The organism is Aeromonas sp. MdU4 (assembly GCF_041929505.1).
Taxonomy (GTDB): Bacteria; Pseudomonadota; Gammaproteobacteria; order Enterobacterales; family Aeromonadaceae; genus Aeromonas.
On the sequence record NZ_JBHFMW010000005.1, the window covers coordinates 57,672 to 115,342 of the forward strand.

Sequence of the window (57,671 nt, forward strand, 5' to 3'; positions counted from 1 at the left end):
ATATCAGTACCTTGCAGCGTCTGGATGCCAACATATTGTTGGGCATCATCAATGAGAAACTAAGGCTTGAGTGTGACGGGCTGGAGGAGTTGCTGGCCTATTACGATATGAGTGAAGAGCTGTTGGCGGGGCGTCTGGATCAGATTGGGTACCACTATGACCCATTGAGTAATCAGTTCAAGCCATATCCTTGAGGATGAAATGATTGCTGCATCTTTATACGATAATTTACCCGGCGCATTGAAATCGGTTTCAATACGCCCTTTTAGTGTCTATTTTCAATGGTTTTCAAGGCTTGGCAATCTCTGAAAACCTATTCATGTCATAATATTTTCATTTTGACATTAACGCCATGATAATAAAGGAAATGTTTGTTCTTATGTGATCAGTTAAAGGAAAGGGTTTTCAAGATTTTAAGGCTGTTTTTATCGGTTAAAGTGTGACTTGCGTTAACTTTTAATTCTGTGGCTTTAGTTAGTATTCTCACGCCGGATATATTTTGAGATAACAACAGCGCCGGTCCCGCTAGCGGGATAACAATTTTATTTGTAACGAAGGAATATGGTTTATGGCTACCAAGAAGAAGACAGACCAGGATCTCCAACTGGATAAAGATCAGCTCAAGGCGAGTATCGTGCGTCACCTGCGTTCTACCTTGGGTACAAGCGAACAGAAAGCCTCTCCCGAAGCGTGGTGGAAAGCTACCGCTGCGGCCGTCAATGAACAGGTGTACGAGCGCCTGACCCGTACTCAGCAGACTCATTTCAAGAAAGATACTCGTGCCATTCACTATCTCTCTGCTGAATTCCTGATGGGGCGTCTGACCTCCAACAACCTGCACAACCTCTCTTTGTACAAGACCTGTGAAGAGGCTCTGGGTGAACTCGGTCTGGAACTGACCGACCTGTGCGAACAAGAGCCGGACATGGCTCTGGGCAACGGTGGTCTGGGTCGGTTGGCTGCCTGCTTCATCGACTCGCTGGCCACCCTGAACTACCCGGCGGTTGGCTATGGTATCCACTACGAACACGGCCTGTTCCGTCAAGAGATCCAGGATGGCCGTCAGATTGAGCGTCCGGACTCCTGGCGTGAATATGGCAACCCGTGGGAGATCTGCCGTCCCGAATCAGTGCAAGAAGTACCACTCTACGGTTATGTCGAGACCGTGTTTGGTGACAATGGCGGCCTGAAAAAGGTATGGCACGCCGGTCGCAAGATCAAAGGGGTGCCTTGGGATATCCCGGTTGTTGGTTTTGGCGGTCACACCGTCAACATCCTGCGTCTGTGGGAATCCCGTGCCTCTGAATTTTTTGACTGGGACGTGTTTAACGCTGGCGGTTATATCGACTCCCAGGCAGAGAAAGCCCAGGCTGAAACCATCTCCAAAGTGCTCTATCCGAACGATGAGACCGATGCAGGTAAAGAGCTGCGTCTGATCCAGCAGTATTTCTTCTGTGCTTGTTCCATCAAGGACATCATGCGTCGCTACAAGCGGGTGCATGGTTCTGATTTCAGTAACTTTGCAGCGCAGATTGCCATTCAGCTCAATGATACCCACCCGACTGTTGCCATTCCGGAACTGATGCGGGTGCTGGTGGACGAGGAGGATTTGAACTGGGATGCCGCTTGGGCTATCTGCTATCAGGTGTTCTCTTACACCAACCACACCTTGCTGCCGGAAGCGCTGGAGAAGTGGTCGGTCAGTCTGTTCGAGAAGGTGTTGCCTCGCCATCTGGAAGTGATTTACGAGATCAATGCCCGCTTCCTGAGCGAGTTGGTCGAACCCAAATGGCCAGGTAACGACGCCATCAAGGCCAAGCTTTCTATCATCGAAGAGGGTGATGTGCGCAAAGTGCGCATGGGTAACCTGTGTGTGATCGGCTCGTCAAAAGTGAATGGCGTCGCCGAGATCCACTCCAAGCTGGTGAAAGAAGATCTGTTCCCCGAGTATGCCGAACTGTGGCCGGAAAAAATGTGCAACGTCACCAACGGGGTTACCCCGCGTCGTTGGCTGCTGGCCTGTAACCCGGAACTGGCTGCACTCTATAACGAGGTGGTGGGCAAGGAGTGGCCGCTGCAGCTGGACAAGCTGCGTGGAGTAGTGAAGTTTGCTGATGACAAAGCGTTCCAGAAGCAGTTCATGACCATCAAGCGTCACAACAAGGAGAAACTGGTCAAAGTCATCAAAGCCGAAACCGGCATCGATGTCAGCGCCGAGGCGATCTTTGACGTTCAGATTAAGCGTCTGCATGAGTACAAGCGCCAGCAGCTGAACCTCATCCACATCATGGCGCTCTATCGTCGTCTATTGGCCAACCCGGATTACGACATGCATCCGCGGGTGTTTATCTTCGGTTCCAAAGCGGCACCAGGTTACAAGCTGGCCAAAGACATCATCTACGCCATCAACAAGCTGGCAGAGCGAGTCAATAATGACGCCCGTATTCAAGGCAAGCTGAAGGTGGTGTTCATGCCGAACTACCGCGTGAGCCTGGCCGAGAAGCTGATCCCAGCTGCTGATGTCTCCGAGCAGATCTCCACTGCAGGTTACGAAGCCTCCGGTACCGGCAACATGAAGATGGCATTGAACGGTGCTATCACTATCGGGACTCTGGATGGGGCCAACATCGAGATCGCAGAAGAGGCGGGAGCTGAAAACTGCGCCATCTTCGGTCTGAACGTGGACGAGGTGAAGGCACTGAAGGGACGTGGCTACAACCCGTACGACTTCTACTATGCTAACTCAGAGTTGAAAGCCGTGCTGGATTGGTTTGATACCGACTACTTCACGCCGGGTCGTCCGGGTGAGTTGGCCTCCATCAAGCGCTCCTTGCTGGAAGGGGGAGATCCTTACCTGACGCTGGCTGACTTCCAGTCCTACTCGGATGCGCACAAGCTGATCGATACTTGGTATCGTGATCCGGCACTGTGGGCGAAGAAAGCCATCATCAACTCGGCCACCATGGGCAAGTTCAACTCTGACCGCTCCATTCAGGACTATGTGGATCGGATCTGGGATCTGAAGGCTTGCAAGATAGGTTAATCAGATACAGAGATGACAAAACCCCCGCAATGCGGGGGTTTTTGTTTAGTTAGCAGGCATGAGGGTAATCAGAGAATGTCACCGACAAAGTAGGCTAGCAGCGCTAACAGCGCGGTAAACACCAGATTCAGGGACATTCCTGCTTTCATCATCTCTTGCTGGCGGATGTGACCACTAGCAAAGACGATGGCATTGGGCGGGGTGGCAACCGGCAGCATAAAGGCGCAGGAAGCCCCGATAGCGATCAAGACCGCCATCACGATAGGGGAGACGCCGAGAGCCTCCGCCACACCGGCGAACAGCGGTATCAGCAGGGCAGCGGTGGCCGTGTTGGAGACCAGTTCGGTCAAAAACACCACAAAAGCGGCCAGCATCAACAAGATCACGAAGATATTTGCGTGGGAGAGCACGGCTGACAGATGTGCAGCCAGAAAAGCGCTGGTACCGGTCGCTTTGAGAATGGCGCTCAAGGTCAAACCGCCGCCAAACAACATCAGTACGCCCCAGTCAGTGTTCTGGTTCACATCGTCCCAGCTGGCAACGCGGCTGACGACGATGGCCACGATAGCACCCATGGCAATCAGGGTATCGAGTTGCGGGATACCACCAAAGGCATTGGATATGGGTTGTGAACCGATCCAGAGCACAACGGTAGTCAGGAAGATAGCCAGGGTGACTTTACGCTCGCGAGTCCAGTTGATGGTGACATCCTGGATCTCGACACGGTGACTAAGTTGCGGACGGGTGACCAGATAGAGCAGGGCAATGCCGCAGGGCATCAGGATCAGTACCACCGGAATGCCGAACTTCATCCAGTCGGTGAAGCCGATCCCCATCTGGGCGGCAGCGATGGCGTTGGGGGGACTGCCTACCAGAGTACCGATGCCGCCGATGCTGGCGCTATAGGCGATGCCAAGCAGAACAAACACAAAGGTGGCACGATCTTTCTTGCTATCGAGGCGGGTCAGCATACCGATAGCCAGTGGCAGCATCATGGCGGTGGTAGCGGTGTTACTGATCCACATGGACATGGCGGCCGTGATGGTAAAGAGCAGAATGACGCCCCAACCGAGATGACCGTTGGCGAAGTGCATCACCTTGCCTGCCATCAGGGTATCCAGCCCCTGTTTGGACAGCGCAGCTGCGAGAGCAAAACCACCGAAAAACAGGAACAGGATCGGGTTGGCGAAGTCGGTAAGGGATTTGCTCATGTCAAATACCCCGAGCACGGTGGCAAGCAGGGGGACGAGCAGAGCGGTGATGGTGACATGGAGGGCTTCGGTCAGCCAGAGAATGGCGATGAAGACCAGAATGCCCAACCCCTTGTTGACCATGGGATCAAACGGGAGCCAGGCCAGCATGGCACAAAGTAGCAGGACATCCAGGATGACGATCCCTGATTTGATGTCCAGCCAGCGAGACGGAGCAGAGGGTACAGCCGATGTGTGCATATTGTTCTCTCGGTTAATTTATGGTTGTTTTTGTGTTGCCGAGATTACATCTGTTCACTTGTTTGAAACAGGTTCTATTGCTCAAAATCTGTCACTACTCACATAGTGATTGATAGAAAGGGTCTGAATTAAACACAAATAAAACATGTGCGCAGCATAAATCAAACATAAATGAACTGTTCCAGCCACTGTTTAAACATGCTTTTGGGCAGTGAACCGTTTATCTGTGTCACGATTTCCCCTTGCTTGAAGACCATCAGGGTAGGAATGCTGCGGATTGCGTAACGGGCGGCGAGGCTCGCCTGTTGCTCCGTATCGACTTTGACAAAGCGCATACCGGGTTCTAATTCGTGTGCAACTTCATGAAATACTGGTGCAAATTGTTGGCATGGTCCGCACCAGCTGGCCCAGAAATCGACAACAACCGGGATATCGGAGTTGATCAGGGTATCGAATTGTTCAACGCGCCCGAGACAGGGAGTCTGACTGAACATGAGGGCTTTGCAGTGCCCACATTTGGCTGAATTATTTATCTGCGTGACCGGAAGACGGTTTCGGGTAAAGCAATGGCTACAATAAGTAGTGATAAATGACATAATTGGCTCCTTCAATAGCTGTGCTGACGGGGATATCGTTCCCAAGTGAGAGCCACATAATAACGGTAACACAGCCACTGGCGGGAGTGGATCCTCATGCGATCTTCGCCCTGCCAGATAATTCAGCGACCACAAGTTGAGAGTCGAGACGGGATGAATAAAGGATCACGGAAGAGCCCTGTGGTGCCAGCGCTGGTAGCTGCCTTGTTGCTCGGTTTTTCGGGCTTCTGTTGGCAACTGCTTAGCCAGCAGCAGCAGGCGCACAATCTGAATGAGGCGGCTGAGGTCGTGCTGAACCGGATCAATTCTGACAGCGTTTACCTGCTTGGTCGGGAAAATGCCAACGATAGCAATGTTCAGCAGCGCCTTGGCCAGTTATCTATCGTCCTGGATACTTTTGTGCGGACGATCCGCAGTGATCCCGAGGTCGAACAAGCCCCTCTTTCTCAGGACTTGTTGCGGGACCTGGATGCTTACCTGATGGATCTGGCCAAGCTGCATGCCATGGAGATGGCGATTGAATACATAGCTCAACCCTTTCAGCATCAGTTGCAGAAAGTACGCGAGAGTGCCCCGCCAGACAGTGAGTTGCATCTCGATGTGAATGAACTGGCTCAGTTAATCAATTATTTGCAGCACAGCTCGGATAGTAATGAACAACAGCAGTTGGTGCTGTTGCAACGCTCACTCACTGCCCGTTATGGCGCACTTCCCGAGGTGATCACGCTGGTAAAACTGAGCGAAGATTTTAGTCGTCAGGTGATGGCTTATCACACCCTGCGCTACCGATTGATCGATATGCATGTGATTGAAAGTCTGGTGCGCTGGAAGCTGGATAAACTGGAACGCGCCTCGTCATTGATGAACCGATTCTATCTCATTGTGCTGGCGGGGGCGTTGATCTGTTTCGCTCTGGTGGCCTATACCCTGTGGCGCCGCAACCAGAAACTGAGTGAACTGTCGCGCCAGACGGGCTTGCTGGCCCAGGCCAAGAGTGATTTCCTGGCCAACATGAGCCACGAGATCCGCACCCCGATGAATGCCATCATCGGTTTCAGTTCTCTGGCGTTGCAAACCGAGTTGGATCAGCAACAGCGTGACTATCTTGGCAAGATCAAGTCCTCCTCCGACACCTTGCTGCTGCTCATCAATGACATTCTCGATCTAACCAAAGTGGAATCCGGCAAGCTGACGCTGGAAGAGATTGATTTCGATCTCAGTGAACAGCTCGACTCATTGGCGGGTATGTTTGCCGATCTGGCAGAACGTAAACATGTCGAGGTGATCATTCGCAAGTCGCCAGAGGTGCCGGTCTTCTTGCGTGGAGATCCCCTGCGGTTGGGGCAGGTGCTGGTCAACCTTGTTAACAATGCCATCAAGTTTACCGAGCGCGGTGAGGTGGAGGTCTCCATCGAGCTGGCCAATCCTCATCCGATGCGGATCCGCTTCAGTGTGCGCGATACCGGTATCGGCATTGCCGAGGAGAAACTGGCGCAGCTGTTTCAGGCGTTCACCCAACTGGAGGCGGGTAATACCCGCAAATATGGCGGCTCTGGCCTGGGGCTCAATATCTCCCAACGTTTGGTTGAGCTGATGGGCGGGCGGATCACAGTCCAGAGCAAGCCGGGGGTCGGGTCGCTGTTCCAGTTTGAAATTCCGATCGCGCAGGCCGTTTACGGTGTGGCTGGAAGGAAGGTTTTTTTCGAGAACCAGCCGATGGTGATGGTGATGGACGACAACGAGCTGGTGCTGGATCTGGCCCGCGATATTTTGACTCGGGCTGGCGTGCGGGTGGTGCCGGTCAACTCCCTTTCTCGAGGTCGGCAGCTGTTGTGTGAAGAGGGACAGAACCTGCGGTTGGCGATTCTCGACTGGCGCATGGGTCAGGAGGATGGGCTCGATCTGGCGCTGGAGATGTATCAGCATAGCCAGTGGCGGAGGATCCCTATCCTGATGATCAGTGCCTGGGCCAGAGAAGGGTTGCACGCCCGAATGGACAGTATGGGATTGACCCATTTTCTGCCCAAACCTATGACCGAGAATGCACTGCTAGCCAAGGTGGACGAGTTGCTCAACGGCAGCTCCTACGAGCTTAATCTGCGTAAAGCCGAAGTTCAGGGGGATCAGCAGCATTTTAAATCCTTGCTGCAGGGAACTCGGGTGTTGCTGGCTGAAGACAATCGGGTTAATCAGCAGCTCATCATTGAGTATCTGCGCCGGGTCGATGCCCAGGTCTGCGTGGTCAGCAATGGTCGGGAAGCGGTGGAGCGGGTTTCCGAACAGCCTTTTGATGTGATCCTGATGGATTTGCAAATGCCGGTGCTGGACGGGCTGGATGCGACACGCCAGATCCGCAAGATGGTGGACAAGCACGATGTCCCCATCATTGCGCTCACAGCCAGTGCCATGCCGGGTGACAAGGAGCGCTGTCTGGGAGTGGGGATGAACGGCTATGTCACCAAACCGGTGAGCAAGCTGGATCTCTATAACAACCTGTTGCAGTGGGTGAAACCGCAAGGGGTTGAGCAGGCGGGGCTGATGGAGGTGAAACCACCGGATTTGATGGGGCTCCTCGACCTGGACGATGCTCTCAAACGGCTGGAGCAGGACAAGGAGGCGCTGCAGATCCTGTTCAAGTTGTTTATGTCGGAGCACAAAGATGATCTGTGGGAGATCCGCTCCGCGCTGCGCCGTCAGCAACCCGAAATCGCCAGCAAGCTGCTCCATACCCTCAAGGGGGTGTCGGCCAATATATCGGCTTCCCGCTTGCAGGTCGTCGCTGGCGATCTGGAGTGGCGGTTGCGGCAAAACGAGGTACTGAGCGAGACGGATCTGGAGCAGTTGCAGCAGGTGTTCAGTCAGACCCGAGAAGAGGTGTCACACTTTTTGTTAACTGGTGAGCAGCATGAAAGTTCGTACAACCCCTATTCAATAGGGGATGATCACATGTCACAGTGAATTAAATAGTAATTATTCTCAACCTTCTCTGTTCAGGATATGATGAGCATTCATTCGAATCGCCTCCAGCCGGAGGCGATTGTTTTCTTTTTTTCAATTTCTGCGTAGCTTGCCAGACAGCCCTTCTATGGCATTGTCATGGGTAGATGGCGCTAAAGGTTGGTGGTGTGAGCGTATTTATACGATTGAGCTGGTTTTTCAGGGAGCAGTGGCGGCGTTATCTGATCGCCATCTTTCTGCTGATGATGGTGGCCCTGTTGACAGTCATTCCGCCCAAAGTGGTGGGGTGGGTGGTGGACGGCATTACCAGGGGATCACTGGATAGCGCAACGCTTACGGGCTATCTGGCCGGTCTGTTGGGCCTTGGTTTGCTCATCTACATACTGCGTTACGCCTGGCGAGTCATGCTGTTTGGCGCCTCTTATCGGCTGGCTTATGTACTGCGCAACCGTCTGTTCAGCCACTTCACCCGGATGAGCCCCGATTTCTACCAGCGTCATCGCACTGGCGATCTGATGGCTCACGCGACCAATGATGTTCAGGCGGTGGAGATGACCGCAGGCGAAGGGGTGTTGACCCTGGTGGACTCCATCATGGTTGGGGTACTGGTGCTCTCTATCATGTGTAGCCAGTACTCTTGGCAGCTGACTCTGCTCTCCCTGTTGCCGCTGCCGGTGATGGCGTTTTTCATGAACCGTTTTGGTACCCAGATCTACACCCAGTTCAAAGCGGCGCAAGGTGCCTTTTCCAAACTCAACAACAAGACCCAGGAGGCGCTCTCCGGTGTGCGGGTGCTCAAGTCCTATGCCGTCGAATCCCTCGAAGATCAGGGCTTTGCCGAACTGACTCGTCAGGCTGGTGAGCGCAACATGGCGGTGGCCCGCATTGATGCCAAGTTTGATCCCGTCATCTATCTCTGTATCGGTTGCTCCTACTTTCTGGCGGTAGCGGGTGGCAGTGCGCTGGTACTGCGTGACGAGCTGACCCTCGGGGAGCTTACCAGCTTCACCATGTACCTGGGTCAGCTGATCTGGCCGATGTTTGCCATCGCCTGGCTGTTCAACATCATTGAGCGCGGCAGCGCCGCCTATTCCCGTATCGAGAGCTTGCTGAGCGAGCGTTGCGATATTGAAGAGGCTGCCCAACCGGCTGCTTTTGGCGCGGCATTTCCCCTCAAGGTTGAAGGAGTGAGCTATCAGCTCGAGCAGCGGACCCTGCTGCAAAATATCGATTTTACCCTGCAACAGGGCGGTATGCTCGGGGTGGTGGGCCGCACCGGCGCGGGCAAGAGTTCATTGCTCAAACTGCTGATGCGGCTGGCCAATCCCACAGAAGGCAAGATTGCCATGGGGGGCGTTCCGATTGACCTGTTGCCATTGGGGACGCTGCGCAGCCAGTTTGCCTATGTGCCGCAGGAGCCGTTTCTGTTTTCAACCTCCATCGCGGCCAATATCGCCCTCGGCAAGCCTGATGCCAGCCGGGAGGAGGTGGAGCGGGTGGCGCGCATCGCCTGCGTGCACGACGATATCAGTCGCTTTCCCAAAGGGTATGAGACCGAAGTGGGGGAGAAGGGGGTGACCCTCTCCGGAGGTCAGAAACAGCGGCTTGCCATCGCCCGGGCTCTGCTCTTGGAAGCGCCCATTTTGGTGCTCGATGATGCGCTCTCGGCGGTGGATGCCCATACCGAACAGCAGATCCTGCATGCCCTCAAGGCCCACAAACGGACCCTCATTCTGGTCAGCCACCGCATGACGGCGGTGGAGCAGGCCGACGAGATCCTGGTGCTGGAGCAGGGCGCGATCAGCGAGCGTGGCCGCCATGGCGCCCTGATGACTCACAACGGCTGGTACGCTGACATGGTCCGTTACCAACGGCTGGAACAAGATGTGGAGGAGAGCCTGTGAACCCGACTATCAAACGGCTACTCGCCTATTGTGCCCGTTATCCGCGCTGGCTGATCCAGGCCGGGCTCTGCCTGTTGCTGGCCACCGGTGCCGAGGTGGCAGGCCCCCTGCTTATCAAGCTGTTCATCGATGACTATCTGACGCCGCGCCAGCTGGTGTGGCCCGCCATCGCAGCCATTGCCGCGGGCTATCTCGGCTTGCAGGTGCTCTCTGCTGCGGGTTTCTACCTGCAATCCCTGCGCTTTAACCGCATCGCCCAGGCGGTGGTGCAGACCTTGCGTGAGCAGGTGTTTGCCACTGCCATCCGGCTGCCAGCCCGCTACTTTGACCGGCATCGCTCGGGCTCGCTCATCTCCCGTATCACCAACGATACCGAGGCGATAATGAACCTCTACGTGCAGGTGATCGGGCTGTTGGTGCAGAAGGTGGTACTGCTGTGCGGCATCCTTATCTCCATGGCGCTGCTGGATCTGCGGCTGATGCTGGTTTGTGCCTGCCTGCTGCCGGCGGTGGCCGGTGTGATGTGGCTTTATCAGAAGCTGAGTGTGCCTGTAGTGCGGGCGACCCGCAGCCTGCTCTCTGACATCAATAGCCGTCTTAACGAGTCGCTGCAGGGGATGCCGGTTATTCAGGCCATGGTGCAGGAGAGACATTTCGCCAACGCGTTTGCCGAGGTGAACCAGCAGCACTGGGCGGCGCGCCTCAAGAGCCTCAAGATCAACGGCATTCTGCTGCGCCCGCTCATCGATCTCTTCTACATGATGGTGCTGATAGGCCTGTTGGCACTGTTTGCCCACGAGGGGTTGAGCGCGGGCGGCGCCATCCAGGTGGGGGTGCTCTACGCCTTTATCAGCTATCTGGGACGGATGATTGAACCCCTGATCGAGATGACCAACCAGCTTAACCAGCTACAGCAGGCGATGGTGGCCGGTGAGCGGGTCTTTGCTCTGCTCGATGAACCCCGCGAGAGCACCGAGGGTGAGATGCGTCCCCTTGCAGGACAGGTGAGCTTCGATCGGGTGAGCTTCTCCTACGATGGCGAGCAGCAGGTGCTACGTGATGTGAGCTTTGCTGCCCGTCCTGGCCAGATGCTGGCGCTGGTGGGCCACACCGGCAGTGGCAAGTCCACTATCATCAGCCTGTTGATGGGTTTCTACCCGCTGGATCAGGGCACCATCCGCTTCGATGATCACCCGATGGCGAGCCTGTCGCTTTCGGCGGTACGCCGCAGTATCGGGCTGGTACAGCAAGATCCCTTTATCTTCGTCGGTACCCTGGCCGAGAACCTGCGCCTTGGCCGTGAAGGCATCGACGAGTCGCGGCTTTGGCAGGCGCTGACCGAGGTGCAACTGGCCGAGTTTGTCCGCAGCCTGCCGGATGGGTTGAACACCCTGATGGAGGAGGGGGGCAAGAACCTCTCCGCGGGTCAGCGTCAACTGCTCTCCTTTGCCCGCGCGCTGGTGGGGGATCCCAAGATCCTCATCCTTGACGAGGCAACTGCCAGCGTGGACTCCCAGACCGAGTTGGCCCTCTCTTCGGCGCTGGCGGCTGCGCGTCGTGGCCGCACTACCATCGCCATTGCCCACCGCCTCTCGACCATTGTTGATGCGGACGAGATCCTGTTGCTCTCCCGCGGTCAGGTCAACGAGCGGGGCAGCCACAGCCAGCTGATGGCCCTCGGTGGCCACTATGCCCAGCTGTTCGAGATGCAGAGTCAAGGCGCCTGGCTGGAAGAGAAGCGAGCCTGATCAGCGCATCTGTTGTGAACCAGTAACATGGATGAAAGAGGGAACCGGTGCGGTTCCCTCTTTTTTGTGTCGGGCAAATGGTCATAACCGTGATCCCTGTGCTTGTTGAATGACGGCGATGCAGGCAACATGTTGTTTACATCAACTCATCGGATCAGTTCGCATATGGATTTGCAACGTTTCAAAGCCAATCTGGCGCTACGGCTCTTTGCCTGGCGCTACATTCCCGTCATCGGTTTTTGCGCCCCAGTCATCGAAGAGATGAACGCCAAGGCGCTGCGTATTCGCATTCCGCTGGGCTGGCGCACTCGCAACCACCTGGGCAGCATGTATTTCGGCGCGCTGGCCACCGGAGCCGATCTGGTAGGCGGTCTGCTGGTGATGGAGAAGGGGCGGCAGCGGCGCAAGAAGGTACACTTCGCCTTCAAGGATGTGCAGGGGGAATTTTTGAAGCGGCCCGAGGGGGATGTGCAGTTTGACTGCGCAGCGGGGGAGGAGATCGACGCCATGATCGATGAATCGCTGGCCACTGGGCAGCGCATCAATCGCCCCATACAGGTGGTGGCCACTTGTCCGTCACTGAACGGGGATGAGGCGATGGCGCGCTTCGTATTGACCCTCTCGATCAAGGCCAGCTGATGCGCTCAAGAGATACGCCCGTACAGGCAGCTCAAACGCTCCGCCGGCAGATCTGGCGGAGCGGTGGCAATCAGCCGTGGCCGATCACTCGATCTCCGGGCTCATCCCCTCTTTGACCACAACCTTCATGCCGTTGAAGTTGACCACCTGCTCGGCCACGATCTTGCAGCGCTTGCGAGTCTCGACCTGGCCGTCCACTTCGACCAGCCCTTCGGCGACGAGCGCCTTGGCCGCGCCGCCACAATCGGCCCAACCCTGATGCTTGATAAGGTCACACAAGGCAACGAAGGGGTGGCCTTCGAGCAGAAACGTCTCCATGGGAAATCCTCTAAATGGATGAATGCCAAATACAGCAGGGCGGCTATTTTAGGCAGTTCGGTCAGGTAAAGAAAGGATAGGGGCTCGTTCGTTGTGAAAAAGTAGCCAATGGCCATGAGGTCGACCCCAATGGCATTGCCAGCGGGTGAGCCAGATGTGCTGCCGTGACCCCGTGACCTATAGCGACCCGTGACGTATCGTGACGTACTCCGCCTCTGGCGGTGTGCCCACGCGCTTCCCTGGCTGTTAGGATCGGGCCATTCTCAATGGTTCAAGGAAGTATCTAATGACATTCTCCCGACTGCTGCTGGCCTGTGGCGCTCTCACGTTGTGCGGCGTTGCGCAGGCCAGTACGCCGGTGCAGGTTTCGCTGCCCGGGGTCAATTTGCCAGCCTCCCATCAGGTGGAAGGGGCCAGGGCTTCGTTACTCTATGGTCGCACCGGCCAGGTGAAGGGGATCGATCTGCCGGTGTTTGCGCTCTCCGATGTGGATCAGTTCACAGGTCTGCAGCTCGGGATCTTTCTCGGTGCCGGTCGTGTACGCCACCAGTTTGGCGGGGTCGCCATCAACACCGTCAACTGGCATGAAGGACAGGATACCGGCGTCAATCTCGGGTTGGTCAACCTGACCAATAACGTGGAGGGGCTTAACTGGGGAGCGGTCAATATCGCCAAAGGCAATGCGCTGGCCAACGTCGGGTTGGTCAACTATGCCGAGCGTACCACCTTCCAGATCGGTTTTATCAATGCCACCAAACACCTCGACGGTTTGCAGATTGGGTTGGCCAACTACGCCGCCAACGGCGTTTTCCCCATTTTGCCGCTGGTGAACTTCCAGAAATCGTTCTGAGTGGGCGGTTCGCTTTGCGTTAAGCGTCTCGGCTGATTACCCTGTGCCCCTTCTATCCGTGACACAGAGGTGACAGATGACGGCAGGGCAGATGAGTGCAATCGGGATTGGCTGGGATGTGCGGGGCTGGCAGGGCAGCGCCCAGGCGGTGGCCGTGGTGGGCTGGCTGGCCGACTCCAGCAGCCTGCACTGGCTCGGTGTCTCGCCGCTGTTTCGCCTGAGCTCGCGGGTCGCACCGGATCTGGCCGCCTTGCTGCGTCCGGCCCTGCAGGACGAGGCGGTGCTGGCGCAGGTCGAGGCCTGCCCGCACCTTGCGCTCGGCATCGATGCGCCGCTCGCTTTTCCCCGCGCCTTGCGCGACCTGCTTAACGGTCAGCCGCTCTCCTGCGCCGTGCCCGAGCGGGAAATCGACAACCCCTACGCCTATCGCGACTGCGAGCGCTGGTTATATCAGCAATATGGCAAGAAGCCGCTGTCGGCCACCTTCGATCGGCTCGGCAACAACGCCACCCTGGCGCTCTCCATGCTGCCCAATCTGTCGGATCTGCAACTGGTGCCCACCGTTGCATCACAGGCCCGTCGCGCTGTGCTGGAGGTCTATCCGGCGCTGGCTAAAGTAGCTGGCAAGGCATCCTCTGCCAGGTCCGAGCTGGCTGCGCTGCTGCCCGTCGATGTGGTGCCGGATACGGATCGCTATGATGCGGCGCTGTGCGCTCTGATGGCACTGCAATATGCCGCTGGCGGTCAGGTGGCGCAGCTGCCAGCACTGTTGTCACCACCTGCTGAGATGGCTCTGGATGAGGGGTGGGTCTACCACTTCGCCCGCCCATAGCGAACAGAAGGACGAACGCAAAGCAGCGCAGAACCCAATAACCTCGGGTCAAAAGCCTGCGCTTAATCAGGAAAATGCCGGTTCGTGTGGTGACAAGGTGGCAATCCAATATCTTCATCCGATATATTGCCCACTTTGCTGATCCTTTGTTGTGGTGATCCCGATGAAATCCGTTCTCTCTATTCAGTCCCACGTGGTGTTCGGCTGTGCCGGCAACAGCGCGGCGGTGTTTCCCATGCGCCGCCTGGGTGTCGATGTGTGGCCTGTCAACACGGTGCAATTTTCCAACCATACCCAGTACGCGCAGGGGTGGCAGGGGATGGCGATGCCAGCGGGACACATCAGCGCGCTGGCCGAAGGGTTGGGCAATATCGAAGTGCTGGGTCAGTGCGATGCGGTGCTGAGTGGTTACCTCGGTTCGGCCGAGCAGGGTGACGAGATCCTCAAGGTGGTCAACGCCGTCAAGGCGGCCAATCCCGATGCCATCTACTTCTGCGATCCGGTGATGGGGCATCCCGAGAAAGGGTGCATCGTTGCCCCCGGCGTCACCCGTTTTCTGACCGAGCAAGCGCTGCCGGTGGCCGACATGATGGCCCCCAACCTGCTGGAGCTGGAGACCCTCTGCGATACCCATCTGGCGGATCTGGCGCAAACCCGTGCCGCCGCTCATCAGCTGCTGGCCCGTGGTGTCAAGCTGGTACTGGTCAAGCATCTGGGCCGCGCGGCGCAAGATCCGAGCCGCTTCGAGATGCTGCTGGCCACCCCCGAAGGGGATTACCTGATTGCCCGCCCGCTCTACGACTTTGCCCGCCAGCCGGTCGGGGTTGGCGATCTTATCAGCGCCCTGATGCTGGCCAACCTGCTGACCGGCCACGATGCGGTGAACGCCTTTGAGCGCACCAATGCGGCGGTGGATGCTGTGTTGCAAGAGACCTGGCGCCAGCAGGCTTATGAGCTGCAACTCATCGCCGCCCAAGATGCCTTTGCCTTGCCAGAGGTTGAGGTGCGTGCTACCAAGCTGCCGTGAGGTAGATAGCTCCCATTGCAGCGCCATTGCAACAAACAGGGCCGGTCATCAGACCGGCCCTGTTGTTTTGATACATGATGAGGTTAGTGTTCAGAGCGCCTTGTAGAAGATAACCGTCGCCGCCAGCTTGCCATCGGCTCCGAGGGCAAAATGGGGGATCTGGCCCGCCTCCTGATAGCCGAGTTGACGATAGAGGTGGGAGGCCACGTCACCGGCACGAGTATCCAGCACCAGCAGCGAACGACCCGCGGCATGGGCGCCTTGTTCCATCGCCTGCATCAGCGCACGGCCAACACCTTTTCCTCTTGCCGTTTGCACTACCATCAGTTTTTCCACTTCGGCCCGGTGGCGACCGTTGGCCTTGCCGCAGAGTGAGAGCTGCACGGCGCCCACAACGGCTTGCTGCTCAAGGGCAAGCCACAGCTTGCGGCTGCCTGATGCCAGATCTGCTGCCACTCCTTGCCAGTACCTGGTTCCATCCTCAACGCTGAAGGGCGGTAAAAAACCGACCGAGGCACCACTGTCGACACAATCTTGCAGCAGGGCGATGAGGGCGGGCAGGTGATCCTCGATAGCGGGTACGTCAATAATGTCCATCCGACATCCTTTTCGTTGTTTGAACGGTATCTTGCCTGTGGTTCAGCCAGAGTGTTCTCTGGCCGTGATGCAAGGAGGAGGCTGTGGCCTGTTAGCGGATCAGCCCTTGCTCCTTGAGCCAGCCAAAGAGCAGGCGGGAGACGGGGGAGAGCTCGTCGAGATGGCTGCTGTCGAGCCAGCGCAGCTCGGCGATCTCGGCCGAGGCGACCGGAGTGCCGCTGGCTTCGCCGGTGTAGCAGCGCAGCCGTACCTCGACCCCGGCCGGTTTGCCATCGGCCTGGGCGCTGAACTCACAGGCAAAGCGCAGGGTATCGGGTTGCAGGGTGACAGCCAGCTCCTCGTCAATCTCGCGGATCAGCGCCGCTTCGTCGCTCTCGCCCGGTTCGCGCTTGCCGCCGGGAATGTAATAGATGGCCTTGCCGTGGGAGCGGGCGCAGAGCAGCTGTTGATCCTTGAACGTGAGCCAGGCGAGTTTGTCGATCATCGGGTTGCATCCTCTGGTTGCGTGGTGTGTGTTGCCTGCATGTGCCGGGTGCACAGGGTGCGATAGGATCGCGGTTCCTGCGCATCGGGAGATAGCTCCAACTGCTCGGCCAGCGCGAGCAGTTGCTGGCGAAATTCAGGCAGGCGAGCCTCGTCATCGGTCATGATGGCCAGCTCGGCAAAATCGCCAATCCCGGCCAGATGATCCAGGGTGAGGTGAAACGGGCCAAGAAAGTAGATGCTGCGCCTTTTGGTGATCTCGAGTATCTGCCGGTAGTTCATGGTAATAAGCATGCTGACGGCCTTGTCGGCATCGCTGATATTGACTGCTTCACAGCGATCCGCCTCAGGCCCCTTGACGATCCAGAGCTGGATGCCGGAGGGCTCCATGGTGCGGATCGCCAGACTCTTGCCTGTGCGGGCAAGGGCATCGTCCGGGGTGTCGAAGTAGCGATCCCGCTCCAGATTATCTTCCAGCATGATCTCCGGATTAAGAGCGAGCAGCGCCTTGAGGAAGGCGGGGCGATCCGCCAGCCGATATTTGAACTCGACTTCGAAGCAGCCCTGAAAGTGCTCCTGTGACATCAAGAAGATCCCTCTGTGAGTCTGTGTGGCTGGCAGCCTAGCAAAGTTGGTGCGCAGGCCAAAGAGGAGAAAGGGGGAAAGAGAGAATAGAGAGGAAGAGATCGGAAGATGGTCGCAAGGGGCTTGGCGGGCAGCCGACGAGGCAGAGAGGGGCCAAACTGGCCACTATAAGTAGAATTTATGCCTTTTGGCTAAATGCCTGCGTTTTTGTTTATATCGATTGGTGAACCCGGTTTGCGGCTGTTGCACTCTGTTTTTCGCTTCTCTGGGGCGTTGGCCGATTGCTGCAAGGCAGATCAGTGGCTGATGGCGACAAGATGACCAGCCCGCGTAGCGGACGAGGTGGATGAGGTGACTGAAATGGTGCAAGGCGTCGCCAACCGGAGTCAAAAAAGCGGAGTGGCGCACACCAGCGGAGGGTCGGACTGGGCGAACGCGGGGGCCTTGTGGTTTAATCTTGCCACTTTAGCGGTAGTGGGCGACGAGCCTGCTACCTTGCGTGGGCAAGATGCAGGTGAGCAAGATGCAAGTAACAGCAGAGAGCAAGTTTATCGGACTCGGGGTAGCGGGCAATTTCGCCGGTCATCTGGAGCAGGCGGGTGAAGCGTCGGACTTCGTGGCGGTCGTGGTGCGTGATACCACCGCGCCCAAGGCGCTGTTCCCCTTCTTCGTGCCGGGCCATCCGGGCCAGCTCGGGGTCTTTCCGCTGAGCAATAACGCCATCTTCCTGCCGGAAGCGGCGGTCAGCGGTGACGAGAAGGTGCAGATTGAGCCGGAAGTGGCCCTCTGGTGCGAGCTGGAATATGCCGACAAGCAGGTGGTGGCGATCCATCCCCGTGCCTTTGGCGCCTATAACGACTGCTCCATCCGTCGTCCCAACGCCAAGAAGATCAGCGAGAAGAAGAACTGGGGTGAAGAGAGCAAGGGGTTGGCGGCCAACCTGCTGCCGCTCACCGGTTTTGCCGCCGGTTGCGAGCTCGATGACTATCGCATCGCCTGCTATCTGGAGCGTGACGGTGAGCTGCACGCCTACGGGGTAGATAGCGCTGCCATCGATTACAGCTACTTCCACGGTCAGCTGCTCGACTGGGCCATCGACAAGTTCAACCATCAGCAAGATGAAGGTCCGGCGGAGCACATTCAGGGGCTGCTGGCACAGGCGGGACATCCTCCCCATGCGCTGATCAGCATCGGCGCCACCCGCTATACCCCGTTTGGCGAGACCCACTTCCTCAAACCGGGCGACACCTCCTGCGTGGTGGTCTATCCGGGTAGCCGCTACAGCGAAGCGGAGATCCGCGAAGCCATTCGCACCCGCAGCTTTGGTGCCGATGTGTCGGTGCTGCTGCAGGCGGTGCAGGCACGCTAATCGCTTTGGCCCGCGGGGCGGCCACTGCCATCCTGCGGGCTGCAACAAAGAGTCATTGATGAAAATTGATACTGCAACGCGGGCTGATTATCCGGCCCTGATCGCGCTGTGGGAGGCCTCGGTGCGGGCGACCCACCACTTCCTGCCCGAGGCCGAAATCCTCGCGCTCAAGCCGCTTATTCTGGAGCACTACTTCGATGCGGTGACACTGCACAGTGCCCGCACAGAAGAGGGGAGCATTGCCGGTTTTTGCGGGCTATGTGATGGCAAGATAGAGATGCTGTTTGTGGCGCCTGCTGCGCGCGGCAGTGGCGTGGGTCGCCAACTGGTGGAGCATGCCATCGACCAGTGCGGTGCGACGCTGGTTGACGTCAACGAGCAGAATGAGCAGGCGGTGGGGTTCTACCAAAAGATGGGGTTCGCCGTGACGGGCCGCTCGCCGCTGGATGGCCAGGGCAAGCCCTATCCCTTGCTCCATATGGCATTGCCGCCGCGATAGTCGCTCAAGTGAAGCAACAGTGATAACAAACGGGGGATGGCCAGCGCCATCCCCCGTTTTTTGATCCTGCCGTTACTTGCTGGCGACTTTATTGACCACCTTGATCAGCTGGTAGCGCAGGGAGGGGGCATCGGCTGGCACATCGGTGAGCTGCTCCTTGCTGACGCTGAGCTGATACTGGTAGCCCGGCTCAAACTGGAAGCCTTCAATGTTCTGGTAGAACAGCGTCCAGGGTTGCTGTTCGTCGCTGCGCACCTGCATGCACTGCATCGGACCGACCCCGACACAATCGACCAGCTGGCTGTTGATATAGAGCGTCTCCCCTTGGGGGGCAACTGTGCCCTGACAGGCGGTGAGTAGCAGGGCGGCGCTGGCAAGCAGTGGTTTCATAGTGAGCTCCTTCAAAACGAGAGGGGCATTAGAGCGGCAAATAAAAAGGCGGTCAATGACCGCCTTTGTAACAAACCATATCGATTCAACTTATCAGCGCTGGTCGAGCGGAACGAATTCCCGTTGTGGCTGGCCGATATAGAGCTGGCGCGGACGGCCGATCTTCTGATCCGGATCCGAGTGCATTTCGTTCCAGTGAGCGATCCAGCCGATGGTACGAGAAATGGCGAAGATCACGGTGAACATGCTCATCGGAATACCGATCGCTTTCATGATGATGCCGGAGTAGAAGTCCACGTTCGGGTAGAGTTTCTTCTCGATGAAGTAGGGGTCGGACAGCGCAATGCGCTCCAGCTCCATGGCAACATCCAGCAGCGGATCCTTGATTTGCAGCTCGGTCAGCACTTCGTGACAGGTCTGACGCATCACTTGAGCGCGCGGATCGTGGTTCTTGTAGACCCGATGACCGAAGCCCATCAGACGGAACGGATCGTTCTTGTCTTTGGCCTTGGCGATGAACTCGGGGATGCGTTCCACCGAGCCGATCTCCTCCAGCATACGCAGGCAGGCTTCGTTGGCGCCGCCGTGCGCCGGGCCCCACAGGGAGGCGATCCCCGCAGCGATACAGGCAAACGGGTTGGCACCGGAGGAGCCAGCCAGACGAACGGTAGAGGTGGAGGCATTCTGCTCGTGATCTGCGTGCAGGGTGAAGATGCGATCCATGGCGCGTTCGACGGTGGGGTTGACCTTGTACTCTTCGGTCGGCACGCCAAACATCATGTGCAGGAAGTTGCCTGCATAGGAGAGGGCGTTGCGCGGCTGCATAAACGGCTGACCGATGGAGTACTTGTAACACATGGCGGCCAGGGTCGGCATCTTGGAGAGCAGACGGAAGGCACAGATCTCGCGGTGCTGCTCGTTGTTGATGTCGAGGGCATCGTGATAGAAGGCGGAGAGGGCGCTGACCACACCGCACATGATGGCCATAGGGTGGGAGTCACGACGGAAGCCGCGGAAGAAGAAGGCGATCTGCTCGTGCACCATGGTGTGACGCGTGACCAGGCGCTGGAATTCGGCATATTGCGTTTTGGTCGGTGCTTCACCATAGAGCAGGATATAGCAGACCTCGAGATAGCTCGATTGGGTCGCCAGGTCGGCGATGGGGAAACCACGGTGCAGCAGGATACCCTGATCGCCGTCAATGTAGGTAATGGCAGATTTGCAAGAACCGGTCGCCATAAAGCCTGGGTCAAAGGTGAAATACCCTTGTGCACCCAGTTTTCTGACGTCGATGACATCCGGCCCGACGGTGCCGGAGAGAATAGGCAGTTCGACCGGATCTTTTCCGGGTAGATGTAGGGTGGCTATCTTATCAGCCATAGCACGTCTCCTTTGCTCTTTATAATTTGGTTCCAGTCCTACTCTATTACGACTCTTATGACGCTGGCAAAGGTTCTTACCCGTACCAAGGCGGCTGGAGCGCCTTATTTGAAACAGAGTTCCCTATCAATGTCAATTTTGCTGGAAGGCCATTAATGGCATTAATGAAATGTTAAATTAAATATGCGATCGAGTTTGCGGTTTTGTGTTTTCTTTGTAGCTAATTGATTGTCTTCGGTTAAGCCCGCCGATATACTGCGCCACGTGGGTCATGGCTGCGGGTGTTTGAAACGCTTTGGCAAAACCTGATGTGAAACTGAAAACTCGATTTTTGGCTTTTTCAGAGTGTTTTGGTAACAAATAACCAACAATCACCATCCCGTGCCCTCATATGTGAGTTAAAACAATAACTAACGTGCTCAATGGAGCTGAGTGGGCAAGCGTGAAAAACAAACAGAGACCGGTCAACCTCGACCTACAAACGATCAGCTTTCCTGTCACTGCCATTGCATCCATCCTGCACCGTGTTTCAGGGGTCATCACCTTTGTTGCACTGGGCATCTTGCTGTGGATGCTTGGTACTTCACTCGCCTCTCCCGAAGGGTTTGCAACCGTGGTTGCCATCATGGACAACTTCCTGGTCAAACTCGTGCTGTGGGGGATCCTGACTGCGCTGGCATACCACATTGTGGGCGGCTTGCGTCATCTGGTTATGGATATGGGCTATTGGGAAGAGCTGGAATCCGGTAATCAGAGTGCCCGTGTGGCCTTTGTGATCACCGCGATCCTGGCTGTATTGGCGGGAGTGCTTGTATGGTAACCAATTCTGCAACCTTCGGGCGCAGCGGCGTTCACGATTACATCCTGATCCGCGCCACCGCCCTCATCATGACCTGTTATGTCCTCTATCTGGTGGGATTTGTCGCGTTCAACGACATCACCTACGAGGTGTGGGCAGGCTTCTTCGCCAAAACCTTCACCAAGGTATTCACCCTGTTGACCCTGCTTTGCGTACTGATCCACGCCTGGATCGGTCTGTGGCAGGTGCTGACTGACTATATCAAGCCGGTAGGGCTGCGCGGGGCGCTGCAATTTGCCCTGGTCGTGGTGCTGTTTGTCTATCTGATGACGGGTTTCGTCGTGCTGTGGGGTGTTTAAGGTGGCTATTCCAACTCGTGAATTTGATGCGGTGGTGATTGGTGCCGGTGGTGCCGGTATGCGCGCCGCGCTGCAGATTGCCCAGTCCGGCAAGAGCTGCGCTCTGTTATCCAAGGTGTTTCCGACCCGTTCTCACACTGTCTCCGCCCAGGGCGGGATCACGGTTGCGCTGGGCAATGCCCACGACGACAACTGGCAGTGGCACATGTATGACACCGTCAAAGGCTCTGATTACATCGGTGATCAGGAAGCCATCGAGTACATGTGCAAGACCGGCCCCGAGGCGGTCTATGAGCTGGAGAACATGGGGCTGCCCTTCTCCCGTTTCGACAACGGTTCTGTCTACCAGCGTCCGTTTGGTGGTCAGTCCAAGAATTTCGGTGGCGAGCAGGCTGCTCGTACCGCTGCGGCGGCCGACCGTACCGGTCACGCCCTGCTGCACACCCTCTATCAGCAGAACGTCAAGAACAAGACCACCGTCTTCTCCGAGTGGTATGCGCTGGATCTGGTGAAAAACCAGGACGGTCACATCGTTGGTTGTACCGCCATCGATATGGAGAGCGGTGAAGTAGTCTACTTCAAGGCCAAGGCGACTGTGCTGGCCACCGGCGGTGCCGGTCGTATCTACCAGTCCACCACCAATGCCCATATCAACACCGGTGACGGTGTCGGCATGGCGCTGCGTGCCGGGGTAGGGGTGCAGGACATGGAGTTCTGGCAGTTCCACCCGACCGGTATCGCCGGGGCCGGGGTGCTGGTGACCGAAGGGTGCCGTGGTGAAGGTGGTTATCTGCTCAACAAGGATGGCGAGCGCTTCATGGAGCGTTATGCCCCCAACGCCAAGGATCTGGCCGGTCGCGATGTGGTGGCCCGCTCCATCATGATCGAGATCCGCGAAGGGCGTGGTTGCGATGGTCCCTGGGGCCCGCATATCAAGCTCAAGCTGGATCACCTCGGCAAAGATGTGCTGGAATCCCGTCTGCCGGGCATCTGCGAGTTGTCACGCACCTTTGCTCACGTGGATCCGGTCAAAGAGCCTATTCCGATCATCCCGACTTGCCACTACATGATGGGCGGCGTGCCGACCAACGTGAATGGCCAGTGTCTGGCGCAAGACAAAGATGGCAACGACGTGCCGGTGGTCGGCCTGTTTGCGGTGGGCGAAATTGCCTGCGTCTCGGTGCACGGTGCCAACCGTCTGGGCGGCAACTCGCTGCTGGATCTGGTGGTGTTTGGCCGCGCTGCCGGTATGCATCTGGTCAACACCTTGGGCGAGATGGATCACGGTCGCGAAGCGTCCGAGTCGGACATCGACGCCGCGTTGGCCCGCTTCAATCGCTGGGAAAATTGCCGTGACGGCGAAGACCCGGTGCAGATCCGCAAAGACCTGCAGCGCTGCATGCAGAACAACTTCTCGGTATTCCGTGAAGGTGATGCCATGGCGGAAGGGCTGGCCGAGCTGAAACTCATCCGTGAGCGTCTCAAGCATGCCCGTCTGGATGACACCTCCAAAGAGTTCAACACCCAGCGCATCGAGTGTCTGGAGCTGGACAACCTGATGGAGACGGCGTTTGCCACGGCGGTTGCCGCCAACTTCCGTACCGAGAGTCGCGGTGCTCACAGCCGCTTCGACTTCCCGGATCGCGACGACGAGAGCTGGCTGTGCCACAGCCTCTATCACCCGGACACCGAGTCCATGACCCGTCGCGCTGTCAACATGTCACCCAAGACCCGTGAGGCGTTCCCGCCCAAGGTCCGGACTTACTGATTGCGGAGCCAGCCCTATGAACGTCACTTTCTCTGTTTACAGATACAATCCGGATATTGATAACGTCCCTTATATGAAGGAATATCGTCTTGATATTCCTGAAGGTTCCGACATGATGGTGCTCGACGCACTGATCCAGTTGAAAGAGCTGGATCCCACACTCGCCTTCCGCCGCTCTTGCCGCGAAGGGGTCTGTGGATCTGACGGTCTCAACATGAATGGCAAGAACGGTCTTGCCTGTATCACCCCGCTCTCTGATCTGCTGAAGAAGGGCAATAACGTCGTTATTCGCCCCTTGCCCGGCCTGCCGGTGATCCGTGATCTGGTGATCGACATGACCCAGTTCTACACCCAGTGGGAGAAGGTCAAACCCTTCCTCATCAATGAAGAGAAGTTGCCGCCGGTGCGTGAGCATCTGCAATCCCCCGAAGAGCGCGCCAAGCTTGACGGCCTGTACGAGTGCATTCTCTGTGCCTGCTGCTCCACTTCGTGCCCCTCCTTCTGGTGGAACCCTGACAAGTTCATCGGTCCGGCCGGGCTGCTCGCTGCCTACCGCTGGTTGGCTGACAGCCGCGACACCGCGACCACCGAACGACTGGGTAATCTGGACGACGCCTTCAGCGTGTTCCGTTGCCATGGCATCATGAACTGCGTGAACGTCTGTCCGAAAGGCTTGAACCCGACCAAGGCGATTGGCCAGATCAAGTCGATGTTGCTCAATCGGGCTGTTTAGTATTTGGGCCAGCGCGTGCTGGCCCGACTTCTGGATAGCCATCCCACCCGTGGCAGGATGGCTATTTGACCCCTACAAGCTGCGCAGCAGTAACAAGAAGTACAAGGGATAGAAATGCATAACGGCGTGATGAAGGCCTGGTTGGAGTCATCTCACCTGGCTGGTGCGAATGCAAGCTATATTGAGGATTTGTACGAATCCTTCCTGGAAAATCCTGACTCCGTGTCCGACGAGTGGCGCAGCCTGTTTAGCGAGCTGCCCCAAGTCAATGGTCATGCGGTTGAACAACCCCACTCCCAGGTCCGCGATTATTTCCGTCGTCTGGCCAAGGATCCCTCTCGCTACAGTGCCCCCGTCTCCGATCCCCAAGTGGATGCCAAGCAGGTTCGGGTGCTGCAGCTGATCAACGCCTTCCGTTTCCGTGGTCACCAGAATGCCAATCTGGATCCGCTGGGCTTGTGGCAGCGTGAAACCGTTGCCGAACTGGATCCCGCGTTTCACAACCTGCAGGGCGCAGACATGGAGGCCACCTTCAATGTGGGCTCCTACGCCATCGGTCGCGAGACCATGGTGCTCTCCGATCTCTACGCCTCGCTGAAAAAGACCTACTGCAGCTCCATCGGCGCTGACTATATGCACCTCACCTCCACCGAGGAGAAGCGCTGGCTGCAACAGCGTCTCGAATCCATTGAAGGGAAGGGGAGCTATACCCTCGAAGAGAAGACCCGTTTCCTCGAGAGCCTGACCGCCGCCGAAGGGCTGGAAAAATATCTGGGTGCCAAGTTCCCGGGGGCCAAGCGCTTCTCGCTGGAAGGTGGCGACGCCATGATCCCCATGCTGAAAGAGCTGATCCGTCGCGCCGGTGAGCAGGGGTGCAAAGAGGCCGTCATCGGCATGGCCCACCGAGGCCGTCTCAACGTACTGATCAACGTGCTCGGCAAACGGGCGCAGGATCTGTTCGACGAGTTTGCCGGCAAGCATGGCGAATCCTGGGGCACGGGGGATGTGAAGTACCACATGGGCTTCTCATCCGACTTCGCCACCCCGGGTGGCAACGTCCATCTGGCGCTCGCCTTTAACCCGTCTCACCTCGAGATCGTCAACCCGGTGGTCATCGGCTCGGTCCGTGCCCGGATGGACCGTCGCGGTGACAAGGATGGTGCAAGCGTGTTGCCCATCACCATCCACGGTGACTCGGCCATGTCCGGTCAGGGCGTGGTGGCCGAGACCTTCAACATGTCCCAGACCCGTGCCTATGGCGTGGGCGGGACGGTGCGCATCGTCATCAACAACCAGGTCGGTTTCACCACCTCTTACCATCGTGATCTGCGCTCCACCGAATATTGCACCGACATCGCCAAGGCGGTGCAGGCGCCGGTGCTGCACGTCAACGGGGATGACCCGGAAGCGGTGGTGCTGGTGACCCAGATTGCGCTGGATTACCGCAACACCTTCAAACGCGACGTGGTGATCGAGCTGGTCTGCTACCGTCGTCACGGTCACAACGAAGCGGACGAGCCGAGCGCGACCCAGCCGTTGATGTACCAGAAGATCAAACAGCACCCGACCCCGCGCAAGATCTACGCCGATCAGCTGGTGGCCGAGGGGAGCGTCAGTCAGGAGTTGGCGACCACCCTGGTCAACGAGTATCGCGAGACCCTGGATCGCGGCGAGCGGGTGAGCAAAGAGTGGCGGCCGATGGAGCTGCACTCCGTCGACTGGACCCCTTATCTCGGTCACGACTGGGCGATGGCCTATGACAGCACCTTGCCGCTGGATTACCTCAAGTCCCTCGGTGAGCGGGTGAGCCAGTATCCGGCGACCCATGTGCTGCAGCGTCAGGTCGAGAAGATTTACGAAGACCGTCGGCTGATGGCGGCAGGCGAGAAGCTGCTGGATTGGGGCTTTGCCGAGACCCTGGCCTACGCCACCCTGGTGGACAAGGGGTCTCGTATCCGCTTCACCGGTGAAGACTCCGGCCGTGGCACCTTCTTCCACCGTCACGCCGTACTGCACAACCAAAACGATGCCAGCACCTACACCCCGCTGTGCAACCTGCACGACGAGCAGGGCCCGTTCGAGGTGTACGACTCGGTACTGACCGAGAACGCGGTACTGGCCTTTGAATATGGCTACGCCAGCGCCGAACCGGCTGGCCTCACCATTTGGGAAGCCCAGTTCGGTGACTTCGCCAACTGTGCCCAGGTGGTGGTGGATCAGTTCCTCTCCTCCGGCGAGCAGAAGTGGGGCCGGATGTGCGGCCTGACCATGTTGCTGCCGCACGGTTACGAAGGGCAGGGCCCGGAGCACTCCTCCGCCCGTCTGGAGCGTTATCTGCAGATGTGCGCCCAGCACAACATGCAGGTGTGCGTGCCCTCTACCCCGGCGCAGGTGTTCCACATGCTGCGTCGTCAGGTGGTGCGCCCGATGCGCCGTCCGCTCATCGTCATGACGCCCAAATCCCTGCTGCGCCACCCGCTGGCGGTGAGCAAGCTCGAAGAGTTGGCTGACGGCACCTTCCAGAACGCCATCGGCGAGATCGATGCGCTGGATCCGAAGGGCGTCAAGCGGGTAGTGTTCTGCTCCGGCAAGGTCTACTACGACCTGCTCGATGCCCGTCGCAAGGCCGAGCAGCAAGATGTGGCGCTGGTGCGAATTGAGCAGCTCTACCCCTTCCCGGAAGAGGAAGTGCGCGCCATTCTGGCCAACTACGCCCATGTCACCGACTTTGTCTGGTGTCAGGAAGAGCCGCAGAACCAGGGCGCCTGGTACTGCACCCGTCACCACTATGATGGCGTGTTGCCAGCCGGTGCCACCCTGCGTTATGCCGGTCGCCCCGCGTCAGCCTCACCGGCCGTCGGTTACATGTCTGTCCACGCCAAGCAGCAGAAAGCCTTGGTGGAAGATGCCCTTACCCTGTAAAGCCTCTGGCATAGAAGTAAAAAGGAACTGATTGGATGACTATCGAAATCAAGGTACCGGATCTGCCGGAATCAGTGGCCGATGCCACTATTGCCACCTGGCACAAAAAACCGGGCGATCTGGTCGCCCGTGACGAAGTGCTGGTCGACATCGAAACCGACAAGGTGGTGCTGGAAGTACCGGCACCGCAAGCCGGTGTGCTGGGGGATATTCTGCAAGGGGAAGGGGCGACCGTGTTGTCCCGTCAACTGATTGCCATCCTCACCGCGGCCCCGGTGGCTGGTGAAGAGACCAAAGAGAAACCGGTTGAAGCGGTAGCCGATGACAGCACCGAAGGGTTGAGTCCCTCGGTCCGCCGCCTGATTGGCGAGCACGACATCGATGTGGCCAAGCTGACCGGCACCGGCAAGGGCGGGCGCATCAGCAAGGAAGATGTCGAAGCCTACATCAAGGCTCTGAGCAAGCCTGCTGCCGCCCCCGTGGTTGCCGCTGCCGCTCCTGCGGCCAAGGTGGCACCGCTGGGTGGCCGCAGCGACAAACGGGTGCCGATGACCCGTCTGCGCAAGCGTATCGCCGAGCGTCTGCTGGAAGCGAAAAACACCACCGCCATGCTGACCACCTTCAACGAGGTCAACATGAAGCCCATCATGGATCTGCGCAAGCAGTACGGCGAGATCTTCGAGAAGAAGCACGGCATCAAGCTCGGCTTTATGTCCTTCTACGTGAAAGCGGTCGTTGAATCCCTCAAGCGCTATCCGGAAGTGAACGCGGCGCTGGACGGCGATGACGTGGTTTACCACAACTACTTCGATGTCAGCATCGCCGTCTCCACCCCGCGCGGTCTGGTGACCCCGGTGTTGCGCGACTGCGACAACATGAGCCTTGCCGACATCGAGAAGGCCATCAAGGATCTGGCGGGCAAGGGCCGTGACGGCAAGCTGACCGTGGATGAACTGACTGGCGGCAACTTCACCATCACCAACGGTGGCGTGTTCGGCTCCCTGATGTCCACCCCGATCATCAACCCGCCCCAGAGCGCCATTCTGGGGATGCACAAGATCCAGGATCGCCCGATGGCCGTTGCCGGCAAGGTTGAGATCCTGCCGATGATGTATCTGGCGCTCTCCTACGATCACCGTCTCATCGACGGACGTGAATCGGTAGGCTTCCTGGTCTCCGTCAAGGAGCTCTTGGAAGACCCGACTCGTCTGTTGCTGGATGTCTGAGTAATACCCGAGCGATTGAAAGATAACGAGGGGCCCCCGAGGCCCCCACTCACAGGGGATTGAGAAACACCAGCCCCGGACGGAAATACCTACAACACGGATAGAGCATCTATGAATCTGCATGAATATCAGGCAAAACAGCTGTTTGCCGAGTATGGCCTGCCGGTCTCCGAAGGTTATGCCTGTGCTACCCCGCAGGAAGCGGCCGAAGCGGCCGACAAGATTGGCGGCAATATCTGGGTCGTCAAATGCCAGGTACACGCTGGTGGTCGCGGTAAAGCGGGCGGCGTAAAAGTGGCCAAGAGCAAGGATGAGATCCGCGCCTTCGCCCAAAACTGGCTGGGCAAGAATCTGGTGACCTACCAGACCGACGCCAACGGCCAGCCGGTCTCCAAGATCTTGGTTGAATCTTGCACCGATATCGCCAAAGAGCTCTACCTGGGCGCCGTGGTGGATCGTGGCACTCGCCGCGTGGTCTTCATGGCCTCTACCGAAGGTGGCGTGGAGATTGAAAAAGTCGCCCACGAAACCCCCGAGCTGATCCACAAGGCAACGCTGGATCCACTGGTTGGCCCGCAGCCCTATCAGGCCCGCGAGCTGGCTTTCAAACTGGGTCTGGTCGGCGATCAGATCAAACAGTTCACCAAGATCTTCATGGGTCTGGGTCAGATGTTCCTCGATTGCGACTTCGCGCTGCTCGAGGTCAACCCGCTGGTGATCACCGCGCAGGGCAACCTGCTCTGCCTCGATGGCAAGATCAACATCGATGCCAACGCCCTCTACCGTCAGCCCAAGCTGCGCGAGATGCACGATCCTTCGCAGGATGACGCCCGCGAAGCGCACGCTGCCCAGTGGGAGCTCAACTATGTGGCGCTCGATGGCAACATCGGCTGCATGGTCAACGGCGCCGGTCTGGCTATGGGTACCATGGATATCGTCAACCTGCACGGCGGCTCGCCTGCCAACTTCCTTGACGTTGGCGGTGGCGCCACCAAGGAGCGCGTGACCGAAGCGTTCAAGATCATCCTCTCCGACAGCAACGTCAAAGCGGTGCTGGTCAACATCTTCGGCGGCATCGTGCGCTGCGACATGATCGCGGAAGGCATTATCGGTGCGGTCAAGGAAGTGGGGGTCAAGGTGCCCGTCGTGGTCCGTCTGGAAGGCAACAATGCCGAGCTGGGTGGTATCAAGCTGGCCGAGAGCGGCCTCAACATCATTGCGGCCAAGAGTCTGACCGATGCCGCGCAGCAAGTCGTTAAAGCAGCGGAGGCCAACTGATGAGCGTACTGATTAACAAGGAAACCCGAGTCATCTGCCAGGGCTTTACCGGCGGTCAGGGTACTTTCCACTCCGAGCAGGCGCTCTCCTACGGCACCCAACTGGTCGGCGGCGTCTCCCCGGGCAAGGGCGGCACCACCCATCTGGGCCTGCCGGTGTTCAACACCGTGCGTGACGCGGTCGAAGCGACCGGCGCCACCGCCACCGTCATCTATGTGCCGGCACCGTTCTGCAAGGACGCGATCCTGGAAGCGATCGACGCGGGTATCAAGCTCATCGTCACCATCACCGAAGGCATCCCGACGCTGGATATGCTGGATGTGAAAGTGAAGCTGCAAGAGACCGGCGTGCGGATGATCGGCCCCAACTGCCCGGGCGTGATCACCCCGGGTGAGTGCAAGATCGGCATCATGCCGGGCCACATTCACAAGCCGGGCAAGGTGGGCATCGTCTCCCGCTCCGGCACCCTGACCTACGAAGCGGTCAAGCAGACCACTGACGAGGGCTTTGGCCAGTCCACCTGCGTCGGTATAGGTGGCGACCCCATCCCGGGCTCCAACTTTATCGACATTCTGGAGATGTTCCAGAACGACCCGCAGACCGAAGCGATCGTGATGATCGGCGAGATCGGCGGCAACGCCGAGGAAGACGCGGCCGCCTATATCAAGGCCCACGTCACCAAGCCGGTGGTCTCCTATATCGCCGGTGTGACCGCGCCTCCCGGCAAGCGGATGGGCCACGCTGGCGCCATCATCTCCGGTGGCAAGGGTACCGCCGCCGAGAAGTTTGCCGCACTGGAAGATGCTGGCGTGAAGACCGTCCGTTCCCTGGCCGATATCGGCAAGGCCCTGCGCGAAGTAACCGGCTGGTAATTCCTTATCGCCCGTTATCTCTAATAAAAAAGCCGCCCGATGGGCGGCTTTTTTATGATGCTTGATATTTGGCTTCGCAAGTTCAGCAGATGAGGATATAACAATCATATCGTCGTTCTCGGTGCTTGGGTGAAACAATGAGGTGGTTTTTCCTGCTGTTTATCATGTTGCTTGTTGTTACCGGCAATGCAGTCATTTTTGATAGTTCATCATCTACCAGAGTGATTGATTGGATTGCATTTAACCTGTTCCCGTTATCTATGATTTTGTTCTGGTTTGGCTTTTACTTTTCTGATGGCGTTAAGCGAGCCCAGCTATTTGTGGTTGGTCATGCGCTGCTGGTCTTTTCTGCCGGTGCCGGTTTTGTGCTTATCGGTACCAATATTGTTTTGGCTGACTCATGTGAAATAGTGACATTTAGTGGTAGAACGAGTGGCATCTTATGGGAATTTGCAAGCTATATGCAGTCAATAGGTTATTGCCGTGAACTGGGAGCTGGTATCGTAATACTCGGTGTTGTTATCGCTTATCCCAGTGCTAGGATATTTTATGGGTTGGCTCGTTCGCGTTGAAATATGTTGTCGGGCAATGGTTTGACATAATTCTTCTTTTTTATAGTGTAAATGCCATTCCGTTACTATAAACACCGAAGAAATTTTTCTGTAAAGAGGATGTATGGACATTTCTTTGCTGGCGGATCATCCGTATGACGTATCGAAAATAGCTGAGTGGTATTTCGATGAGTGGGCATCTCATATGCCGAATGTCACGAAGGAGATGGTACATGAAAAAATTAAACATAAGGTTTCTAATCGTGATATCCCGCTTAGTCTTGTTGCTTATGATGAAGGAACTCTGGTTGGTACATTGGAACTGAAAATTCGGGAGAATAAAAATTATCCTGAATATGATCACTGGATCGGTGGTGTTTATGTCCCGTCTGAACACCGTAGAAAAGGAATCGCTAAAAAATTGATTAATACCGCAAAAGAAATTGCGGTTGCTCGTGGTGTTTTGACACTGTACTTGCAGTGTGAAACACATAACGTTGACTTTTATCGTGAGCAAGGCTTCAACGCGATACATCAATCAACCCATGGTCACTGGGAAACCACCATCATGGTATGGCATGCCGTCACATAAATATGGTTGAAAAGCGAGTGCTATTAACGCGTGTAAATGGAATCTCGTAGATTGGACTAAAAATGGTAGGTTGTTGCTGAACGAAGTGAAGCCTAACGTTTACCGTGAAATATGCCTGTAAATCTGTTTTAAGGCTTCGCCATATCCTTATTTATCCCGCTCTGGTTGGCGCGTAATAATGCACACTTGTTGGGCTTCGCTACGCTCTGCGCCAACCTACAAATTACGCGATTGCCCTGAGTGGTAATTTGTGAGGGCGAATAGCGAAGCGTATTCGGACGATCGTGACGTTAGTTTGCCACAGATGTTCGCCACAATCTGTGATGACAGGTCAATCGTGTTGCGCTGGTGCAATCAAGTGGCAGCATGCTGCATATGGCGTAGAAGGGGGCCATGACCATTTCCGTTCATGTTAAAATGCCAATAATATGGCTATTCAGGGTTCAATTACCATGCGTACAATAACGGGATCTCTCTTTCCACGTATCACGCAATGAACAAGTCTGGAGTGATGATAGTGAACCACATTTATCATAATATGAACCGAGCTGAGCTTGACGCAGCCTACAACAATACCAAAGCGGATAAGGATTTTTCTGCCACGCTCTCCCGTTTTCAAACACAGAGTGCAGCGTTTTATAAAACGGCTGTATGCAAAAAGAATTTGGCATATGGGGCGGGCCCGCGGCAACGTTTTGACTGGTTCCCCGCTGCGGGTCTGGGCACCGCACCAACATTCATTTTTATCCATGGCGGCTACTGGCAAAATTGCACTAAAGAGGACTATTCGTTTATCGCCAGAGGACCTCTTGCACATGGTTTTAATGTCGTTCTTGCGGAATATACCTTGGCACCCGAAGCGACGATGACCGAGATTGTGGCTGAAATTGGCATGTTGCTAGACCATCTTGTTGCGGATCCTGATCAACTTGGTATTACCGGTGGCCCCATCTGCTTGAGTGGACACTCCGCAGGAGGACACCTCACCGCGATGTACCGATCACACCCAAGTATTTCTTTTGCAATGCCAATTAGTGCCCTGACAGATCTTGAGCCAATCAGCTTATGTTGGTTAAACGACAAGCTGCAGCTTACAGAGCGCGAGATCATCGAGCTAAGTCCTTTGCATAATATTCAAGGCGGTGCACCTATGACCATCGCTTTTGGCGCTGATGAACTGCCAGAATTGATAAGACAGTCAAAGGAGTATGCTCGCGCTTGTATTGATGCAGGAGAAAACGTAACAATTTGTCCGCTCCCTGATTGCAATCACTTTGTCATATTGGATGACTTGTCAAATCCAGATGGGTTATTGATGAGGTCATTGGTTCACTCTTTTTCTGAATATGTTGGGTACACCCATTTTTGAAATGGTCTCGTCGGGACTCTAACCGCGAACTGTGGCGCAAACCCGTATCGAATAGCGACGTGCATCTGGACGGGGGTGGTTAGTCGGCGGCATGTATGGTCCGCATCAGCCATGAAACAACCCGTATTGTTGCGCTGGTGCAATCAAGTTGGATTATATTGTCTCGCTGGTGAATCAATCTTGCCGCAGGCTGGGGTAGCCAGATTGCTATTTCCCTCGATCATGCTCCTCCGATTTGTGGTCTGACCAAGTCGCTCAATGGTTGGTTATGGCCACCCCCTCCTACGAGCCTTGCCTTGGAATGTGATGTCACGCCATAAAAATGCCGACCCGGAGGTCGGCATTTTGCTTTTACAAGGCGATAGCTGGCGGCATATGTGCTTGGCGCGCTGCTGACGAGATACTTACACTCGCCATATCACTTGAGCCTATTGGCTAAAGACCGTCTGCCCGCGAAAGACGGTGCGGGTAACTTGGGTGTCGGCGATCTGCTCCGGTTTGCCGGCAGCGACCAGCTGGTAGAGAGCCCGATCCAGCACGATAAAGTCGGCCGATTTGCCCGCTTCGATGGAGCCGCTGACGGCCTGCTGGCGCACTGCACGGGCGCCGTTGATGGTGTAGGCATCGAGCATCTGGTCGAGGGTGATGCGCTGGCTCGCCCGAAAGTCATCGCCGCTCTGGGGGGCGTGGTTGACCCCGGCGGCCATATTGGCGAAGGGGCGCGGATCGCGGCTGTCGACCGGCGCATCGCTGCCAGCCACCACAATGGTAACCGTTCACCGAGAGTGGCTTGACAGGAAAAAGAGACGATCGTCCCATTTTTTCATGTTGCAACCCGCTCTCGGTGAACGCTTACGTTGCAGCACTTTTTGCACAGATCGGCTCGCGTAGTCCTCCAGAAGCCACCTCGCAAATTATCTGAAACGCTTAGAGTTGAGATAGATCAGTGGAGTTTGTCCTGTATTTTTCTTAAAAAAGCTGATAAAGGCGCTATCACTGGAAAACTCTAGCTGGCTGGCTACCTGGCTGAGAGGGATACCTTCAGCCAACAATTCCATGGCATGTAGCAGACGCCACTGCTGACGCCAAGCTTGGTAGCTCATGCCTGTATCAGACATAAATATACGCCCAATCGTTTTACTGCTGGCACCTACTTTTTCTGCTAATTGGTTAAGCCTATCAGGCATAAAACCACCACGTTTGATATGCCATAGCCATGATGCCAATCGTTTGTCTTGTGGCATCGGGAGATGCCAATCTTCCTTTGGCGAATGCAACAGTTCCTCCATAAAGAGCGCAAGTGTTCGTTGTTGTTCCTCTTGCGGTTTATCCCAGGGCCAAAGTGACACTCGCTCAATGATTTCCCTCAGCAGGGGATTTACACCCATGACCTGCACCATGTTTGGTAAGCACTGATCTGGAGAAAAATAGAGGGAGCGATAAGCAACTACCCCTCGCATCAGCACCCTGTGTGTTGTACCAGCAGGAATCCAAGCAGCCCTAGTGGGAGGAAGCAAGCAAAGTCGATTCTCCAACTCGATGCTCATGCATCCTGCTTGGGCAAACAGTAACTGATGACGCTGGTGTCGATGGGGACCAGAATCATGTACCCCCAAGTCAGAGGCTATCCCTAGGACTTGGCCAGGTAACTGGTCCGGATCAAAAGGGTTATCTGGAAGAATAAAAGCCATATGTCCTAAGTTTGATATTTATAGTCTTATTTATTGTAATCCGTCACTACACTTCACTCTACAATGACTATCAGTTTTTAAGGAGATTATTATGAATTACAAGTCGCCACCCCTTTGGTTGGCAGTCGGGTTGATGATGTTCCCGCAGATCGTGGAAACGATTTATAGCCCGGCACTAACCCACATTGCCAGTCAATTTCAAGTCAGTGAGGGGCAGGCATCTCAAACTCTATCCGTATACTTTCTAGCGTTTGCTATAGGTGTCGTTTTTTGGGGTCGTCTCTGTGATCTAATTGGGCGACGCCCTGCAATGCTAGCTGGTCTTCTGACCTATGCGCTGGGAGCCCTATTGGCTCTACTGGCTAACGAATTTGAAACCTTACTACTTGCAAGGATTATATCTGCCTTTGGTGCAGCAGTTGGATCTGTTGTAACGCAAACTATGTTGCGTGATAGCTACCAAGGCACTGACTTGGCAAGGGTATTCTCTGTCATGGGGGTGGCACTCTCGATTAGTCCCGTGTTAGGTCTGCTTAGCGGTGGACAACTGGCTGAAGAGTTTGGTTACCTTGGCGTATTCAGTGGTTTGATGACGTTGGCAATTGTGCTGTTGCTTATTGCTAGCTGCTGGTTACCGGAAACGCGTCCTGAAAATACAGCAAAAGTAGCGTTATGGCCACTGGCTTGCCGAATGGCGAAAGATTATGGACTTTGGCGTAGCGCCATGCTCGTGGCACTATTCAATACGATGCTATTTGGTTATTACAGCCTAGCACCTTTCTTGTTTTCAAATCTAGGGTTAAGTACTAGTGAGTTTGGGTATTCTGGCATTATACTCGCACTCGCAACTCTTATTGGAAGTATACTAAACAAGAGATTATTGAGTAAGGGCTGGATGCCGGTATCACTCATCAGATTTGCAGTGGGATTGGCAATGATATGCGGCCTTACTGTATGGGCCAGTCAAGCGTCGTTATGGTTTTTACTGCCAATGATGGGCATTGTTATAGCTTTTGGTATTGCAATTCCTAATGTATTAAGTCAAGCGTTATTGTCTTATCGTGATGTAGCGGGAAGTGCTGGAGCACTATTTGGCTTGGCCTATTATTTATTACTTAGTATTGGTTTGGCTATAGCGGGCGGACTACAGTCTTTAGGCTTGGTTTTATCCGGCTGTGGTGTTATGGCTCTTCTATGTTGCTTGCGTTTTAGTACAACGAAAGCAGTTAAACACAATTAAAAATAAATGGTTAAAGCTCGATCGGAATAAACCGAAAAATTTTTTAAAAGAATGGTTTTGCCAAAATTTAAACAAAAATCTGATGTGACATCTAAGTACAAATTAATAGCATTTGGTTGCCTGGTATACATTAATATTGCTTGCCGCAGTATATGCTGTGGTAAGCAATATTTTAATGTACTACTGTATTAGTTGAGCGTGGTAAATATGAAAACAGAGAATATAAGAAATGTAGCTATTGTTGCACATGTCGATCATGGAAAAACATCGCTAATAGATCAGTTGTTGAAAGGGACTGAAGCTCTTGATAGAAAAGAGTCCACGCAGACACTATTAATGGACAGTAACGAACAAGAAAAAGAACGTGGAATTACGATATTATCTAAAGTAACTGCAATCCATTGGAAGCAGCACCGAATAAATATCATTGATACTCCTGGACATGCTGATTTTAGTGGTGAAGTCGAAAGAGTTTTAGGAATGGCTGATGCGGTTGCTTTACTCATAGATGCGGTTGATGGACCTATGCCTCAAACTCGTTTTGTTGCGGAACGAGCTATCAAGAAAGGTCTAATGCCTATTGTTGTAATCAATAAAATAGATAGACATGAGGCAGATCCTGATAATGCTTTAAATAATGTGTTTGATCTTCTTGTTACACTCGGAGCAAATGATACTCAGCTTGATTTTCCAGTTATTTATTGTTCAGCAAGATATGGATATGCCTATAGTGAAGGTGGTATTCATACCGAACCAGGTAATATGGAGCCGCTACTTGATGCCTTGGTTGAATGTGTAAAAGCTCCAGCCTCTAGTATATGCCGCAGTTTGAAGTTACAGATCACCCAATTAGACTTCTGTGACTATCAGGGACTTATTGGTATTGGGCGCATTTCTGATGGGAAAATTTGCTCCGGTCAGAGGGTGTCAATATCAGACACTGAAGGAAATATTCGATTTGCACAGGTGAGAGATATATTTCATCACGTAGGGTTAGCAAAAGTAAAGATAGATGAGGGCATTGCAGGTGATATTATAGCAGTTACAGGCATTGGCAATATAAGAATATCTGACGTCATCGGTCATAGTGACACCCCGGTATTTATGCCAAAACTTGAAATAGATAAACCAACTGTTTCAGTGAGAATAGGTGTAAATAATTCACCAAAGGCAAATTCGGAAGGACATGCATTACAATCTCGAGAATTAGGTCATCGTCTATTTAAGGAAACAATGTATAATGTATCTCTTAATGTAAAGTCTACACGTGATCCTGATATATTTGAGGTTTCTGGTCGAGGTGAATTACATCTTGGGGTTCTTATTGAAGATATGCGCAGAGAGGGCTTTGAGTTTGTTGTTTCAAGGCCTCAAATCATCATGGATGAATTTAATGATAAATATGAACCTTACGAGAATGTTGTCATTGACTGTGAGCCATCATTTTGTGGTCATGTTATTAAGGAGCTAGCAGATAGACGGATAATAATTGAATCCCATGAGGCGTTGTCAAATGGGCACTCTAGAATGGTCTTTTGTGGCCCTAAACGTGGTACTCTTGGCATACGCCATACTCTATTAAGTTTAACCGAAGGAACTGCTTCCATACATAAAGAGTATGCTGGAATGAAGGTTAAAATAAACGGCTTGCTTGGACATAGAACCCGCGGAGTAATGGTTTCAAATGGGGGCGGAAAAGCACTTATTCACTCTCTTTCCCAGTTGCAATCACGAGGAAGACTCATGATTCAGCATGGTGATATGGTGTATGCGGGGCAAATTATTGGAGAGACATCAACTAATTCAGATATGTGGGTAAATTGTCGGCAAGGAAAAAACCTGGTGCCAATGTGGCGCAATGTTTCTGATAAAAATTACGCGATGAAAGAAATTAAAAAATTAAGTCTTGAAGAAGCATTAACATGGATTAATAATGATGAATGGATTGAGGTAACACCTAGTTCAATTAGGTTAAAGAAAAGGTCCTGTACAGTATCCTAAGAAAATCATGGCGGGAGCGTATTTTGTTAAAAATTCTCGAAAGCATACATATCGAACAGCCTAGACAACTCTGATGCTCAAAATCAAACGATTGACTGATTGCGTTAATGCAAAAGAGAACCATGATTGGTCAATATCCGTTCGATTTATATGTTTGTTATTCAATTTAACAAAGTCAATCTCGTATGTTGGGCTAACAAGGGTAGCCAACGTTTACCGTGAAATATGCCTGTAATTTTATTTTCGGCTCGGCCACATCCTTGTTTATCCCGCTCTGGTTGGCGCAATAATGCTTGGCTGTTGGGCTTTGCTACGCTCTGCGCCAACCTACGAATTACGCTATCGCCCTGAGTGGCAACCCGTGGGGCCGAATAACGAGGCGTATTCAGACGATCGGGAATTAGTATGCCACAGCCTTCGTTTGTGGCCAGAATCGAACGGGCCAGGATTGTTACGCTGCTGCAACCAAGTTGGCGGAGGCTGTTTCGCTGGTGAATCAATCCTGCCGCTGCAGGGGGCAGCCCGCTGGCCACGCTGGTTGCCAATGCCCCTCCGATTTGACGCAAAGGGACAAGCTGAACGCGGGTTAGCTCCCGCGTATTGACCCCTGCACAGCGCACCTTGTCATCAGGGCTTGCTATCACTCCCGAACTAAAAATGCCGACCAAAAGGTCGGCATTTTGCTGTTACAAGGCGCTGGTCTGGCTGTATGTGCTCAGAGTACCGCAGCCAAGACCCTCACACTCGCCATTCCGCTGAGCCTATTGGCTAAAGACCGTCTGCCCGCGAAAGACGGTGCGGGTGACGTTGGTCTCGGCGATCTGCTCCGGTTTGCCGGCGGCGACCAGCTGGTAGAGATCCCGATCGAGCACGATAAAGTCGGCCGATTTGCCCGCTTCGATGGAGCCGCTGATAGCCTGCTGGCGCACCGCGCGGGCGCCGTTGATGGTGTAGGCATCCAGCATCTGGTCGAGGGTGATGCGCTGGCTCGCCCGAAAGTCATCGCCGCTTTGGGGAGCATGGTTGACCCCGGCGGCCATATTGGCGAAGGGGCGCGGATCGCGGCTGTCGACCGGCGCATCGCTGCCGGCCACCAGAATGGCCCCCGCCTTGCGCGAGCTGGCCACCGGATAGAGCGCCTGCTTGAGATACCCCTTGGGATCGTACATCGCCTCGTGCAGGGATTGCCCCTTGCGGGTCGGCTGGATAAAGGGGGTGACCAGCATGTCATATTCGGGCTGGGGGTTGGTCCAGGCGTAGGTGAAGGTGAGGTAGAGGCCAAGCTGGCCGAGCCGCGGCTGATCGTCCGGATGCACCACCTGCAGATGGGCGAGGGTGTGGGGGATGCCGTGATCGCCGTTGCTGGCGCGGGCCGCCTCCAGCGCATCGAGGGCCATGCGGGTAGTGCGATCGCCGATGCTGTGCATATGGATGCTAAATCCCGCCTTGTCGAGCGCCCCCACGTAGCGGTTCAGATCGGCGGCGCGGTAGTTGACCAGCCCCTTGCTGCCAGCATCCTCGCTGTTGGCGGTGATGGTGACCTGCTCGCTCGCCTGATCCGCGGCGAGGTGGGGGGTCTGGTAGTTGCTCAGCATACCGGCGTTGGGCAGGAAGGGGGGCGTGCTGAAGGGATCCCCTTCCAGTACCCCGTCGAGGAAGATCTTGACCGCATCGGCCTTGATCAGGGGATCGCTGGCAAACTGGTCGCGCACCCGGTTGGCCTTGGCCAGATGGCCGCCGATGTCGAGCTTGCCGCTGTAGTCATCCTCGTGAAAACAGGTGGCGGCGGTGACCCGCATATTGAGCAGCCCCTTATCTTCCATCTCCCGCAGGCGATCGCGGATAAAGTCGGTGGCGCAGGCATCCTGAATGCTGGTGATGCCGCGCGAGGCCATCAGGGTCGAGATGGCGGGCAGGATCTGGCGATACTGGTTCGCCGCCTGCTCGTCGTGGGCGCTGAGCAGACCGCTGTCGGGGGAGGGAATAGCGCTGCGGGCCCCCTCGCGAATGACGCCGCTATCGAGATCCACATAGGGTTTGAAGGGGGCAAAGAGGCCGCCCGGCGCCAGGGTTGCGGCGGTGAAGCCCACCTGTTTGCCGCTTTTATCGGTCGCCTGCGCCAGTGCCCGCGAGTTGTAGGCGCTGGCGTGGCCATCGACCCCGGCCAGCACCACCGGATTGTCGGGGGCGGCGGCATCGAGGGCCGCCAGCACGGTTTTATAGGCGGCGGTGGGGGTATTGCCCTCGTAGGGGGACCACTGGTTGATCACCAGCCAGTCGCCAGCCTTGGGGGCGTAGCGGGGCAGGCAGCTCTTCACCTTGGCCGCCAGCTCGCCGAGATCGACCGGCTTGCCGTCGAGATCGCACATATCGAGCGCCACCGTGCCCAGCAGGTGGATATGGTTGTCGTGCAGCCCCGGCAGCACCATCTTGCCCTGCAAGTCGACCACCTGGGTGTCGGGGGTGCTGAGCGCCTCGGCCCCCTGCCGGTTGCCCACATAGAGGAACTGGCCGCCGCTCACCACCATGGCCTCTGCCACCTGGCGCTGACCATCCTGAGTGTGGATCTTGCCGTTGAGATAAAGAGTGCGTGCAGCGGTGGGCGGCTGCCCCTGCTGGCAACCCGCCAGCGTGGCGGCCAGCAGCGGGGCGAGCAGCAAAAAAGTGCGGGAACGGGCGGGGTGTGGTGCCTTGCAATCCATGCAGTGATCTCCTTGAGGGTCGGGTTGAGTGCAGTGTTTACTGCACATTGCGCGATCTCTTTATGGCTGCCCGGTCAAAAAATGCCAGCAATTGCTGCAAATATTTAACGTTTTGTTTACCATATCACATCAATCGGTGGCGAGCGGGGCGCAGTGCCCGCTTTGCTGAAGTACCAAGATCTACAGCCAGAGCGCCTGCCGATGGGCCAACAACAGGGAGGAGTGATGTCAGAGGAGTCAGTGACCGAGGGGCCGTTACCCCAAGTGTTTGCCATGCGCCGCCAACCCAAACAGCAGCGCAGTCAGGCGGTGGCCAGCCGCATCGAAGAGGCGACCCTGAGCCTGTTGCAGGAGCAGGGTTTTACTGCTCTCAATACCAACGCCATCGCCGATCGGGCGGGGGTGGGGATCAAGTCGCTCTACCACCTCTATCCCAACAAGGAGGCGATTATCGGCCGCCTCGCCATGGGGTGGCTGGCGGCGGTCTGCGAGGCGCAGCAGGTGATCCGGCTGCAGGCGACCAGCTGGCCACAGGCGCTGGTGCTGCTCGACGAGGCACTGGAGGCGCTGGAGCGCCGCTTTGTCGGCTATGGCGCCCTCTGGCATGCGATGGATCTCATTCCCGAACTGCATGCGCTGGAGCAGCAGCACGAGCGGGGTCAGATTGATTTCTGGTCATCCCTGCTGCGTGACTTTGGCTGCCGCTGGCCGGAGCCCGAACTCACGACGCTGGTGCGCTACTTCTATCGCACCGCCGATGTCACCAAGCAGTGCACCCGGAGCGATGGGGATCTCGGCCAGCAGATGTGGCTGCTGCACCGCCACTGGAGCGAGCAGCTGATTGCCGCCGCCATTGCCGAGCCCGACCCCGAGCGGGTGTGGCAGGCAAGGCCAGCACTGTTGATGGGTACGGAAGTCCCGGCGGCCGACAAGTGGCGGCGATAAACCGCGTGCAAGTGTAGCGGGCTGGCGATGTTTGCCCTGATCGGCGTGGCTCTTCGGCGTGGTTCTCTCTGGCGCGATATCCCTGCAAGGCGGCGCCTTGTCAGCCTGATTGTTGCGCAAGTGAGATGATGTTTCTTGATGGTGTTTCATTGATGAAACAATACTGCTGATGGCAGGTTGGGCACCGTGTGTGCCGCGTCTTGTCTATGCCCTCCGATGCCCTCCGATCCGGGTGATGCAGCGCGGGGCTGATCACAGGTTTTTGCCGCGCTGATGGTCTATGGCGCCAATAGCAAAGCGCCAACCCTTGGGTCGGCGCTTTGCTTGTTGCAGTCAGACGGGGCTGAACCGTGCGGAATTGGCATTACCGCAATTACTTGTCTGCCTTGCCAGCGGCATCGGCAAGTTTGGCCAGCTGTTTGTCATACCATGCCACCGGACGGTTCTCATCTTCCGCCCGCTCCTTGCGCCGGATGGCGTTGCGCACCGCCATGGCGCCCAGCCAGCGAAACGGCTCGGGCGGAAAATAGCCGCGCGGGCCGCTGACCAGCGCGCAGTCGCGCCACGGCTTGTCCTCCTCCCGCACTTCATCGCGCACCAGGGCCGCCAGGATCTGGCCGCCCATCCAGCTCTGGGCCACTCCGTTGCCGGAGTAGCCGAGGCCATAGACAACGTTGGGCTGCCCTCGCCAATGGCCGAAGAAGGGGAGGCCATCCACCGAGCGGTCGGAGGCGCCGCACCAGCTGGCAGCGATGGGCACCTCCTTGAGCGCCGGAAAGAAGCGGCGCAGGGTGCGGGTGAGAGGGGCAAGATAACGGCTCGACGCATCGAACTCGGCCAGATGGCTGTTGGCAAAGGCGAAGGTGTTGCCCCCCTTGCCCAGCATCAGTCGCCCTTGCGGGGTGGAGCGGTAGTAATGGACAAAGGTGCGGCCATCCACCACGGAGCGGCCGTGCGCAAGCTGCTGGGCGGCCAGCTCATCCGGCGCAGGGTCGGTTATCACCATATCGGAGGAGACCAGCACGATACTGCGGCGAAATTCGCGAAAGTGCTGCACCATGGCGCTGTTGAGGGCCAGCACCACCTTGCGGGCACGCACCTCGCCTTGCGGCGTTTGCACCCGTGCAGGCTGGCCCGCCTCAAGGCGCTGCATGGGGGAGTGTTCATAGACCTCGACCCCCAGCTCCCGCGCCACCCGCAGCAGACCGCGCACCAGCAGTGCCGGTTGCACCGAGCCCGCGTGGGGGCTGTAGAGCCCCTCCAGATGAACGTGGGAACCGCTCTGGCTCGCCAGTTCACCCTCTTCAATCGCCTGCCACTGGTTAAGGTCGGCGCGCTTGAGTTCCCGCAATACCGGTTCCATCAGGCCGCGCTGGGCTTCGCTGGTGGCGGTGTAGCAGGTGCCCTCGATCCTCAGCTGTGCCTCTATGTTGTGAGCTGCGCAGAAGCGGGCGATCTCGTGCACCGCCTGCTCGGATCTTTGCACCAGCCAGGCGGCCTGCTCTTCGCCAAAGAGGCGCTTTAAGGTCAAATACTTGGCCGACCAGGTGAGCAGGCAGCCGCCGTTGCGCCCCGAGGCGCCGCTGCCACAGCGATCTTTCTCCAGCACCATGATGCGTAAGGCTGGCTCGGCCTGTTTAAGGGCGATGGCGCTCCACAGCCCGGTAAAGCCGCCACCGACGATGCAGATATCGGCCTCGTGGTGGCCGTGAAGTGGCGTGGGGGGCGCGGGCTGTTCAGCGGCGAGCGCTTCGGCCAGCCAGAAGGGGAGAGTGGACATGATGACTCCTCGATAAGGTTATTGGTGGCGCCAGCGCTGGGTGCGATCCAGCAGGGCGCGGCTCAAAAAGAGCTGGAGCAGCTTGATGGTGGCAGCGGCCAGCAGGATCAGGGTGGCCATGGCGGCAGCTGCGGCGGTATCGCCGGAATCCTCCATATTGAGCACGGCGATGGAGGCGAGCACGCTGTCGCTCGAATAGAGGAAGATCACGGCCGAGGTGGTGGTCATGGCGTTGACGAACAGATAGATGAAGATCTCCAGCACTGCGGGCAGGGTGGCGGGCAGGGTGACCCGCCAGAACGCCTTCCAGAGCGGAATGCGCAATGAGATGGCCACCAGCTCCAGCTCCTTGGGCAGTTGCTTGAGGCTGGTTAGCGCCGTCATATGGCCCACGGTGTAGTAGTGGATGACGCAGGAGAGCACCATCAGTGGTAGGGTGCCGTAGAGACCGCCAAAGAGCGGATTGCCGTTGAAAAAGAAGATGTAACCCAGCCCCAGCACCATTCCGGGCACCGCCAGCGACAGCATGGCGAGCAGATGCAGCAGCTGGCGCAGCGGCGCAAAGTGGCGCCCCTTCTCCTGCGCCCAGGCCAGCACCATCACCAGCACGGTGCCGATAAGCGCGCTATAGAGGCCCAGCTGCAAGGTGTTGGTAAAGGGCTGCCAGCCATAGACGCTGTTGCTGTCAAAGGCGTAGTGATCCAGCGTTAGCCCGAGGTTGTAGGGCCAGAACTGCACCAGCGAGCCGTAAACCGCCATCCCGACCAGCGCCAGAAACAGCAGGGCCCAGAGGGTACACCAGCCGAGCGCCAGCAGATCCCGCACCTTGTGTGGCTTGGGCTGATAGGGCACCGCCTTGGTGCTGCTCTGCTCCTGCATCTTGCTGCGCACTCTGTGCTCCAGGGCAAAGCTCAACAGTGCCGGCAGCAGCAGGGTGACGCTGGCAACGGCGCCCAGCGAGAAGTTCTGCATCCCGATCACCTGCCGGTAGATGTCGGTGGCCAGCACGCTGTACTGGCCGCCAATCACCTTGGCTACCCCGAAGTCGCAGATGGTGAGGGTGAAGACCGCGATGGCGGCGCTGAGCAGGCCATAGCGGGCGGTAGGCAGGGTGACGGTGACAAAGGTGCGCCAGCCGCTGCTGCCGAGCACCCGGGAGGCTTCATAGAGGCGGGCGTCGCTCTGACCGAGCGCCGTGATAAGGATCATCAGGGCGTGGGGAAAGCACCAGAAGCCAAGGCCAATGACGATGCCGATGGGGCCGTAGATGCTCTCCCCGCCGAGCAGCCCCTTGGCGATCCCCTGATTGCCAAACCAGTAGACCAGACTGATGGCGGGCAGCAGGGAGGGCATCAGGAGCGGAATAAGGCCGATGAGGCGAAACAACCCCTTGCCCGGCATGCAGGTGCGGGTGAGGGCATAGGCGTAACCAAAGGCGATGGTTACCACCAGCGCGGTGATCAGCACCCCGAGCCAGAGGGTGTTGCCGATGGTGCGCCCCAGATGCGGGGAGTCGAAGTAGGCGCTGAAGTTGGCAAACCCTACCCAGAGGCCGTTCTCATCTTGCAGGCTCTTTTGCAGCATGGTGAGCAGCGGCAGCAAGAGGCCCCCCACCAGCAGGGCGATGCCGAGCAGGAGCAGGATCAGTTGCAGCAGCTGATCCCGGCTCCAGCCGCGACAAAGCCGCTGCCAGCGGCCGTCTTGCCGGGCTGTCGCTGGAGGCAACAGGGAGGAGGTCACGAGGGGGCCAGTCATGGGCGCTCTCCTTCAAACAGCTGCATCGCCCCGGCGGGCCAGTGCAGCGAGCAGCGCATGCCGCTGCGCCAGCCCCCCTGTTCGTGGCGGGGCAGCTCGTGGGTCGGGCGCTCCACCAGGATCTGTTGCGGGCCCAGATAGGTGTCGGCGGTGCAGATCAGGCGCTGGGCGGCGCCGAGAAACTCCACCTGATCTATCTGCGCGTCGATGCCGTGCTGCCCAAGAGACAGCTCGCTCGGCGCACTCAGGGTGATCGCTTCGGGGCGGATCGCCACCTGCAATTTGCTGCCGGCCGCCGCCCGGTTGGCGAGTTGCAGCGGTTGTTCGTTGAGGCGCACCTGAGTGGGGCTCAGCACCAGGGTGTCGAGGAAGTTCATGGTGCCGACAAAGCTTGCCACGAAACGGCTGGCAGGCTGGTGGTAGATCTCCTGCTGGGTGCCCACTTGTACGATGCGGCCACCCTCCATCACCACGATGCGATCGGCCATGGTCAGCGCCTCTTCCTGATCGTGGGTCACCATGATGGTGGTGATGCCAAGACGCTGCTGCAGGGCGCGGATCTCGCTGCGAAGGTGGGTGCGCACCAGCGCATCCAGCGCGCTGAGCGGTTCGTCCAACAGCAGCAGGCCGGGGGAGAGGGCCAAGGCCCGGGCCAGCGCCACCCGCTGCTGTTGGCCGCCGGAGATCTGGCTCGGGTATTTGTGGGACTGGGCAGTGAGATCCACCAACCCCAGCCAGTGATCGACCCGCTCCTTGATGAGATCCCGCGCCAGCCCCTGATTCTCAAGGCCGAAGGCGATGTTCTGGGCAACCGTCAGGTTGGGGAAGAGGGCATAGGACTGAAACACGATGCCAAAGTCGCGCTGTTGGGGCGGTAGCTGGGAGATATTGCGCCCCCCTTGCCAGATCTCGCCGCTGTCCGGCAGATCCAGCCCGGCGATGGCTCTGAGCAGGGTGGTTTTGCCGCAGCCGGAGGGGCCGAGAAAGCAGATAAACTCCCCCGGCTCAATGGTCAGAGAGATCCCCTTGAGGGCCTGAAAAGCACCGAACTGCTTGTTGAGATGTTGAATGTCCAGATAGGGCTGGGTCATGGTTCGACTCGCTACTGATTTGGTATATACCAGTTTGCGGGCAAAGTGTGACGGTCAGGTGATCGGGGGATGACAGCTTGATGACAGTCAAATGACATCGGGCCATCAGCACGTGGCTGGGCCCTGTGTGGATGGGCGAAGCGTCGCTAATTGAAGGCAATACAAACTCGGGAAGTTAAAACCAAAAAGCGAAGGCCAACAGCTGTTGGCCTTCGACTGGCAGTTTATTGGCAGCGGTGTGTCTGGCGTGAACAAACCGCCGCTCTTCACGCTTACTGTTTGGCTTCGGTCTTGCCGTCGAAGCTGGCGCTCCACTGGGCCAGGATGGCGTTACGCTCGCGGGCCGCCCAGCTAAAGTCGTTGTCGATCATCTGGCCTTTGATATCCGCCGGATAGCCCGCTCTCGGTTGGGCCACATCGGGAATGGCGACCACGGCGAACGATTTGTTGTAGAGGGCGTTGGCCTGCTCGGTGGCGGCAAAGTCGAGCAGCTGTTTGGCGGCCTCCAGCTTGGGGGTGCCCTTGATGATGGCGGCAGCTTCCATATCCCAGCCCGAACCCTCTTTCGGGAACACCACCTCGATGGGAGCCCCCTTGGCCTTGAGGCTGGTGGCCGGGAAGTCGAAGGAGATACCGATCACCGTCTCGCCGCTGGCGGCCAGCTTGCAGGGGGCGGAGCCCGAGTGGGTGTAACGTTCGATGTTCTGGTGCAGGCCGTTCATAAATTGCCAGCCCTGCTTCTCACCCATGGTTTGCAGCCAGCCAGCGACGCTCAGGTAACCGGTGCCGGAGGAGCTGGGGTTGGGCATGATCACCTTGCCCTTGTAGATGGGTTTGGTGAGGTCGGCCCAGCTGGTGGGCGCCGGGATCCCCTGTTTCTCCGCCTCTACCTTGTTGAAGCAGATGGCGCTGAAGAAGGCGTCCAGACCGATCCAGTGCGGCTCGGCCTTGCTGTCGCGAAAGCGGCTGTCGAGCTTGTCCAGCCCTTTCGGTGCATAGGCATTGAGCATCTGCTGCTGATCGAGCTGCATCAGGCTGGTGGCCGCCAGCCCCCACACCACATCCGCCTTGGGCTGGGCTTTTTCCGCCAGCAAGCGGGCGGTGACCACGCCGGTGGAGTCACGCACCCACTTGATGTTGATATCCGGATGCTGGCGCTCGAACGCGGTCTTCAGCTCGCTGAGCTGCTCCGGTTCGAAGGCGGTATAGACGGTGAGATCGGTCGCAGCCAGTGCCGGGGTGGTCATGGCAGTCAGCACGGCGGCGGCCAGCAGATGGGTTCCCTGTTTCATCCTCTTCTCCATATAAATTGGCTTGGTATAAACCAGATTGGTCGAGAGAGAGGCTAGGGGATCTTTATGACGTGACCGTGACAGCCCCGTGACGTTTTCCTGTTCCTGATTTGTCCGTGACTAATCCTGGGTATCCACCTCGATCTCCAGACTGTCGTGGCGCCAGTACTCCAGATCGAAGTCGAGCACCCGGCCGTGCTGATCGAAGTTGAGTCGCTCGAGGCGCAGGGCGGGTAGGCCGGCGGTGGCCCCCAGCGCCTTGGCCACCTCGTCCGGCAGGGCGGTGGGGAAGAAGCGCACCTGCATACGGGCGTAGTGGAGATCGTAATGGGCCTGATAGATCTCGGTCAGGCTGCCGTTGAGATCCAGCTCTAGCAGGCCTGGGACCCGCTCTGGCAGGCAGTGGTTCTCGCAGTAGCAGATGGCGCGTCCGTTGGCGTAGCGCAGCCGCTTGAGCAGAAACAGGCTGTCGAACGGCTTGAGCTGCAGCCGTGCCATCAGCGAGGGGGGCACCGCCTGGCGGCTTTTTTCCAGCAGCTCGGTACGCGGCTCGCCTCCTTGCTCACGTACTATCTGGTGAAAGTTGGAGGTGCGTCTGGGGTTCAAGCGAAAGCGCGGCGGGGTGACAAACCAGCCGCGGCGATCCTCCCGATAGATAAGGCCGTTCGCCTCCAGCTGCACCAGTGCCTCGCGGATGGTGACTCTTGTGGTGGCGTAGAGCTCCCCTAGCAGGCGCTCGGAGGGGAGCTTGTCGTTGGGGGCCAGGCCCCCCGCCAGGATCTGGTTGGCGAGGGCATCCTTGATCTGCAGGTATTGCGGTTTGCTCATGAAAATCCCTGTTTTTACAATAAGTTGGGCAATTTGTTGGGCACGCGGCAGGTCATCTGTCCGATCGTTAAACGGCAACATCAACATGTGTTGGTAGATACCAGAATCGCCCCTGTTGTTCAGGCTTCCTAGATTATCGCGATCCCGGCACTGAAAATGAATTTTTTGTTGCACGTAGCGCCACCCCTTTGACCTTGGCGGGGCAGTTACCCACAATGCGCTCATTCTGGTATATACCAAAAGGAGCGAAGTCATGACCCATATTCCTGCGGCCCCCGCCGCCGTCGATTACCTGCTGCTGACCCCGGGCCCCCTCTCGACCACCGCCACGGTGCGTGCCGCCATGCTGCAAGACAGCTGCACCTGGGATGCGGACTACAACCAGGGCGTGGTGGAGCCCATCCGCCGCGAGCTGGTGCGGCTGGCCACTGGCCCTGAATATGAGAGCGACTACAGCGCCGTACTGCTGCAGGGGAGCGGCAGCTATGTGGTGGAGAGCGTGCTGGGCTCGGCGATAGGTGTCGATGAGTGTCTGCTGATCATCAACAACGGCGCCTACGGTGCCCGCATGGGGGAGATGGCCCGCTGCCTTGGCCTGCGTCACCATGAGCTGGACTGCGGCGAGACCACCCGCCCGGAACCCGCCGCCATCGAGGCGATGCTGGCGCGCCACCCCGAGATCACCCATCTGGCGATGGTGCACTGCGAGACTACCACCGGCATGCTCAACCCCCTTGAGGAGGTGGCTGCGCTCTGCCAGCGCTGCGGCATTCGCCTGATCGTCGATGCCATGAGCAGCTTTGGCGGCATCCCCATCGACATGGGCCGCCTTGGCATCGAATTTCTCATCAGCTCCGCCAACAAGTGCATTCAGGGGGTGCCGGGCTTTGGCTTCGTCATCGCTCGCCGTGCCGCGCTGGCGGCCTGCGCCGGTCGTGCCCGCTCGGTCTCCCTCGACCTGCACGCCCAGTGGCAGACCATGGAGCAGCAGGGGGGCAAGTGGCGCTTTACCTCGCCCACCCATACCGTGCTCGCCTTTGCCCAGGCCCTGCGCGAGCTGGACGAAGAGGGGGGCATTGCCGCCCGCCATCGGCGTTACCGCGACAATCAGCGCACGCTGGTGGCGGGGATGGCTGCCCTCGGCTTTGCACCGCTGCTGCCAGAACAATGGCAGTCTCCCATCATCACCGCCTTCTACTCTCCGACCCATCCTGATTACCGCTTCGCCGACTTCTACCAGCGGCTCAAGGCACAGGGCTTTGTCATCTATCCGGGCAAGGTCTCCCAGGCCGACTGCTTCCGTATCGGCAATATCGGTGACGTGACGCCAGAGCGGGTACGCGATCTGCTCGCCGCCATGGCCAGCGCCTGCTACTGGCAAGGGAACGCGTGATGACCAGCATGGCGCCTCACGGTTGCGATCAGCACGACCATAAGCTGCACGGCAGTGGTCGCGCCGACAGCGAAGGGGATATCAACTTCGGCGAGGGGCGGGCGCGCTGGTGGGCGGGCCAGAGCGAAGATGTACAGGCCGGATTGGCGGAGGATAGCCGCTACTTTCTCCATCAGGCCCTCTCCACCCCCTGTCTCGATCTGCTTGAGCGCGCGCAGGGGAGCTGGCTGACCAGCGTATCGGGCAAACGGTATCTCGATTTTCACGGCAACAGCGTCCATCAGCTGGGCCACGGTCACCCCAGGGTGGTGGCCGCGGTGCAGCAGCAACTCGCCGATCTGCCGTTCGCGCCCCGCCGCTACACCAATCAGGTTGCCATTGACTGCGCCCGCACTCTGGCCGAGCTGGCCCCCGGCGATCTCAACCGGGTGCTGTTCGCACCGGGCGGCAGCGAGGTGGTGGGGGTTGCCCTGAAACTCGCTCGCTTTATTACTGGCAACAGCAAGGTGGTGTCCCTGTGGGATGCCTTTCACGGCGCCTCCCTCGATGCCATCTCGGTCGGTGGCGAGGCCTGTTTTCGCGCCGGTATGGGCCCCTTGATGGCCGGAGTGGAGCGCATCCCGCCGCCCACCCGTTATCGCGGCGTCTGGTATCGCGGGGAGGGGGATGACCTGCATTACGCCGATTATCTGGAGTACGTCATCGAGAAGGAGGGAGGGATCGGCGCCTTTATCGCCGAGCCCATCCGCAACACCGATGTGCAGGTGCCCTCGAAGGCCTACTGGCAGCGGGTAAGGGAGATCTGCGATCGCCACAAGGTGTTGCTGATTGTCGACGAGATCCCCAACGCCCTGGGTCGCACCGGCCACTGGTTCAGCTTTGAAGAGTTCGGCATCGAGCCGGACATCATCTGCCTTGGCAAGGGGTTGGGGGGCGGGGTGGTGCCGTTTGCGGCGCTCATCACCCGCGACCGTTTCAATCAGGCCGCAGCCATCTCGCTCGGTCACTACACCCACGAGAAGAGCCCCATCGGCTGCGCGGCGGCTCTAGCCACTATAGAGACAATCCGCGAAGCGGGATTGTTGGCAAAAGCGCAGGAGGATGGCCGCTTTATGGCGCGCGAGCTCGCGGCGCTTGCCGAGCGTCACTCGCTGATCGGCCAGGTGCGTGGCATAGGTTTGCTCTGGGCGCTCGATCTGGTGGTCGATCACCAGAGTCGCACCCGCAATAGCCAGGCTGCCGAGCGGCTGCTCTATCGCTGTCTGAAACTTGGGCTCAGCTTCAAGGTCTCCCAGGGCAACGTCATCCAGCTCTCGCCACCGCTCAATATCGCTCGCGCCGATCTGGTGCGGGCCATCACCATTCTCGATCGCGCCCTTGGCGAGATCGCACTTTCACCGAAACAGGAACATCACCATGACTGACTTGCAGATTGCTGTAGACCCGACCACCGACGTAGAGGCGCTGATCCTCGACTGGGCCGGTACCGTCGTCGATTTCGGCTCCTTCGCCCCCACCTCTATCTTCGTCGAGGCCTTCGCCCGCGCCTATGACTTTCCGGTGACCCTGGATGAGGCACGGCAGCCCATGGGGTTGGGTAAGTGGGATCATATCGCCGCGCTGGGCCGTCTGCCCTCGGTGGATGCGCGCTGGCAGGCCCGCTTTGGCCACCCCATGAGCCATGCTGAGGTGGACCACCTCTATCACACCTTTATGCCGCTGCAGATTGCCGCCGTGACCCGCTTTGCCACCCCCATCCCCGGCGTGCTGCCGGTGCTGGACGCGCTGCGGGTGCAGGGGATGAAAATCGGCTCCTGCTCCGGTTACCCCCGTCCGGTGATGGAGGCGTTGGTACCTGTTGCGGCCGATCACGGCTATCGGCCGGATCATTGGGTCGCCACCGACGATCTCAAGGCGGGTGGTCGCCCCGGCCCCTGGATGGCGCTGGCAAATGTGATTGAGCTGGGCGTGAGCGCGGTGCATCGCTGCATCAAGGTGGATGACGCCGTGCCGGGTATCAGCGAAGGGTTGAACGCGGGCATGTGGACGGTGGGATTGTCGGTTTCCGGCAACGAGTTTGGCGCTACCTGGGAAGAGTTTGCCGCCATGAGCGAGGCGGAGATCGCCGCCCGGCGCGCACCGGCCGAGGCCAAACTGCGGGCGGCGGGGGCGCACTATGTGATTGATACCCTTGCCGACATCGCCCCGGTTATCGCCGATATCAACCGTCGTCTGGCCGCTGGCGAGCGGCCGTAGGCCATCGGCGTGGTCTAATGAAAGAGCTCCACTGGCTTTAGATACAACACGCCCCCATCCGGGGGCGTGTTGCATTTACAGGGGGAAGCCGTGTGAGGTCAGCGGATATCGACCCGCATCAGGGGAGAGGGGGCGTTGTCGACAAAGTGGTGCCAGATATGGTCGTAGAGCGCCTTCTGGCCGGGGAAACTCACCAGTGCCTTGGCCTCGGCTAAGGAACACCAGCGATAGTCTGTGTGCTCATCGTTGAGGATCACCGCCTGATTGGGCGGGCAATAGACCACAAAGACCGGTACCATCTCTATCGTGTTCAGGCTCGCCTCGTAGAACTGCTCCAGATACTGGCCGTTGTAGAGCTCGGTGACCCGGATACCTGTCTCTTCGCCAAACTCCCGAATAATGGTCTGCCAGCCGGTTTCACCCGCCTCCACCGTGCCCGCCACATGACACCAGAAGCCCCCCTTGACCCGTTTCATCAACAACATTCTGGTCTCGCCATCGACAGTGGAGAGGGCGACGCCGGAGACAGCTTTGCAGCGAATGGGGATCATAGTTCACCTTTGTGACATTGAATGAGTTATTAGTTGATGGTGGTATTTTGGTCGTGATGATAGAGCCCATGAAGTGGTGGGCAGGATTCGAATATCATTTGAACGGTTGTGGATGCAATACAATATATACCGATATGTCTGATGACACTCGATGAATCAAAACAAGGGCGCGAACAACATATTCTGATACCTTTATCGCCAGCGGCATGGGGCGGATTTGATATTGGTATTTTGTGACAGATGTGGCAATTTATGTGAAATATTGTTTGGTGATTCTAGTTGCTATTTGATTGTCGTTGAAATGGGTCCGGGAAATGTACATGGCCCAGGCCTCTTGGTGAGAGATGGGGCTAACTGTGGCTGTTGTATGTACTCATCCTGATACATTTGCCAGCAGATAACTGTTTATTAGTGAATTGGATGAAAAATAACCGATAGACGTTGTTATTATCTATAGAGTGATAGCGGTTGATATATCAAAGCAACGTGCTGAAATTTGCGGTATACATCAAGGTCTGTATAGTTTTTTTTAGCTAAAATCGCGAACTGACTAGCGGTAGCATATCCCGCATGATTCCTGCACATACGAGGCATATGTGTTCTGCACTTGCTGCCATCATGGACATCGGCCTGCACAAATTTATTGCAACAGTTGTCATTTTTCAAATATCAAAATATGCATTCACTCGAGGTTTTAAATGACGCACTTAACGCGCGAATGGTTTAGAGGAGGGCTGTTCTGTCTGGTGCTGATGCTGGTTTCGCTTCCCTCTTTCTCTGCATCGGAGCAATTGAGTTCCAAGGTTGAAACGCTCAATCAGGAGTGTCTGACCTGCCACGCAGACAGTGGCATTGATGCGTCATGGTCAAAAAAGGCGCCCAATGGTCTTTATATGGCTGCGGATGCCTACCACAGCAGTGTCCATGGCAATGTGCCTTGTATTGCCTGTCACCAAAGCAAACCGGGTAGTGAGGGCTTCAAAGCGCTTCCTCACGAGATGGTGCCTCAAGCCGAGAGTACATGCGAAAACTGTCATGCGATCGTGATGCATGATTCGGTACACGCAATACAGCAAAGTGTGCATCAAGAGGCGTTTGCCAAAGAGACGTTTACCTGTACGTTTTGCCACGATGCACATGCTATGAGTACGGGTGACAACACGGGGCGCGTTCATAGTGCTCAGGTGCAAAAAAGTAACCTACTGTGTACCCGATGCCACTCGGTCGATGGGGTTGAGTCACCGCTGGTGAAAGAGAAAGGATTCAATTTAAAACCCCTGTTGCACAGCTCTCTGCCTTACACCGCGCTTCATCTCAAGAGTCTGCGTTGTATTGATTGTCACGCTGATATCAATGACGGTTCGTTGCACCGGATTATGCCTGCTTCACAAGCCATTGGCTGTAAACAGTGCCATGGCTCGGGGGCACCGCTGACGAAACGGCGTGACCAGTTGAGTTCCGCTGAAGGGATGCCGCGCCAGACCCTGGCTGGCAAGGGAGGGGATGATCCGGTACTGGATGACCTCATGGCCGAGGTTCTTGCACCCCAGCCTCTTGTGAGACAAATGGAAGGCGGCTGGTTTACCAATAGTTACATGATTGGTAATAACGGTAGCGGACGTTTTGATGACATTTATGGCTATCTGCTGGCCGGTTTTGTGGGGCTGCTGCTTTGTCATGGTCTGGGTCGCTATATCACCCGTCGTGCGCCTGATCCGAAGGCGGTAATGGAGAAACATTATCTCTATACCCTGCCTGTCCGATGCTGGCACTGGCTGAATGCACTTTGTTTCGTCGTACTGTTAGTCAGCGGATTTACATTGCACTGGGGAAGTGATCACCTCTTGCTGTGGGTAAATGTGCACAATACGGCAGGCTTGTCATTGTGCGCAGTCTGGCTCGGATTTGTAGTGGTCGCCCTGTGCGGGAACGGTCATCATTATCGGGTGCGTATGGAGGGAATTGTGGGCCGGATCTTCTGCCAGACCCGTTTCTATCTGTATGGTATTTTCCGTGGAGAGCCACACCCTGAACATGCTTCACCGGCCGCCAAGTTCAATATTTTGCAGCAAATGGGATATGTGGGTGTGATGTTTACGCTGTTACCGCTGCTGATTGTCACGGGTTTGCTGATGATGTATCCGGACTTGACGCCGGAACATATTTTAATGCTGCCGGGTAAAACAGTAGTCGCATATCTGCACTATGGTATCGCTCTGGTGATGATCATGTTCATCGCAGTCCACCTCTATTTGTGCAGTACCGGCGATACACTGTGGGCGTTACTGAAAGGTATGCTCGACGGTTACCACCGGACGCTCAAATCGCCAGGTGCTGCGTCTGAGCAGGAGAAGACAAAAGAGTAAGTGACAGGTGGTGGGAAGAGAATTGAGCGTTCTTTTCCCGCCCCGTATTGATCTGTGGTGTGATGTGACAGGACTATTAACACCGCCTTCGATTGTTTGAGTCGGTTGTACAGTGCCCGGCTGTGGTTACTGTGTAATGCGGCCATACCATTCTTATTTGATATCTTTCCTTGCCCTAAGTCGATCTTGGCCAAATATGCTGATGGTGGCCTGCTGTAAACACGATGCATGATATGCGGGCTGTTTGAACCGATATGCGAGATATTCAATCCATGGGGCCGTCTCGCAAGACGGCGCTAACCAAGAGTGTAATCTGGATATATTCCATTGGCCGATGATATGCCTGCCTCTGGCAATAGCCACGTGGATTATTGATGTGGTGGGTGTGGTGCTTTGCTCACGACGCGATACCAAACCAAGTCGTTTTCTAATGTGCCAATAGCTACAGCAAGCATTCTCACCATGGCCCTTTCAGAAGTTTGATTGAGCGCAATACCTGCACGGTTTCATATCTGTTTACTCTCATCTCTCATCTCTCATCTCTCATCTCTCATCCTCACCGGTAAATATATAAAGAGGTGCCTGGACCACATGCATGGGGGTGGAGATGTATGCAACGGGATGGGTATAAGCTGATGTTTCGATACGCCACAAGTATCGTGATGCATGATGATGGTTTATGGGCCAATGGGTAAGTCGCGTTCACCAACATGCCATAAACTGCACGTTACCTATGGTAGTTGGGGTAACTAAGCTGACAGATGTTGGGTGGATTGGGCAAAAAAATACCCCCTGAAGCGATGCTCAGGGGGTGAATACCACAAGCTGGCACAAGCGGTGTTTTTTAGTATATCTGCGTGGATTGCTTTTTATTTGACCTGGCTTGCATCGTTCAGGCCAGTGCCTGGGCCAGCAGGTGGATGGGATGTTCGCAGCGGAACGCTGTGCTCATCTCGATCTGCCATTTGCAGGTTTCGCAATCGGTGATCACCAGGTCGGGTTTGAGGCGATTGATCTGATCAAACAGTCCTTCGCCGATGGTCTGGCTGGTCTGGTAGTTTTCCGACTTGAAGCCGTAGGTACCGGCGATACCGCAGCACTGGGACTCCAGCACTGTCACCTTGACCCCGGGAATCGCGCGCAGCAATTCGAGGGTGTAGATGACGCCGCCCATCTTCTCCATGTGGCAGGGGGTGTGGTAGGCGATGTGCAGATTGAGCGGCTTCATCGCCGGCTTGTTGCCCTGATAGAACTCGTTCCACAGGAAGCGGGTCACCAGCGAGATGCGATCGCGCACCTTGTGGTTGTCCTGCTCCAGCAGGTGGGGATATTCGTCGCGCAGGGTAAAGCCGCAGGTGGAGGAGGTGGCCAGCAGCGGCATCTCGTTGCCAAGCAGGGAGTTTTCCATCTGCCGGATATTGAACGCCGCCTGCTGTTTGGCCTTATCCATGAAGCCGTTGGCAATCAGCGGCACGCCGCAGCACTTCTCCCGCTCCAGCAACTGCATGCCGATGTTCATGGCGTTGAGCACCTGCACCAGCTCCTTGCCAAGCTGCGGGTGGTTGTAGTTGACGTAGCAGCCGTGGAAGTAGGCTATCTGGCGCGCAAAGCGGGCCTGAGTCTCTTTCTGCTTCTTGTACCAGCCGCGGAAGGTGCCCTGGGAGTACTTGGGCAGGTCGCGGTGGGAGGATACCCCCAGCGCCTTGTCCAGCACCATTTTCATTGGCTTGAGGCCGGTGGTGAAGTTGACCACCGGGGCCATCAGGGTTGACATGCTGCCCATCAGATCGGTGTGAGAGAGCACAAATTCGCGGATCCCCGGTTTGAAGCCGCTGTACTTGTCTTTGGCCTTGGCGATGATGTCGCCAATGCGCACCCCGCTCGGGCAGGCGACTTCGCAGCGCTTGCAGTTGGTGCAGTGCTTGAGGGCGCTGTCAAAGAGCTCCGGGCTCTTGATCCGCAGTCGCTCCCCATCCGGGCCAGCCTGCTTGGGGCCGGGGTAGGCGGGATTGGCCTTGGCCACCGGACAGTAGGCGGTGCAGACGGTGCATTTGATGCACTGATCGAACGTTTGGTTGGCATGATCCAGTAGCATGTCAGTTCTCCTCCCGTAGGGTGTGAAGGCACGGGATATGGGGCAAAATCATCATTGGGCAGCGCCCAGAATATGGCCGGCAGCCTGCCAGCCGGTGGCAACGGCGACACCGGAACCTGACCCCTCTTTGATGGGGTCATAGTGCGCCAGCACGCTGCCAGCGCCGTAGAGGTTGGCGAGCGGTTTACCACCGCGCAGCACTCTGAGCTGGTCATCGGTTTTGACCCCGAAGCCCATGAAGGGGTGGTGGTCAAACAGGCGGCGGCCCGCCCAGGCATCGCGCTCATCCAGACTCAGCACATCGGCATCGAAGATGGGTTCGCGAATGCCGCGCAGACGGGACTCCAGCCCGCGGCTGAAGAAGCTGCCGGAGGCGAGCACGAAGTTGTCCGCTTCAAACAGTTGATCATCACCATTCTGGGTGTGTACGCCGACCACCCGATCACCCTCGTAACGAGCGCCCAACACCCGCTCGCTGGTGAGGAAGGTGCCGCCAAGGGCCATGAAGCGGCGCTTGAGCGCCTCCTGCATCCGCATCCCGATCAGT

At 57.0% G+C, this 57,671-nt stretch carries 47 protein-coding genes and 1 pseudogene (2 of these 48 cut by a window edge); 29 read left to right on the forward strand and 19 right to left on the reverse strand.

Annotated elements, in window-relative coordinates:
• Together ACE1BR_RS03320 and ACE1BR_RS03325 are read left to right on the forward strand one after the other, a co-directional pair.
• Positions 1-194, forward strand: the 3' portion of a protein-coding gene (locus ACE1BR_RS03320) for a DUF4250 domain-containing protein (RefSeq protein WP_374867599.1). It extends 4 nt beyond the left edge of the window; only the last 194 of its 198 coding nucleotides appear in the window; its start codon lies beyond the left edge, outside the window; the stop codon is at positions 192-194.
• A 374-nt stretch (positions 195-568) separates the two neighbouring features.
• Positions 569-3,043, forward strand: coding sequence for a glycogen/starch/alpha-glucan phosphorylase (locus tag ACE1BR_RS03325; protein ID WP_374867601.1), 2,475 nt, complete (start codon positions 569-571; stop codon positions 3,041-3,043).
• 68 nt (positions 3,044-3,111) lie between these two features.
• On the opposite strand, the gene ACE1BR_RS03330 is transcribed toward ACE1BR_RS03325, so the two are convergent.
• Positions 3,112-4,494 carry an SLC13 family permease gene (locus tag ACE1BR_RS03330; RefSeq protein WP_374867603.1) on the reverse strand — a complete coding sequence of 461 codons (1,383 nt, stop codon included), beginning with the start codon at positions 4,492-4,494 and terminating at the stop codon, positions 3,112-3,114.
• A 161-nt stretch (positions 4,495-4,655) separates the two neighbouring features.
• Entirely contained in the window at positions 4,656-5,090 is a 435-nt protein-coding gene (trxC, locus tag ACE1BR_RS03335; RefSeq protein WP_374867605.1) for a thioredoxin TrxC, read from the reverse strand.
• A 153-nt stretch (positions 5,091-5,243) separates the two neighbouring features.
• Between trxC and ACE1BR_RS03340 the strand changes: the two genes are divergently transcribed.
• From ACE1BR_RS03340 to ACE1BR_RS03355, 4 genes are all read left to right on the forward strand, one after another.
• Positions 5,244-8,048 (forward strand): response regulator, encoded by a 2,805-nt coding sequence (locus tag ACE1BR_RS03340; protein WP_374867607.1) that lies wholly within the window; start codon positions 5,244-5,246, stop codon positions 8,046-8,048.
• Between the two features lie 167 nt (positions 8,049-8,215).
• On the forward strand, positions 8,216-9,952 hold the full coding sequence (locus tag ACE1BR_RS03345; RefSeq protein WP_374867609.1) for an ABC transporter transmembrane domain-containing protein: 1,737 nt from the start codon (positions 8,216-8,218) through the stop codon (positions 9,950-9,952).
• Positions 9,949-11,700: an ABC transporter transmembrane domain-containing protein gene (locus ACE1BR_RS03350; protein ID WP_374867611.1), complete on the forward strand. Its 1,752-nt coding sequence runs from the start codon at positions 9,949-9,951 to the stop codon at positions 11,698-11,700. Before ACE1BR_RS03345 ends, ACE1BR_RS03350 begins: the two co-directional genes overlap by 4 nt.
• 165 nt (positions 11,701-11,865) lie before the next feature.
• Positions 11,866-12,339 (forward strand): DUF4442 domain-containing protein, encoded by a 474-nt coding sequence (locus ACE1BR_RS03355; RefSeq protein WP_374867613.1) that lies wholly within the window; start codon positions 11,866-11,868, stop codon positions 12,337-12,339.
• An 84-nt stretch (positions 12,340-12,423) separates the two neighbouring features.
• Here the strand turns inward: ACE1BR_RS03355 and ybcJ are convergent, their stop codons facing one another.
• The gene (gene ybcJ, locus ACE1BR_RS03360; protein ID WP_033116144.1) at positions 12,424-12,657 is read right to left on the reverse strand and encodes a ribosome-associated protein YbcJ; all 234 of its coding nucleotides are present in this window, start codon (positions 12,655-12,657) and stop codon (positions 12,424-12,426) included.
• Positions 12,658-12,943: 286 nt separating this feature from the next.
• On the opposite strand from ybcJ, the gene ACE1BR_RS03365 reads away from it, so the two are divergent.
• The 3 genes from ACE1BR_RS03365 (at position 12,944) to pdxY (ending at position 15,366) form a co-directional block, all read left to right on the forward strand.
• Entirely contained in the window at positions 12,944-13,507 is a 564-nt protein-coding gene (locus ACE1BR_RS03365; protein ID WP_374867615.1) for a VC2662 family protein, read from the forward strand.
• A gap of 76 nt (positions 13,508-13,583) precedes the next feature.
• Positions 13,584-14,339, forward strand: a complete 756-nt coding sequence (locus ACE1BR_RS03370; RefSeq protein ID WP_374867617.1) for a DUF429 domain-containing protein — start codon at positions 13,584-13,586, stop codon at positions 14,337-14,339.
• 163 nt (positions 14,340-14,502) lie between these two features.
• Positions 14,503-15,366: a pyridoxal kinase PdxY gene (gene pdxY, locus ACE1BR_RS03375; RefSeq protein ID WP_374867619.1), complete on the forward strand. Its 864-nt coding sequence runs from the start codon at positions 14,503-14,505 to the stop codon at positions 15,364-15,366.
• A 90-nt stretch (positions 15,367-15,456) separates the two neighbouring features.
• Here pdxY and ACE1BR_RS03380 read toward each other — a convergent pair whose 3' ends face one another.
• The 3 genes from ACE1BR_RS03380 to ACE1BR_RS03390 all read right to left on the reverse strand — a co-directional run bounded on the left by ACE1BR_RS03380 (position 15,457) and on the right by ACE1BR_RS03390 (position 17,031).
• Complete coding sequence (locus ACE1BR_RS03380) at positions 15,457-15,963, reverse strand: GNAT family N-acetyltransferase (protein ID WP_374867621.1); 507 nt, start codon at positions 15,961-15,963, stop codon at positions 15,457-15,459.
• Positions 15,964-16,054: 91 nt separating this feature from the next.
• On the reverse strand, positions 16,055-16,447 hold the full coding sequence (locus ACE1BR_RS03385; RefSeq protein WP_374867623.1) for an NUDIX domain-containing protein: 393 nt from the start codon (positions 16,445-16,447) through the stop codon (positions 16,055-16,057).
• The gene (locus tag ACE1BR_RS03390) at positions 16,444-17,031 is read right to left on the reverse strand and encodes a class IV adenylate cyclase (RefSeq protein ID WP_374867625.1); all 588 of its coding nucleotides are present in this window, start codon (positions 17,029-17,031) and stop codon (positions 16,444-16,446) included. The genes ACE1BR_RS03385 and ACE1BR_RS03390 overlap by 4 nt, the downstream gene beginning before the upstream one ends.
• Positions 17,032-17,554: 523 nt before the next feature.
• Here ACE1BR_RS03390 and ACE1BR_RS03395 point away from each other — a divergent pair.
• Together ACE1BR_RS03395 and ACE1BR_RS03400 are read left to right on the forward strand one after the other, a co-directional pair.
• A complete protein-coding gene (locus ACE1BR_RS03395; RefSeq protein ID WP_374867627.1) occupies positions 17,555-18,400 on the forward strand; it encodes a DUF5718 family protein in 846 nt (281 codons plus the stop codon).
• Positions 18,401-18,458: 58 nt separating this feature from the next.
• Complete coding sequence (locus ACE1BR_RS03400; protein WP_374867629.1) at positions 18,459-18,899, forward strand: acetyltransferase; 441 nt, start codon at positions 18,459-18,461, stop codon at positions 18,897-18,899.
• Positions 18,900-18,971: 72 nt separating this feature from the next.
• Here ACE1BR_RS03400 and ACE1BR_RS03405 read toward each other — a convergent pair whose 3' ends face one another.
• Positions 18,972-19,289: a DUF4377 domain-containing protein gene (locus tag ACE1BR_RS03405; protein ID WP_374867631.1), complete on the reverse strand. Its 318-nt coding sequence runs from the start codon at positions 19,287-19,289 to the stop codon at positions 18,972-18,974.
• A 93-nt stretch (positions 19,290-19,382) separates the two neighbouring features.
• Positions 19,383-20,669 (reverse strand): citrate synthase, encoded by a 1,287-nt coding sequence (locus ACE1BR_RS03410; RefSeq protein ID WP_374867633.1) that lies wholly within the window; start codon positions 20,667-20,669, stop codon positions 19,383-19,385.
• Between the two features lie 442 nt (positions 20,670-21,111).
• Here ACE1BR_RS03410 and sdhC point away from each other — a divergent pair, with 442 nt between their 5' ends.
• The 11 genes from sdhC (at position 21,112) to ACE1BR_RS03465 (ending at position 33,138) form a co-directional block, all read left to right on the forward strand.
• Complete coding sequence (gene sdhC, locus ACE1BR_RS03415) at positions 21,112-21,489, forward strand: succinate dehydrogenase cytochrome b556 subunit (RefSeq protein WP_021231296.1); 378 nt, start codon at positions 21,112-21,114, stop codon at positions 21,487-21,489.
• Complete coding sequence (sdhD, locus tag ACE1BR_RS03420; protein WP_005333558.1) at positions 21,483-21,827, forward strand: succinate dehydrogenase, hydrophobic membrane anchor protein; 345 nt, start codon at positions 21,483-21,485, stop codon at positions 21,825-21,827. The genes sdhC and sdhD overlap by 7 nt, the downstream gene beginning before the upstream one ends.
• Position 21,828: 1 nt before the next feature.
• Positions 21,829-23,595 (forward strand): succinate dehydrogenase flavoprotein subunit, encoded by a 1,767-nt coding sequence (gene sdhA / locus ACE1BR_RS03425; protein WP_374867635.1) that lies wholly within the window; start codon positions 21,829-21,831, stop codon positions 23,593-23,595.
• A 16-nt stretch (positions 23,596-23,611) separates the two neighbouring features.
• Positions 23,612-24,328, forward strand: coding sequence for a succinate dehydrogenase iron-sulfur subunit (locus ACE1BR_RS03430; RefSeq protein WP_374867637.1), 717 nt, complete (start codon positions 23,612-23,614; stop codon positions 24,326-24,328).
• A gap of 114 nt (positions 24,329-24,442) precedes the next feature.
• Positions 24,443-27,250, forward strand: coding sequence for a 2-oxoglutarate dehydrogenase E1 component (gene sucA / locus ACE1BR_RS03435; RefSeq protein ID WP_374867639.1), 2,808 nt, complete (start codon positions 24,443-24,445; stop codon positions 27,248-27,250).
• Positions 27,251-27,285: 35 nt separating this feature from the next.
• Positions 27,286-28,476, forward strand: coding sequence for a 2-oxoglutarate dehydrogenase complex dihydrolipoyllysine-residue succinyltransferase (gene odhB, locus ACE1BR_RS03440; protein ID WP_374867641.1), 1,191 nt, complete (start codon positions 27,286-27,288; stop codon positions 28,474-28,476).
• A 111-nt stretch (positions 28,477-28,587) separates the two neighbouring features.
• Positions 28,588-29,754, forward strand: coding sequence for an ADP-forming succinate--CoA ligase subunit beta (sucC, locus tag ACE1BR_RS03445; protein WP_374867643.1), 1,167 nt, complete (start codon positions 28,588-28,590; stop codon positions 29,752-29,754).
• A complete protein-coding gene (sucD, locus tag ACE1BR_RS03450; protein WP_374867645.1) occupies positions 29,754-30,626 on the forward strand; it encodes a succinate--CoA ligase subunit alpha in 873 nt (290 codons plus the stop codon). Before sucC ends, sucD begins: the two co-directional genes overlap by 1 nt.
• A gap of 137 nt (positions 30,627-30,763) precedes the next feature.
• Entirely contained in the window at positions 30,764-31,198 is a 435-nt protein-coding gene (locus tag ACE1BR_RS03455) for a hypothetical protein (RefSeq protein WP_374867647.1), read from the forward strand.
• A gap of 103 nt (positions 31,199-31,301) precedes the next feature.
• Positions 31,302-31,769: a GNAT family N-acetyltransferase gene (locus tag ACE1BR_RS03460; RefSeq protein WP_374867649.1), complete on the forward strand. Its 468-nt coding sequence runs from the start codon at positions 31,302-31,304 to the stop codon at positions 31,767-31,769.
• Positions 31,770-32,286: 517 nt separating this feature from the next.
• Entirely contained in the window at positions 32,287-33,138 is an 852-nt protein-coding gene (locus ACE1BR_RS03465; RefSeq protein WP_374867651.1) for an alpha/beta hydrolase, read from the forward strand.
• Between the two features lie 428 nt (positions 33,139-33,566).
• Here the strand turns inward: ACE1BR_RS03465 and ACE1BR_RS03470 are convergent.
• Together ACE1BR_RS03470 and ACE1BR_RS03475 are read right to left on the reverse strand one after the other, a co-directional pair.
• Positions 33,567-33,905: pseudogene (locus ACE1BR_RS03470) on the reverse strand (amidohydrolase family protein); the annotation flags it as partial.
• Between the two features lie 147 nt (positions 33,906-34,052).
• On the reverse strand, positions 34,053-34,829 hold the full coding sequence (locus ACE1BR_RS03475; protein ID WP_374867653.1) for a helix-turn-helix domain-containing protein: 777 nt from the start codon (positions 34,827-34,829) through the stop codon (positions 34,053-34,055).
• A 91-nt stretch (positions 34,830-34,920) separates the two neighbouring features.
• Between ACE1BR_RS03475 and ACE1BR_RS03480 the strand changes: the two genes are divergently transcribed.
• Together ACE1BR_RS03480 and ACE1BR_RS03485 are read left to right on the forward strand one after the other, a co-directional pair.
• A complete protein-coding gene (locus tag ACE1BR_RS03480; RefSeq protein WP_374867655.1) occupies positions 34,921-36,069 on the forward strand; it encodes a multidrug effflux MFS transporter in 1,149 nt (382 codons plus the stop codon).
• Positions 36,070-36,276: 207 nt separating this feature from the next.
• Positions 36,277-38,070, forward strand: a complete 1,794-nt coding sequence (locus tag ACE1BR_RS03485) for a GTP-binding protein (RefSeq protein ID WP_374867657.1) — start codon at positions 36,277-36,279, stop codon at positions 38,068-38,070.
• A gap of 761 nt (positions 38,071-38,831) precedes the next feature.
• Here the strand turns inward: ACE1BR_RS03485 and ACE1BR_RS03490 are convergent.
• Positions 38,832-40,772, reverse strand: coding sequence for an amidohydrolase (locus ACE1BR_RS03490; protein ID WP_374867659.1), 1,941 nt, complete (start codon positions 40,770-40,772; stop codon positions 38,832-38,834).
• A 225-nt stretch (positions 40,773-40,997) separates the two neighbouring features.
• Between ACE1BR_RS03490 and ACE1BR_RS03495 the strand changes: the two genes are divergently transcribed.
• The gene (locus tag ACE1BR_RS03495; protein ID WP_374867661.1) at positions 40,998-41,717 is read left to right on the forward strand and encodes a TetR/AcrR family transcriptional regulator; all 720 of its coding nucleotides are present in this window, start codon (positions 40,998-41,000) and stop codon (positions 41,715-41,717) included.
• Positions 41,718-42,090: 373 nt separating this feature from the next.
• Here ACE1BR_RS03495 and ACE1BR_RS03500 read toward each other — a convergent pair whose 3' ends face one another.
• The 5 genes from ACE1BR_RS03500 to phnR form a co-directional block, all read right to left on the reverse strand.
• Positions 42,091-43,497, reverse strand: coding sequence for an FAD-dependent oxidoreductase (locus ACE1BR_RS03500; RefSeq protein WP_374867663.1), 1,407 nt, complete (start codon positions 43,495-43,497; stop codon positions 42,091-42,093).
• A gap of 18 nt (positions 43,498-43,515) precedes the next feature.
• Complete coding sequence (locus ACE1BR_RS03505; RefSeq protein WP_374867665.1) at positions 43,516-45,252, reverse strand: putative 2-aminoethylphosphonate ABC transporter permease subunit; 1,737 nt, start codon at positions 45,250-45,252, stop codon at positions 43,516-43,518.
• On the reverse strand, positions 45,249-46,343 hold the full coding sequence (locus tag ACE1BR_RS03510) for a putative 2-aminoethylphosphonate ABC transporter ATP-binding protein (RefSeq protein WP_374867667.1): 1,095 nt from the start codon (positions 46,341-46,343) through the stop codon (positions 45,249-45,251). The genes ACE1BR_RS03505 and ACE1BR_RS03510 overlap by 4 nt, the downstream gene beginning before the upstream one ends.
• 272 nt (positions 46,344-46,615) lie before the next feature.
• Entirely contained in the window at positions 46,616-47,635 is a 1,020-nt protein-coding gene (locus tag ACE1BR_RS03515) for a putative 2-aminoethylphosphonate ABC transporter substrate-binding protein (RefSeq protein ID WP_374867669.1), read from the reverse strand.
• Positions 47,636-47,755: 120 nt separating this feature from the next.
• Positions 47,756-48,463: a phosphonate utilization transcriptional regulator PhnR gene (gene phnR / locus ACE1BR_RS03520; RefSeq protein ID WP_374867671.1), complete on the reverse strand. Its 708-nt coding sequence runs from the start codon at positions 48,461-48,463 to the stop codon at positions 47,756-47,758.
• 253 nt (positions 48,464-48,716) lie between these two features.
• On the opposite strand from phnR, the gene phnW reads away from it, so the two are divergent.
• Genes phnW through phnX form a run of 3 tightly spaced genes read left to right on the forward strand, consistent with a single transcriptional unit; the run spans position 48,717 to position 52,112 of the window.
• On the forward strand, positions 48,717-49,856 hold the full coding sequence (gene phnW / locus ACE1BR_RS03525; protein WP_374867673.1) for a 2-aminoethylphosphonate--pyruvate transaminase: 1,140 nt from the start codon (positions 48,717-48,719) through the stop codon (positions 49,854-49,856).
• Positions 49,856-51,280: an aspartate aminotransferase family protein gene (locus ACE1BR_RS03530; protein ID WP_374867675.1), complete on the forward strand. Its 1,425-nt coding sequence runs from the start codon at positions 49,856-49,858 to the stop codon at positions 51,278-51,280. Before phnW ends, ACE1BR_RS03530 begins: the two co-directional genes overlap by 1 nt.
• Complete coding sequence (phnX, locus tag ACE1BR_RS03535) at positions 51,273-52,112, forward strand: phosphonoacetaldehyde hydrolase (RefSeq protein WP_374867677.1); 840 nt, start codon at positions 51,273-51,275, stop codon at positions 52,110-52,112. The genes ACE1BR_RS03530 and phnX overlap by 8 nt, the downstream gene beginning before the upstream one ends.
• A 98-nt stretch (positions 52,113-52,210) precedes the next feature.
• On the opposite strand, the gene ACE1BR_RS03540 is transcribed toward phnX, so the two are convergent.
• Positions 52,211-52,663, reverse strand: a complete 453-nt coding sequence (locus ACE1BR_RS03540; protein WP_374867679.1) for an NUDIX pyrophosphatase — start codon at positions 52,661-52,663, stop codon at positions 52,211-52,213.
• Positions 52,664-53,361: 698 nt separating this feature from the next.
• Here ACE1BR_RS03540 and phsC point away from each other — a divergent pair.
• Positions 53,362-55,029 (forward strand): thiosulfate reductase cytochrome B subunit, encoded by a 1,668-nt coding sequence (gene phsC / locus ACE1BR_RS03545; RefSeq protein ID WP_374867681.1) that lies wholly within the window; start codon positions 53,362-53,364, stop codon positions 55,027-55,029.
• Positions 55,030-55,921: 892 nt separating this feature from the next.
• On the opposite strand, the gene glpC is transcribed toward phsC, so the two are convergent.
• Both glpC and glpB read right to left on the reverse strand, forming a co-directional pair.
• Positions 55,922-57,124 (reverse strand): anaerobic glycerol-3-phosphate dehydrogenase subunit GlpC, encoded by a 1,203-nt coding sequence (gene glpC, locus ACE1BR_RS03550; RefSeq protein WP_374867683.1) that lies wholly within the window; start codon positions 57,122-57,124, stop codon positions 55,922-55,924.
• Between the two features lie 51 nt (positions 57,125-57,175).
• Positions 57,176-57,671: the 3' end of a glycerol-3-phosphate dehydrogenase subunit GlpB gene (glpB, locus tag ACE1BR_RS03555; RefSeq protein ID WP_374867685.1), read on the reverse strand. The gene runs 770 nt beyond the window's last position; the window shows 496 of its 1,266 coding nt (coding positions 771-1,266); its start codon lies off the right edge, out of view; its stop codon occupies positions 57,176-57,178.

What these genes read in the sequence shown, in the direction of transcription:
- ACE1BR_RS03455 (WP_374867647.1), top strand. Translation starts at nt 30,764, where the DNA reads ATGAGGTGGTTTTTCCTGCTGTTTATCATGTTGCTTGTTGTTACCGGC.
- ACE1BR_RS03530 (WP_374867675.1), top strand. Translation starts at nt 49,856, where the DNA reads ATGACCAGCATGGCGCCTCACGGTTGCGATCAGCACGACCATAAGCTG.
- ybcJ (WP_033116144.1), bottom strand. Translation starts at nt 12,657, where the DNA reads ATGGAGACGTTTCTGCTCGAAGGCCACCCCTTCGTTGCCTTGTGTGAC.
- odhB (WP_374867641.1), top strand. Translation starts at nt 27,286, where the DNA reads ATGACTATCGAAATCAAGGTACCGGATCTGCCGGAATCAGTGGCCGAT.
- ACE1BR_RS03540 (WP_374867679.1), bottom strand. Translation starts at nt 52,663, where the DNA reads ATGATCCCCATTCGCTGCAAAGCTGTCTCCGGCGTCGCCCTCTCCACT.
- ACE1BR_RS03400 (WP_374867629.1), top strand. Translation starts at nt 18,459, where the DNA reads ATGAAAATTGATACTGCAACGCGGGCTGATTATCCGGCCCTGATCGCG.
- ACE1BR_RS03410 (WP_374867633.1), bottom strand. Translation starts at nt 20,669, where the DNA reads ATGGCTGATAAGATAGCCACCCTACATCTACCCGGAAAAGATCCGGTC.
- pdxY (WP_374867619.1), top strand. Translation starts at nt 14,503, where the DNA reads ATGAAATCCGTTCTCTCTATTCAGTCCCACGTGGTGTTCGGCTGTGCC.
- ACE1BR_RS03495 (WP_374867661.1), top strand. Translation starts at nt 40,998, where the DNA reads ATGTCAGAGGAGTCAGTGACCGAGGGGCCGTTACCCCAAGTGTTTGCC.
- ACE1BR_RS03460 (WP_374867649.1), top strand. Translation starts at nt 31,302, where the DNA reads ATGGACATTTCTTTGCTGGCGGATCATCCGTATGACGTATCGAAAATA.
- ACE1BR_RS03490 (WP_374867659.1), bottom strand. Translation starts at nt 40,772, where the DNA reads ATGGATTGCAAGGCACCACACCCCGCCCGTTCCCGCACTTTTTTGCTG.
- phnW (WP_374867673.1), top strand. Translation starts at nt 48,717, where the DNA reads ATGACCCATATTCCTGCGGCCCCCGCCGCCGTCGATTACCTGCTGCTG.
- ACE1BR_RS03365 (WP_374867615.1), top strand. Translation starts at nt 12,944, where the DNA reads ATGACATTCTCCCGACTGCTGCTGGCCTGTGGCGCTCTCACGTTGTGC.
- glpC (WP_374867683.1), bottom strand. Translation starts at nt 57,124, where the DNA reads ATGCTACTGGATCATGCCAACCAAACGTTCGATCAGTGCATCAAATGC.
- ACE1BR_RS03500 (WP_374867663.1), bottom strand. Translation starts at nt 43,497, where the DNA reads ATGTCCACTCTCCCCTTCTGGCTGGCCGAAGCGCTCGCCGCTGAACAG.
- ACE1BR_RS03480 (WP_374867655.1), top strand. Translation starts at nt 34,921, where the DNA reads ATGAATTACAAGTCGCCACCCCTTTGGTTGGCAGTCGGGTTGATGATG.
- sucA (WP_374867639.1), top strand. Translation starts at nt 24,443, where the DNA reads ATGCATAACGGCGTGATGAAGGCCTGGTTGGAGTCATCTCACCTGGCT.
- ACE1BR_RS03330 (WP_374867603.1), bottom strand. Translation starts at nt 4,494, where the DNA reads ATGCACACATCGGCTGTACCCTCTGCTCCGTCTCGCTGGCTGGACATC.
- ACE1BR_RS03380 (WP_374867621.1), bottom strand. Translation starts at nt 15,963, where the DNA reads ATGGACATTATTGACGTACCCGCTATCGAGGATCACCTGCCCGCCCTC.
- ACE1BR_RS03355 (WP_374867613.1), top strand. Translation starts at nt 11,866, where the DNA reads ATGGATTTGCAACGTTTCAAAGCCAATCTGGCGCTACGGCTCTTTGCC.
- trxC (WP_374867605.1), bottom strand. Translation starts at nt 5,090, where the DNA reads ATGTCATTTATCACTACTTATTGTAGCCATTGCTTTACCCGAAACCGT.
- ACE1BR_RS03405 (WP_374867631.1), bottom strand. Translation starts at nt 19,289, where the DNA reads ATGAAACCACTGCTTGCCAGCGCCGCCCTGCTACTCACCGCCTGTCAG.
- ACE1BR_RS03485 (WP_374867657.1), top strand. Translation starts at nt 36,277, where the DNA reads ATGAAAACAGAGAATATAAGAAATGTAGCTATTGTTGCACATGTCGAT.
- sucD (WP_374867645.1), top strand. Translation starts at nt 29,754, where the DNA reads ATGAGCGTACTGATTAACAAGGAAACCCGAGTCATCTGCCAGGGCTTT.
- sdhD (WP_005333558.1), top strand. Translation starts at nt 21,483, where the DNA reads ATGGTAACCAATTCTGCAACCTTCGGGCGCAGCGGCGTTCACGATTAC.
- phnR (WP_374867671.1), bottom strand. Translation starts at nt 48,463, where the DNA reads ATGAGCAAACCGCAATACCTGCAGATCAAGGATGCCCTCGCCAACCAG.
- ACE1BR_RS03505 (WP_374867665.1), bottom strand. Translation starts at nt 45,252, where the DNA reads ATGACTGGCCCCCTCGTGACCTCCTCCCTGTTGCCTCCAGCGACAGCC.
- ACE1BR_RS03475 (WP_374867653.1), bottom strand. Translation starts at nt 34,829, where the DNA reads ATGGCTTTTATTCTTCCAGATAACCCTTTTGATCCGGACCAGTTACCT.
- phsC (WP_374867681.1), top strand. Translation starts at nt 53,362, where the DNA reads ATGACGCACTTAACGCGCGAATGGTTTAGAGGAGGGCTGTTCTGTCTG.
- sucC (WP_374867643.1), top strand. Translation starts at nt 28,588, where the DNA reads ATGAATCTGCATGAATATCAGGCAAAACAGCTGTTTGCCGAGTATGGC.
- ACE1BR_RS03395 (WP_374867627.1), top strand. Translation starts at nt 17,555, where the DNA reads ATGCAAGTAACAGCAGAGAGCAAGTTTATCGGACTCGGGGTAGCGGGC.
- ACE1BR_RS03340 (WP_374867607.1), top strand. Translation starts at nt 5,244, where the DNA reads ATGAATAAAGGATCACGGAAGAGCCCTGTGGTGCCAGCGCTGGTAGCT.
- ACE1BR_RS03510 (WP_374867667.1), bottom strand. Translation starts at nt 46,343, where the DNA reads ATGACCCAGCCCTATCTGGACATTCAACATCTCAACAAGCAGTTCGGT.
- ACE1BR_RS03385 (WP_374867623.1), bottom strand. Translation starts at nt 16,447, where the DNA reads ATGATCGACAAACTCGCCTGGCTCACGTTCAAGGATCAACAGCTGCTC.
- ACE1BR_RS03515 (WP_374867669.1), bottom strand. Translation starts at nt 47,635, where the DNA reads ATGAAACAGGGAACCCATCTGCTGGCCGCCGCCGTGCTGACTGCCATG.
- phnX (WP_374867677.1), top strand. Translation starts at nt 51,273, where the DNA reads ATGACTGACTTGCAGATTGCTGTAGACCCGACCACCGACGTAGAGGCG.
- ACE1BR_RS03390 (WP_374867625.1), bottom strand. Translation starts at nt 17,031, where the DNA reads ATGTCACAGGAGCACTTTCAGGGCTGCTTCGAAGTCGAGTTCAAATAT.
- ACE1BR_RS03325 (WP_374867601.1), top strand. Translation starts at nt 569, where the DNA reads ATGGCTACCAAGAAGAAGACAGACCAGGATCTCCAACTGGATAAAGAT.
- ACE1BR_RS03370 (WP_374867617.1), top strand. Translation starts at nt 13,584, where the DNA reads ATGACGGCAGGGCAGATGAGTGCAATCGGGATTGGCTGGGATGTGCGG.
- ACE1BR_RS03430 (WP_374867637.1), top strand. Translation starts at nt 23,612, where the DNA reads ATGAACGTCACTTTCTCTGTTTACAGATACAATCCGGATATTGATAAC.